This window comes from Bhargavaea beijingensis, assembly GCF_900101985.1.
In the GTDB taxonomy this organism is placed as follows: Bacteria; Bacillota; Bacilli; order Bacillales_A; family Planococcaceae; genus Bhargavaea; species Bhargavaea beijingensis.
The window spans coordinates 1-56965 of sequence record NZ_FNAR01000007.1 but is presented as its reverse complement, the minus strand read 5'-3'; the positions used below and the strand labels follow the sequence as shown (position 1 = coordinate 56965).

58 protein-coding genes and 1 pseudogene (1 of these 59 cut by a window edge) are annotated in these 56965 nt (G+C 53.9%); 12 read left to right on the top strand and 47 right to left on the bottom strand.

All coding sequences use genetic code 11. The features are described 5' to 3' along the window. From BLT01_RS07110 to BLT01_RS06990, 25 genes are all read right to left on the bottom strand, one after another. A protein-coding gene (locus tag BLT01_RS07110) for a PRC-barrel domain-containing protein (RefSeq protein WP_092096340.1) crosses the window boundary here: on the bottom strand, positions 1-43 show its beginning. 197 nt of this gene lie to the left of the window's left edge; 43 of the gene's 240 nt are visible here — the first part of the coding sequence; the start codon lies at positions 41-43; its stop codon lies off the left edge, out of view. Between the two features lie 215 nt (positions 44-258). After that, positions 259-1065: an RNA polymerase sporulation sigma factor SigG gene (sigG, locus tag BLT01_RS07105; protein WP_092096338.1), complete on the bottom strand. Its 807-nt coding sequence runs from the start codon at positions 1063-1065 to the stop codon at positions 259-261. Positions 1066-1162: 97 nt separating this feature from the next. After that, entirely contained in the window at positions 1163-1870 is a 708-nt protein-coding gene (sigE, locus tag BLT01_RS07100) for an RNA polymerase sporulation sigma factor SigE (RefSeq protein ID WP_008297311.1), read from the bottom strand. Then, a complete protein-coding gene (locus BLT01_RS07095) occupies positions 1854-2714 on the bottom strand; it encodes a sigma-E processing peptidase SpoIIGA (RefSeq protein WP_176765078.1) in 861 nt (286 codons plus the stop codon). Before BLT01_RS07095 ends, sigE begins: the two co-directional genes overlap by 17 nt. Before the next feature lie 202 nt (positions 2715-2916). Beyond that, entirely contained in the window at positions 2917-4098 is a 1182-nt protein-coding gene (gene ftsZ, locus BLT01_RS07090; protein WP_092096333.1) for a cell division protein FtsZ, read from the bottom strand. Between the two features lie 36 nt (positions 4099-4134). Continuing rightward, positions 4135-5409 carry a cell division protein FtsA gene (ftsA, locus tag BLT01_RS07085; RefSeq protein ID WP_092096331.1) on the bottom strand — a complete coding sequence of 425 codons (1275 nt, stop codon included), beginning with the start codon at positions 5407-5409 and terminating at the stop codon, positions 4135-4137. A 186-nt stretch (positions 5410-5595) separates the two neighbouring features. Beyond that, positions 5596-6408 carry a cell division protein FtsQ/DivIB gene (locus BLT01_RS07080; protein ID WP_092096328.1) on the bottom strand — a complete coding sequence of 271 codons (813 nt, stop codon included), beginning with the start codon at positions 6406-6408 and terminating at the stop codon, positions 5596-5598. A gap of 15 nt (positions 6409-6423) precedes the next feature. Continuing rightward, the gene (locus BLT01_RS07075; RefSeq protein ID WP_092096326.1) at positions 6424-7515 is read right to left on the bottom strand and encodes an FtsW/RodA/SpoVE family cell cycle protein; all 1092 of its coding nucleotides are present in this window, start codon (positions 7513-7515) and stop codon (positions 6424-6426) included. 40 nt (positions 7516-7555) lie between these two features. Beyond that, positions 7556-8899 carry a UDP-N-acetylmuramoyl-L-alanine--D-glutamate ligase gene (murD, locus tag BLT01_RS07070; protein ID WP_092096324.1) on the bottom strand — a complete coding sequence of 448 codons (1344 nt, stop codon included), beginning with the start codon at positions 8897-8899 and terminating at the stop codon, positions 7556-7558. Between the two features lies 1 nt (position 8900). Then, positions 8901-9872, bottom strand: coding sequence for a phospho-N-acetylmuramoyl-pentapeptide-transferase (gene mraY, locus BLT01_RS07065; RefSeq protein WP_092096321.1), 972 nt, complete (start codon positions 9870-9872; stop codon positions 8901-8903). A gap of 53 nt (positions 9873-9925) precedes the next feature. Continuing rightward, positions 9926-11836, bottom strand: a complete 1911-nt coding sequence (locus BLT01_RS07060; RefSeq protein WP_092096563.1) for a penicillin-binding transpeptidase domain-containing protein — start codon at positions 11834-11836, stop codon at positions 9926-9928. A gap of 86 nt (positions 11837-11922) precedes the next feature. Then, positions 11923-14100, bottom strand: a complete 2178-nt coding sequence (locus tag BLT01_RS07055; RefSeq protein WP_245696890.1) for a penicillin-binding transpeptidase domain-containing protein — start codon at positions 14098-14100, stop codon at positions 11923-11925. A 35-nt stretch (positions 14101-14135) separates the two neighbouring features. Next, the gene (gene ftsL, locus BLT01_RS07050) at positions 14136-14519 is read right to left on the bottom strand and encodes a cell division protein FtsL (RefSeq protein ID WP_092096316.1); all 384 of its coding nucleotides are present in this window, start codon (positions 14517-14519) and stop codon (positions 14136-14138) included. A gap of 57 nt (positions 14520-14576) precedes the next feature. After that, the gene (rsmH, locus tag BLT01_RS07045; protein ID WP_092096313.1) at positions 14577-15512 is read right to left on the bottom strand and encodes a 16S rRNA (cytosine(1402)-N(4))-methyltransferase RsmH; all 936 of its coding nucleotides are present in this window, start codon (positions 15510-15512) and stop codon (positions 14577-14579) included. A 27-nt stretch (positions 15513-15539) separates the two neighbouring features. Then, positions 15540-15971 (bottom strand): division/cell wall cluster transcriptional repressor MraZ, encoded by a 432-nt coding sequence (mraZ, locus tag BLT01_RS07040; protein WP_092096310.1) that lies wholly within the window; start codon positions 15969-15971, stop codon positions 15540-15542. Positions 15972-16563: 592 nt separating this feature from the next. Next, complete coding sequence (gene bshC, locus BLT01_RS07035; protein ID WP_176765077.1) at positions 16564-18183, bottom strand: bacillithiol biosynthesis cysteine-adding enzyme BshC; 1620 nt, start codon at positions 18181-18183, stop codon at positions 16564-16566. A 75-nt stretch (positions 18184-18258) separates the two neighbouring features. Then, complete coding sequence (locus BLT01_RS07030) at positions 18259-18651, bottom strand: DUF3397 family protein (RefSeq protein WP_176765076.1); 393 nt, start codon at positions 18649-18651, stop codon at positions 18259-18261. Beyond that, the gene (locus BLT01_RS07025; protein WP_092096303.1) at positions 18644-19549 is read right to left on the bottom strand and encodes a ketopantoate reductase family protein; all 906 of its coding nucleotides are present in this window, start codon (positions 19547-19549) and stop codon (positions 18644-18646) included. The genes BLT01_RS07030 and BLT01_RS07025 overlap by 8 nt, the downstream gene beginning before the upstream one ends. Before the next feature lie 241 nt (positions 19550-19790). After that, positions 19791-21332, bottom strand: a complete 1542-nt coding sequence (locus tag BLT01_RS07020; RefSeq protein ID WP_092096301.1) for an acyl-CoA carboxylase subunit beta — start codon at positions 21330-21332, stop codon at positions 19791-19793. A 35-nt stretch (positions 21333-21367) separates the two neighbouring features. Further along, entirely contained in the window at positions 21368-21580 is a 213-nt protein-coding gene (locus tag BLT01_RS07015; RefSeq protein ID WP_092096298.1) for a biotin/lipoyl-binding carrier protein, read from the bottom strand. Between the two features lies 1 nt (position 21581). Next, positions 21582-22937 (bottom strand): acetyl-CoA carboxylase biotin carboxylase subunit, encoded by a 1356-nt coding sequence (locus BLT01_RS07010; protein WP_092096295.1) that lies wholly within the window; start codon positions 22935-22937, stop codon positions 21582-21584. A gap of 136 nt (positions 22938-23073) precedes the next feature. Next, positions 23074-23460, bottom strand: coding sequence for a transcriptional regulator (locus tag BLT01_RS07005; protein ID WP_092096292.1), 387 nt, complete (start codon positions 23458-23460; stop codon positions 23074-23076). Between the two features lie 52 nt (positions 23461-23512). Continuing rightward, positions 23513-24274: an enoyl-CoA hydratase/isomerase family protein gene (locus tag BLT01_RS07000; protein WP_092096289.1), complete on the bottom strand. Its 762-nt coding sequence runs from the start codon at positions 24272-24274 to the stop codon at positions 23513-23515. A gap of 159 nt (positions 24275-24433) precedes the next feature. Next, complete coding sequence (gene rpmF / locus BLT01_RS06995; protein WP_092096286.1) at positions 24434-24607, bottom strand: 50S ribosomal protein L32; 174 nt, start codon at positions 24605-24607, stop codon at positions 24434-24436. A 21-nt stretch (positions 24608-24628) separates the two neighbouring features. Then, positions 24629-25168 carry a YceD family protein gene (locus BLT01_RS06990; RefSeq protein WP_092096283.1) on the bottom strand — a complete coding sequence of 180 codons (540 nt, stop codon included), beginning with the start codon at positions 25166-25168 and terminating at the stop codon, positions 24629-24631. Positions 25169-25325: 157 nt separating this feature from the next. Between BLT01_RS06990 and BLT01_RS06985 the strand changes: the two genes are divergently transcribed. Next, positions 25326-26534 (top strand): nucleotidyltransferase, encoded by a 1209-nt coding sequence (locus BLT01_RS06985; protein WP_245696889.1) that lies wholly within the window; start codon positions 25326-25328, stop codon positions 26532-26534. Between the two features lie 3 nt (positions 26535-26537). Here BLT01_RS06985 and BLT01_RS06980 read toward each other — a convergent pair whose 3' ends face one another. Then, entirely contained in the window at positions 26538-27590 is a 1053-nt protein-coding gene (locus BLT01_RS06980; protein ID WP_092096278.1) for a SepM family pheromone-processing serine protease, read from the bottom strand. A 96-nt stretch (positions 27591-27686) separates the two neighbouring features. Here BLT01_RS06980 and BLT01_RS06975 point away from each other — a divergent pair, with 96 nt between their 5' ends. Then, entirely contained in the window at positions 27687-28580 is an 894-nt protein-coding gene (locus tag BLT01_RS06975; protein ID WP_092096276.1) for a hypothetical protein, read from the top strand. 60 nt (positions 28581-28640) lie between these two features. Here the strand turns inward: BLT01_RS06975 and coaD are convergent, their stop codons facing one another. After that, the gene (coaD, locus tag BLT01_RS06970; RefSeq protein WP_092096273.1) at positions 28641-29138 is read right to left on the bottom strand and encodes a pantetheine-phosphate adenylyltransferase; all 498 of its coding nucleotides are present in this window, start codon (positions 29136-29138) and stop codon (positions 28641-28643) included. Beyond that, the gene (rsmD, locus tag BLT01_RS06965; RefSeq protein WP_312024139.1) at positions 29131-29790 is read right to left on the bottom strand and encodes a 16S rRNA (guanine(966)-N(2))-methyltransferase RsmD; all 660 of its coding nucleotides are present in this window, start codon (positions 29788-29790) and stop codon (positions 29131-29133) included. Before rsmD ends, coaD begins: the two co-directional genes overlap by 8 nt. Here rsmD and BLT01_RS06960 point away from each other — a divergent pair. After that, complete coding sequence (locus tag BLT01_RS06960) at positions 29781-30164, top strand: DUF7147 family protein (protein WP_092096267.1); 384 nt, start codon at positions 29781-29783, stop codon at positions 30162-30164. The genes rsmD and BLT01_RS06960 overlap by 10 nt on opposite strands. A 1-nt stretch (position 30165) precedes the next feature. On the opposite strand, the gene BLT01_RS06955 is transcribed toward BLT01_RS06960, so the two are convergent. Continuing rightward, positions 30166-30438 (bottom strand): YlbG family protein, encoded by a 273-nt coding sequence (locus BLT01_RS06955; RefSeq protein ID WP_092096560.1) that lies wholly within the window; start codon positions 30436-30438, stop codon positions 30166-30168. Between the two features lie 130 nt (positions 30439-30568). Between BLT01_RS06955 and BLT01_RS06950 the strand changes: the two genes are divergently transcribed. Further along, positions 30569-31507, top strand: coding sequence for a glycerophosphodiester phosphodiesterase (locus tag BLT01_RS06950; RefSeq protein WP_092096265.1), 939 nt, complete (start codon positions 30569-30571; stop codon positions 31505-31507). 193 nt (positions 31508-31700) lie between these two features. Here the strand turns inward: BLT01_RS06950 and BLT01_RS06945 are convergent, their stop codons facing one another. After that, positions 31701-32147: a YlbF family regulator gene (locus tag BLT01_RS06945; protein WP_092096556.1), complete on the bottom strand. Its 447-nt coding sequence runs from the start codon at positions 32145-32147 to the stop codon at positions 31701-31703. Positions 32148-32152: 5 nt separating this feature from the next. After that, positions 32153-33670 carry a UDP-N-acetylmuramoyl-L-alanyl-D-glutamate--2,6-diaminopimelate ligase gene (locus BLT01_RS06940; protein WP_176765075.1) on the bottom strand — a complete coding sequence of 506 codons (1518 nt, stop codon included), beginning with the start codon at positions 33668-33670 and terminating at the stop codon, positions 32153-32155. Positions 33671-33784: 114 nt separating this feature from the next. Between BLT01_RS06940 and BLT01_RS06935 the strand changes: the two genes are divergently transcribed. Continuing rightward, positions 33785-34513, top strand: coding sequence for an amino acid kinase family protein (locus tag BLT01_RS06935; protein WP_092096554.1), 729 nt, complete (start codon positions 33785-33787; stop codon positions 34511-34513). Between the two features lie 9 nt (positions 34514-34522). Here BLT01_RS06935 and BLT01_RS06930 read toward each other — a convergent pair whose 3' ends face one another. Continuing rightward, entirely contained in the window at positions 34523-35584 is a 1062-nt protein-coding gene (locus BLT01_RS06930) for a CAP domain-containing protein (RefSeq protein ID WP_176765074.1), read from the bottom strand. A 151-nt stretch (positions 35585-35735) separates the two neighbouring features. On the opposite strand from BLT01_RS06930, the gene BLT01_RS06925 reads away from it, so the two are divergent. After that, complete coding sequence (locus tag BLT01_RS06925) at positions 35736-36101, top strand: YugN family protein (RefSeq protein WP_092096256.1); 366 nt, start codon at positions 35736-35738, stop codon at positions 36099-36101. Positions 36102-36231: 130 nt separating this feature from the next. Continuing rightward, on the top strand, positions 36232-37290 hold the full coding sequence (ytvI, locus tag BLT01_RS06920) for a sporulation integral membrane protein YtvI (RefSeq protein WP_092096253.1): 1059 nt from the start codon (positions 36232-36234) through the stop codon (positions 37288-37290). A 138-nt stretch (positions 37291-37428) separates the two neighbouring features. Here the strand turns inward: ytvI and BLT01_RS06915 are convergent, their stop codons facing one another. The 7 genes from BLT01_RS06915 to cyoE form a co-directional block, all read right to left on the bottom strand. Next, positions 37429-37890 carry a DUF420 domain-containing protein gene (locus tag BLT01_RS06915; protein WP_092096250.1) on the bottom strand — a complete coding sequence of 154 codons (462 nt, stop codon included), beginning with the start codon at positions 37888-37890 and terminating at the stop codon, positions 37429-37431. A 32-nt stretch (positions 37891-37922) separates the two neighbouring features. Then, positions 37923-38849, bottom strand: coding sequence for a cytochrome c oxidase assembly factor CtaG (ctaG, locus tag BLT01_RS06910; protein WP_092096551.1), 927 nt, complete (start codon positions 38847-38849; stop codon positions 37923-37925). Positions 38850-39031: 182 nt separating this feature from the next. Next, positions 39032-39364, bottom strand: coding sequence for a cytochrome c oxidase subunit IVB (ctaF, locus tag BLT01_RS06905; RefSeq protein ID WP_092096247.1), 333 nt, complete (start codon positions 39362-39364; stop codon positions 39032-39034). 1 nt (position 39365) lies between these two features. Beyond that, complete coding sequence (locus BLT01_RS06900; RefSeq protein WP_092096244.1) at positions 39366-39992, bottom strand: cytochrome (ubi)quinol oxidase subunit III; 627 nt, start codon at positions 39990-39992, stop codon at positions 39366-39368. Continuing rightward, positions 39992-41866, bottom strand: coding sequence for a cytochrome c oxidase subunit I (gene ctaD / locus BLT01_RS06895; RefSeq protein ID WP_092096241.1), 1875 nt, complete (start codon positions 41864-41866; stop codon positions 39992-39994). The genes BLT01_RS06900 and ctaD overlap by 1 nt, the downstream gene beginning before the upstream one ends. 27 nt (positions 41867-41893) lie before the next feature. Continuing rightward, on the bottom strand, positions 41894-42961 hold the full coding sequence (gene coxB, locus BLT01_RS06890) for a cytochrome c oxidase subunit II (RefSeq protein ID WP_092096238.1): 1068 nt from the start codon (positions 42959-42961) through the stop codon (positions 41894-41896). 94 nt (positions 42962-43055) lie between these two features. Then, positions 43056-43970, bottom strand: a complete 915-nt coding sequence (gene cyoE, locus BLT01_RS06885; RefSeq protein WP_092096235.1) for a heme o synthase — start codon at positions 43968-43970, stop codon at positions 43056-43058. Between the two features lie 318 nt (positions 43971-44288). Here cyoE and BLT01_RS06880 point away from each other — a divergent pair, with 318 nt between their 5' ends. Next, the gene (locus BLT01_RS06880; RefSeq protein ID WP_092096232.1) at positions 44289-45209 is read left to right on the top strand and encodes a COX15/CtaA family protein; all 921 of its coding nucleotides are present in this window, start codon (positions 44289-44291) and stop codon (positions 45207-45209) included. 139 nt (positions 45210-45348) lie between these two features. Here the strand turns inward: BLT01_RS06880 and pyc are convergent, their stop codons facing one another. The 3 genes from pyc to BLT01_RS06865 all read right to left on the bottom strand — a co-directional run bounded on the left by pyc (position 45349) and on the right by BLT01_RS06865 (position 50319). Continuing rightward, a complete protein-coding gene (gene pyc / locus BLT01_RS06875; RefSeq protein ID WP_092096229.1) occupies positions 45349-48792 on the bottom strand; it encodes a pyruvate carboxylase in 3444 nt (1147 codons plus the stop codon). Positions 48793-48805: 13 nt separating this feature from the next. Further along, positions 48806-49972, bottom strand: a complete 1167-nt coding sequence (locus BLT01_RS06870) for an FtsW/RodA/SpoVE family cell cycle protein (protein WP_092096226.1) — start codon at positions 49970-49972, stop codon at positions 48806-48808. Positions 49973-50037: 65 nt separating this feature from the next. Continuing rightward, complete coding sequence (locus BLT01_RS06865; protein WP_092096223.1) at positions 50038-50319, bottom strand: YlaN family protein; 282 nt, start codon at positions 50317-50319, stop codon at positions 50038-50040. A gap of 177 nt (positions 50320-50496) precedes the next feature. Here BLT01_RS06865 and BLT01_RS06860 point away from each other — a divergent pair, with 177 nt between their 5' ends. Together BLT01_RS06860 and BLT01_RS06855 are read left to right on the top strand one after the other, a co-directional pair. Next, positions 50497-50997, top strand: a complete 501-nt coding sequence (locus tag BLT01_RS06860; RefSeq protein WP_092096220.1) for a hypothetical protein — start codon at positions 50497-50499, stop codon at positions 50995-50997. Positions 50998-51009: 12 nt separating this feature from the next. Further along, a complete protein-coding gene (locus tag BLT01_RS06855) occupies positions 51010-51213 on the top strand; it encodes a YlaI family protein (RefSeq protein WP_092096217.1) in 204 nt (67 codons plus the stop codon). Between the two features lie 137 nt (positions 51214-51350). On the opposite strand, the gene BLT01_RS06850 is transcribed toward BLT01_RS06855, so the two are convergent. Together BLT01_RS06850 and typA are read right to left on the bottom strand one after the other, a co-directional pair. Continuing rightward, positions 51351-51686 (bottom strand): YlaH-like family protein, encoded by a 336-nt coding sequence (locus BLT01_RS06850; protein WP_245696888.1) that lies wholly within the window; start codon positions 51684-51686, stop codon positions 51351-51353. Positions 51687-51710: 24 nt separating this feature from the next. Beyond that, positions 51711-53561 carry a translational GTPase TypA gene (gene typA, locus BLT01_RS06845; RefSeq protein WP_092096214.1) on the bottom strand — a complete coding sequence of 617 codons (1851 nt, stop codon included), beginning with the start codon at positions 53559-53561 and terminating at the stop codon, positions 51711-51713. 117 nt (positions 53562-53678) lie between these two features. On the opposite strand from typA, the gene BLT01_RS06840 reads away from it, so the two are divergent. After that, positions 53679-53864 (top strand): YlaF family protein, encoded by a 186-nt coding sequence (locus tag BLT01_RS06840; RefSeq protein WP_092096211.1) that lies wholly within the window; start codon positions 53679-53681, stop codon positions 53862-53864. Positions 53865-53919: 55 nt separating this feature from the next. Here BLT01_RS06840 and BLT01_RS06835 read toward each other — a convergent pair whose 3' ends face one another. Next, complete coding sequence (locus BLT01_RS06835) at positions 53920-54717, bottom strand: inositol monophosphatase family protein (protein ID WP_092096208.1); 798 nt, start codon at positions 54715-54717, stop codon at positions 53920-53922. Positions 54718-54837: 120 nt separating this feature from the next. Further along, complete coding sequence (locus BLT01_RS06830) at positions 54838-55041, bottom strand: hypothetical protein (protein ID WP_092096545.1); 204 nt, start codon at positions 55039-55041, stop codon at positions 54838-54840. Positions 55042-55212: 171 nt separating this feature from the next. Here BLT01_RS06830 and BLT01_RS06825 point away from each other — a divergent pair, with 171 nt between their 5' ends. Then, a complete protein-coding gene (locus BLT01_RS06825) occupies positions 55213-55830 on the top strand; it encodes a DUF1054 domain-containing protein (protein WP_092096205.1) in 618 nt (205 codons plus the stop codon). 90 nt (positions 55831-55920) lie between these two features. Here BLT01_RS06825 and BLT01_RS06820 read toward each other — a convergent pair. Then, positions 55921-56965, bottom strand: a pseudogene (locus BLT01_RS06820) (reverse transcriptase domain-containing protein); the annotation flags it as partial.

Here is a 56965-nt window from a genome sequence, read left to right as displayed (position 1 = left end):
CGGCCTCGATAAACTCTTTTTTCTGCAGATCGGAAAATTTCAAGGCAGACCCCTCCCGTACATCTTATGCAAGTCGGCCTATGAAAAGAGCCCGCATTCCGCTTGTTCAGGTGCCGGTCGCCCATTTCCCGGGAAAAGGCGCCGCTGCTGGCCAATCCCGCAGATGTTTCATGTTTTCCGGATATACGCAAAAAAATCCCGGTTCCGTCCATACTGAACAAAACCGGAATCTTCCTGGAATAACGCAATACCCGTCCCTTACCGTTTCTTCTTTTCCTTGTCCTTTTCCTGGTCGAGGGTTTCACGGATAATTCCGATGGCATGTTTTTCAAGACGTGAAATCTGTGCCTGTGAAATTCCGAGTTCCCTTGCGATTTCCGTCTGGGTCTCACCGTAGTAGAAGCGCTTGGAAAGTATTTTCTGCTGCCGGGCGTCCATCTTCCGCACCGTCTCCTTGACCGAGACGTAATTGAGCCAGCGGTCTTCGTTGACAAGGGTGTCCTGAAGCTGGTCCATCATCGTCACAGGGTCGCCGCCGTCATGGTGGATCGGCTCATGAAGCGACAGTGGGTCCTGGATGGCATCCAGAGCGAACAGGATATCTTCAGATGGAATCTCCGTTATCTTTGCCAGATCGTCAAGGGTCGGCTCTTTCAGCTGTTCATGTACAAACTGCTCTTTCGCTTTCATCGCTTTGTAGGCGATGTCCCGAAGCGAACGCGACACCCGGACCGGATGGTGGTCCCGGAGATGCCTCCGGATTTCCCCGATGATCATCGGAACGGCATAGGTGGAAAAGCGCACGTTATGCTTAAGGTCAAAATTATCAATGGATTTCAGGAGACCGATGCAGCCTACCTGGAACAGATCATCCGCCTGCTCCCCCCTGTAGGCGAATCGCTGTACGATGCTCAGGACGAGCCGTAGATTACAGATCACCAGTTCATCTTTGGCAGACTGGTCACCCGCCTGCATCCGTTTGAATGTTTCACGCATGTCTTCATGGGACAGGAGAGGGAGCTTCGATGTATCGATTCCGCAAATCTCCACTTTCATGTTGGACATCTCATCATCCTCCGGACTTTTGACTTTTCTCTGTTTCCCTACAGTCTGTCCGGAGGCCGGTGTCCTATTCCCTGAGAACACTCGCCAATTTCATCCATCAGCTGACCGGATGGTTCAAGAGACCCCTCAAGTCACTGATGATCTTTTTTTCAAGCCGGGAAATATAAGACTGGGAAATGCCCAGGTGGTCCGCAACTTCCTTCTGCGTCATTTCTTCTTTGCCTCCCAGTGCGAAACGGCATTCCATGATGTAGCGCTCCCGGTCATTTAGCCGGGAAATGGCCTCGACCACATGCTGCCGCTCAATTTTGCGTTCGACATCATCGGTAATGATGTCCTCATCTGTCCCGAGAATATCGGACAATAGCAGTTCATTGCCATCCGCATCCGAATTCAGCGGCTCATCAAACGACACTTCCGACTTCATGCGGCTTGTCTTCCTGAGGTGCATAAGAATTTCGTTCTCGATGCAGCGGGATGCATAAGTCGCAAGCTTGATTTTCTTCTCTGTATCAAAGGTTTCAATCGCCTTGATCAGGCCGATGGCGCCGATGCTGATCAAATCTTCGATATGTGTGTTGGTATTCTCAAAACGGCGGGCGATGTACACCACGAGCCTCAGATTCTTTTCGATCAGCCGGTCACGGGCCTCCCGGTCGCCTTCCATGAATCTCCGTAACGTTTCTTCCTCCTCTTCCTTGGTGAGCGGGACCGGTAGGGATTCATGGCCTCCAATATAGTATGTCCCGTCTTTCTTGATGGTCTGGAGAAGTACCGCAATCCATTTCTTAAGACCTGTCAGCATCTGTCGATCCCCTTTCCTTTAGATGAATGAGGGAGGAGCGGTGGAGGATGGCGTCGGCACCGAGAGGATACTCGGCATCATTTTCGGTCAGTACGAAGTATCCGCCGATCCGGGCATTTTCCATACCGTTCATGGTCCAGCTTCCGGCCCTGAAGCCGACGGCCCAAGTGCTTCCGCCGACCGTCCTGAGCCGGATCGGACGGATTTGGCCTCTGACTTCCGGCGGAAAAGCGGACAGGTCCGGGACACCTTCTTTTGGCAGGTTTTCAAGCGCTGTGCGGATGTCTTTCGGGAGTTGTTCTTTTACTGACCTGTAAGCAATAAAATGGACCGGAGCTCCGGACAGGGGCTCCGTGCAAGCATTGCCTGAATCCGCAAACGCTGAAACCGGTATTCTGCTGCCGAACAATTCAAGTTCAGTTCCCACCCGGTAATCCGCCGCAACCATATCATCTTCGGCGCCCCGCCATCTGATTGCGAGTATATGGAGGCCTCCCGAAGCAAACAGGCACGATGTAAAGACAGCTGCAGTCCCCCCGAGGCCGAATTCAGACGGATTCAACACAGTCAGAAGCCCTCCGGCGAACAGGGCAGCGGCCAGTGTTGCACCTGCCCCTTTCAGTGCTGCATTCCGATGCAGGCCGAAGGCGATGGTGATCATCGCCAGAAAAGCCGCTGCCGTCGGAATAAAAGCCCCTCCGAATAATACGACCGGACACGCTCCCGCAACCGCGGCCCCCAGAAGCCGCCACTTGCCGGCCGGCCGCAGACCAACCTTGTCTGCGAATGAAAGAATGAGATAATTGAATGCCGAATTTACCGCAATCGCCACTTCTCCGTACATGGCTCCCCCTCCCTTGTGCATACCGTATCACGCCCTGTCCGCAGGCTCTGTCGGAACCCGGACGGGCTGCCCCAAAAATTCGGACAGGAAGCGACAGAAACGAAGGGGGTGCCGCGCCTAAGCATGCAACCATGTGAAGGCATGCAAAAAGCCCTTTTCGCAAAGAAGCGAAAAGGGCTTTTGAAAGTTGTCGGATTCTATATTATCTTCTCCGGCGATTGCGCAGGAATGTCGGAACATCCAGTGTGTCTTCATGGTGTTGCTGGCTCTGACGCTGCGGCGGCTCCTGCTGGAAGTGGCCGGCCTGGTCATCACGGTCACGATAGTCGTTGCGGGATGGAGCCGGCTGCTGAGGACGTTCCTGGCGGACAGGCTGCTGGGCGCGGCCCGCACTAAACCCGCCTGCACGTGTGGTGCGCTGGTTCAGCTGCTCTTCTGTAAATCCGGTTGCGATGACTGTCACGACAATCTCATCCTTCAGATTGTCGTTGATGACCGAACCGAAAATCATATTGACTTCTTCATCGGAAGCGCTGGCAACGATATCGGCCGCTTCCTGAACTTCAAACAGGCTCAGATTCGATCCGCCTGTAATATTCATCAGAACGCCTTTGGCACCGTCGATCGAAGTTTCAAGAAGCGGACTGGAGATGGCCTTCTTGGCAGCCTCGGATGCCCGGTTCTCTCCCGATGAGACACCGATCCCCATCAATGCGGAGCCTTTGTTCTGCATGATTGTCTTTACGTCGGCAAAGTCGAGGTTGATGAGGCCCGGTACCGCGATCAGGTCGGAGATACCCGAAACACCCTGCCTCAGGACATTGTCCGCTTCGCGGAATGCCTCAAGCATCGGTGTATTTTTGTCAACGATCTCAAGCAGCCGGTCGTTCGGGATGACGATCAGGGTATCGACCGATTCCTTCATGGCCGCGATGCCGCCGATTGCCTGTGTTGCACGTTTACGGCCTTCGAAGGTGAACGGACGCGTCACGACGCCAACCGTCAGTGCGCCGAGGTCTTTGGCTATCTGGGCGATGACAGGTGCCGCTCCCGTACCTGTGCCGCCACCCATTCCGGCGGTGACGAACACCATATCTGCGCCGCGGAGTGCTTCCTCGATCTGTTCCTTGCTTTCTTCAGCGGCTTTTTTACCCACTTCAGGGTTTGCGCCCGCCCCAAGTCCGCGTGTCAGCTTTTCGCCGATCTGGAGCGTGACTTCCGCCTGGGACAGCTTGAGTGCCTGGGCGTCCGTGTTGACTGCGATGAATTCCACACCCTGTACGCCGTGTTCAATCATCCGGTTAACTGCGTTGTTGCCGCCGCCGCCAACGCCGATGACTTTGATGACGGCGAGAGCATCAATATTAGTATCAAATTCCAGCATGGTTTCTCCTCCTATGGATGTACGGGTGACTTCCGGTCAATCAAAGAATTTATCAAACAATTTTTTCATCCGGCTGACGACTTTTTCCTGGTCGTCCTTGCCGCGCGGCTCTTTCTTCTTTGCGGGAGCCGGTGCCGCCGCCTCCATCGCTTCGCCGAACGGGGATTCCCCGCGCTGGCCGAAGAATTCATCTTCCATACGGGCATAGCGGATAAGACCGACCGCAGTTGAGTACTTTGGCTCACGGACACCGATAAACTCCGGCACATAAGTCCGGACACGTGTCTGGAGAACTTCCCTTGCAAGCTGCGGCAGACCCTCAAGCTTCGCCGTGCCGCCGGTCAGGACAATCCCGCCCGGAAGGTCCCGGATATCCATCCGGTACAGCTCGTCCAGTACCATCTCGAACAATTCCTCGAGACGGACGCCGATGATTTCGGAAATATACTTCTGGCTGTATTGGTCTTTTGTCTCCATGCCTGCAACAGGCACTTCGAACAATTCATCCTCGGAAGCATCATCGTAATAAGCATGTCCGTACTGGTGCTTGATCTGCTCCGCCTGTTCGGTCGTCGTTTTAAGAACGATCGACAGGTCTTTTGTCACATGGTCGCCGCCCACGGGAAGGACGCCCGCCGAAACAAGGCGGCCGTCACCGAATACAGCGACTGTTGTCGAACCTCCGCCGATATCCACATAGGCGGTACCGTGGTTTTTTTCGTCCTCTGACAGGGCAAAGTACCCGGCCGCGAGCGGCTGCAGATAAATTTCCCGAATCTGAAGGCCTGCCCGCTCGACACAGCGAAGAATGTTGTGGAGCAGCGTTCGTGACGTCGTCACGAGCGTGGCGTCCATTTCGAGACGGACACCGATCATGCCGCGCGGATCCTTGATCTCATCGAGGTCATCGACGATGAACTGCTGCGGGATGATGTTGATGAGCTCCCGCTCCGCCGGAATCATCACTTCCGCGGATCTCATGACCCGGTCAAGGTCATCGTCCGTAATTTCGCGGTTTTCGCTGTTCACCGCCACGACGCCCTTCACCTGCTGAAGCATGACCTGATTGGCCGGGATTCCCAGCACGACCTCCCGGATCGACATTCCGATCATCCGCTCAGCCTGTTCAACTGCCTTCCGGATGGACTGGACAGTTGCATCTATATCTACGATGGCACCCTTCCGGATGCCTTCCGATTTTACATTTCCGACTCCGATTACGTGCAACGAACGATCCGTCATTTCCCCGATCAGCACTTTAACGGAGGAGGAACCGATGTCGAGTGAAACATACATATCGGCCTGACTCACGGATGGCACCTCCTTCTGATCCTCTTAACAATCATTCTATTTCATTCTCTAGTCAATGTTAAGTATATTCGTGAATTATGTTCAAAATCCTTCAATTCCCGCTCCCTCTATACTTTAAACGCAAAAGGGAGGTTCTAGCAACTTATTGCAAGCGTCTGGACCGTACAACGCAAGACTCCAGGAAAATCATGGGATACTGATTTCCTGTTCATCGGGTTCCCCTTCCGCATCTTCTTCCCCTTCCCCATCATTCCGTGTTTCACCATTTCCATAGATCGTTTCGTAGCTGGTAAAGAAGACCCCCGCCTCAAGGTCGATGACCCCTTTTCCCTCTTCCGTAAGTTGAGTGACGATCGATGGATAGTATTCCATCTTCTCGGCAAAACCGGAAATCATGCCACGGACTTCATAACCATCTGTCATGAACGCTGTGATGGACCCTTCACCGGTGTATTTCACTTCCGAGATGAGGGAGGCGATGGATTCGGGAATTTTTTCCAGCTCATTCACCATCTTCTTCAACTGCCCGCGTTCGCCAAAATCTGAGAGAACAGGAGCGGACGGCGGTGTTTCGGATACTTGGGCGAAAACCGAACCATCTGCAAGAACTGGCTGGAAACCCGACTCCTGCTGGATGATGGCCACGGTTTCAAACTCGTCCACCCGGATGACAACATCGCGGAAGTCTTTTCTGATGACCTCTGCATGTTCCACGCCTTTCAGGCTTGTCACCGATTGCTTGACTTTGCCTGCACGAAATCCCCAAAGTGGATCTCCCGTACGGATGCCGGAGGCCCGGATGTACTCCTCTTCGCTCTGGAGGGCCGCGCCTTCCACGTGGATCTCCTTCACTTTGCTGAGCGGTGACTGGAAATAGAGCAGTACCGCCAGCAGCAAAAGGAACAGGACGAGCAGAAACAGAAAGTTCCGGTTCGCCCTTCTCTTCCTCTTTTCTCTAAGGGAAGGGATACGATCTTCGATATCGATTACTTTATCCAAACGGAAGGCCTCCTTTCAGCCCTTTCCCCCACCGGATCCAAATCTCAGGATGAGGGCAGCCGCAATCCAGGCGGCAAGCAACGATGATCCGCCGTAGCTGATGAACGGCAGGGTGACGCCTGTCACGGGCAGCAGTCCCGTCACGACTCCAATATTGAGGAAAGACTGGAAACCGAGCATGGCTGCCATGCCCGATACCATCTGGAGCGAGAACGGGTCCCGCTGGCGGGCCGCAAGCCCGAAAGCCGCGGCGGTCAGCAACAGGAAGAGAAGGATGACGGCGGAGGAACCGATAAACCCGATTTCCTCGGCGATGATGGCAAAGATGAAATCGTTCTGCGGCTCGGGCAAGTACAGGTATTTTTGCCTGCTCTGGCCGTAACCGTAACCAAGCAGGCCGGCGGGACCCACCGCGAGAAGGGATTGGATTCCCTGGAATCCGCTCCCCAGCGGATCGCTCCACGGATCCAGGAAAGCTTTGATCCGGTCCAGGCGGTAAGGGGCTGCCGCAATCAGTGCAGTAATGCCGGCTGCCCCGGCCGCTCCGAGCCCGAAAAAGAACTTCAGCGGATACCCGGCAATCAGAAGCACACAGAAAGCCGAGACAGTCATGATCATCATCGATCCGAAGTCGGGCTGAAGCATGATCAGCCCCGCCGGCAATAGGATGACTGCCAGATGGGAGAACCTGAACACCTTCCGGCCCCGCTGTTCACCCAGCATGGAGGCAAGCTTGCCGATCACTGCAATCTTCGTGAATTCTGCCGGCTGGAGACTGATCGGTCCAAGTGCGATCCAGCTCTGTGAACCGTTGCGCACTGCTCCGATTCCCGGAATAAGCACACCAACCAGAAGAATAATAGATAGAATGTAGACGGCACTCCAGAACTTTTTGTTCCCGATTCCTCTGAATCGCAGGATAAATGCAGCCGCGGCCAGAGCCACAGCAAGATAAACCGTCTGCTTCAGGGCGAATGGGAGGGAACCCTCATAGTGGATCTCTCCCCAGTATGATCCCGCAGAATGAACAAATAGGATTCCCAGAAAACTGAGCGCTGCAGCAGCGGAGGCAAACAGGATCAGGAGCTTTTTTTCCAGTGCATGCATCCTTCCTTGTTATGGATCGGCTAACTTTATCGGGAGGGTTCTAAAGCTTCCGGACAGCCTCGATGAAGCGGTCGCCCCGGACCTCAAAGCTTTCGTACTGGTCCCAGCTCGCGCAGGCCGGCGACAGCAAGATGGTATCTCCTTCCCTTGATACGCCGGCTGCTATTTCAGTCGCCTGTTCGATATCGGAAGCATCATGGATGCCCGCGACACCGCATGATTCGGCAAATTCACCGAGCCGGCCGGCCGTTTCCCCGAAAACGACAATCTCCCGGACACGGTCCATAAACGGGCGCAGCTCCTCGAATGAATGGCCCCGGTCCAATCCCCCGGCCAGAAGGACGACAGGACCGCCAAATGCCTCAAGCGCACTTTTGGTTGCAAGGGTGTTGGTCGCCTTCGAATCATTGTAGAACCTGCGTTTTTTCCATTCCCGGATAAATTGTGTTCTGTGACGGACCCCCGAGAAAGAGGAGAGAACGTCCTTCACTGCTTCCAGCGGGCTGCCGTATGTAAGGGCTGCAGCCGTCGCCGACAGGATGTTCTCCAGATTATGGCGTCCCGGCAGCAGAATGGAGGAACGTTCCAGCAACTTCTCGCCGTACCAGTATACCGCTTCCCCATCTGCGCTGATGCCGTCTTCCGCCCGGCCGGCGAGCGTAAAGGGAATTTTCCTCGCAAAGGACCTCTCGGCATAGTCCGCCACCGCCTGCTGGTCGGCATTGTAGATCAGTACGTCTTCCGGCAGCTGGTTACGGGTGATATTGAATTTGGCTTCCCCGTATTCTCCGAACGTTCCATGGTAGTCGATATGTGCTTCATACAGGTTCGTCCAGATCGCGATCTTCGGACGGAACCTTTCCGTGCCCATCAGCTGGAACGACGACAATTCGATGACAATGGCCTGATCCGGCTCTGCCTCTGCTGCAACCAGGCATGAGGGTGTGCCGATATTACCTGCGATCAGCGGATTTTTGCCTCCGATATTGAGCATGTGGTAGAGGAGGGTGGTGGTGGTCGTCTTTCCGTTGGATCCGGTGACGCCGAGCAGCGGGGCTTCGCTGATCAGGTAGGCCAGCTCCACTTCGGTCCAGACCGGGATGCCGGCCTTCATCGCCCGAGAGACGACCGGATGGTCATATCGGATGCCCGGATTTTTGACGACGTAGTCGAATCCCCTGTCAAGCAGGTCCTCCGGGTGGCCGCCGAGAATCACCTCGATGCCCAGTTCACGTAGAGGGGCGGCTTCCGGGTCGTCTCCCCTGGCATCATTCACTACCACATCGGCGCCAAGCCGGTTCAAGAGACGCGCGGCGGCCGAACCGCTTTTGGCAAGCCCCAGCACAAGTACACGGCGGCCTTCAAATTGGTGTATCGGTTTCATATCAGATCACCTCCGGCAATACCGCGATTAGCGCAGCGGCAAGCGCTGCTGTCCAGAACACGATGACGACTTTCCATTCGGACCACCCCGACAATTCGAAGTGGTGATGGATCGGGCTCATCTTGAAAATCCGCTTTCCGGTCGTCTTGAACGAAATCACCTGCAAAATGACGGATAGTGTCTCGATGACAAAAACGATTCCTACAAGAAGCAGGAGCAGTTCCTGTTTCATCAGGACAGATAGCATTGCCAATATTCCGCCGAGCGCCAATGAGCCGGTATCCCCCATGAAAATCTTTGCCGGATTGGCATTGAAGAGAAGGAAACCGAGAAGCGCTCCGGTCACGGAAAATGCGACGAGCGATAGATCTTCCTGGCCGTAAACCAGTCCAAGCACCCCGAATGCCGCAAAGGCGATCGAAGAAGTGCCTGCCACCAGTCCGTCAAGGCCGTCCGTCAGGTTGACGGCATTTGAAAAACCGACAAGCCAGAAGATGAGGAACAGGACATAAAACGGTCCCAGGTCAATTTCGAATGACGTGAACGGCAGACCTACGGTTGTCTCAAACGGCCCCAGACGGAGCAGCAGGTAAGAGACGACGGCGATGGCGATCTGGCCGATCAACTTCTGGAGGGACGTCAGTCCGAGATTACGTTTTAGGACGACCTTGATAAAGTCATCCAGGAATCCGATCAGCCCGAACCCGGCAAGCACGAGCAGCAGGACGATCGTCTGCGTGGTCAGCAGTCCGTTCATCCAGCCGAGCGCGAGAGCGGTCGTGACGATGGAGAGGATAAAGATGATGCCCCCCATTGTCGGGGTTCCGGCTTTTTTCTGGTGCGCCTGCGGGCCTTCCTCCCGGATGCTCTGGCCGAACTTAAGCCTTCTGAGCATCGGGATCAGCGGCAGCGCGAGAAGCGCAGATATGATAAAGGCGATCGCAATGATCGTGATGGTCGTGGCGAGTGTCATGTATTCTCGTTCTCCTTTTAAAACGGCGGTGCCTGCTCAGGCACCTCTTATCGTTAATCTTTTTCGTCAGGTCCGGCATAAAGGTGGAGCGTGCCCGATTCTTCCATGAGTGTCCCCGGCTCCGGGAGCTGCCGGACAACGGTTCCGCCTTTTGATCCGTGCCATTCCAGTTTCACAGTGTACAGCATCTGCCTGATTTCGTCATATGTTTTTCCGGTCAGGTCAGGTACACGGATCTGGACAGGGTCACCCCAGCGGTATTCCCGCTCCAGCTGTCCTTTTCTCGGTCCGATTCCCCGGACGGCGGCTACATCGCCGATGATCCTTCCGACTATCGGCGCCGAGATCGTCCCCCCGAACTGGACTTCGTTTTTCGGGCTGTCCACCGCTACGTAGACGAGAATGTCCGGGTCGTCCGCTGGAGCAAAGCCGATGAAGGATACGATATAATCCCCCTCCTTGTACCGCCCATCCTCCACCTTTTGAGCAGTGCCTGTTTTACCCGCGACCCGCAGGCCGTCCACGAAAGCATTTCGCCCGGATCCGTTGGCGACGACCGATTCCAGTGATTCACGCACTTGCTTGGACGTTTCCTCACTGATCACCCGCCGTTTTTCCTCCGGGCGGATTTCTTTGATCGCTTTTCCCGTTTCCGGATCCAGCACGCGGCTGACAACGTACGGTTTCATGATCCGCCCGCCGTTGATGGTTGCCGCCACAGCCTGCACCTGCTGGATTGGCGTGACAGAGATTCCCTGTCCGAACGAGGTCGTCGCATGTTCCACAGGGCCGAACGCTTCTTCCGAAAACAGGATCCCCGAAGCCTCGCCGGCAATGCCGGATCCGGTCGTTGCACCAAATCCGAAGTCCCGGATGTATTGCATAAGCTTATCTTTCCCTACCCGCTGGCCGAGTGCGATGAACCCCGGGTTGCACGAGTTCTCAACGACTTCTAGAAATGTCTGGGATCCGTGTCCCTCGCGCTTCCAGCATCGGAGGCGGGTTCCTTCTACGAGGGCGTAGCCCGGATCATGGAAATGATCTTTCTCAAGGTTCACTTTCCCCTCTTCAAGCGCCGCTGCCAAGGTGATGATTTTGAATGTCGAACCCGGTTCGAACGTCATCCACACCGGCAGATTCCGGTTAAAGATGGAAGGGTCGACCGAGGAGTAGTCTGACGGATCAAAGTTCGGGGTGGATGCAAGGGCGAGAATCTCACCGGTGTCAGGGGCCATGACGATCGAAAGTGCCTGCGCGGCATCATACTTGAGCATGGCCTGTTCAAGTTCCCGCTCCACGATTTCCTGGATGCGGACATCAATCGTCAGCTCCACATCCGCCCCACCGGCACCTTCCACCCAGCCGTCACCGACATGGGGCAGCGGATTGCCTTTGGCATCCACAAATAGCCGAACTTTTTCGCCCTTGCCCGTCAGTGTGCTTTCATAGGCGTACTCGATCCCTGCAAGTCCCTGGTTGTCGTAGCCGGTAAACCCGACAAGCCGTGACAGCATATCGCCATAGGGATAGTCCCGCACATAGTCGACGCCGGTGTAAAGGCCGGGAATCCCCATTTTCCCGATCCGGACGGCTGTTTCATACGGGATGTTCTTGCCTTCCGGCGCGAGTTTAATGATAGACGCTCTTTTCGACATTTGCTCTTCCAATTTTTTCGGGTCCGCATCAATCAGCGGGGCAAGTTTTCTTGCTGTGCCTGCGATATCCCGGTTCTGGGAAGGCATGAAGTACAGAGTGGGCGCAATGCGGTTGCCGATGATGCGGTTGCCGTTACGGTCAAGGATCTCTCCCCTCTTTCCGGCAAACGGAAGCTCCCGATCCCAGTTTTCCATCGCCTTCTCGGTCAATTCCGCATTACGGACGATCTGGACATGGAACAGTTTTGCAAGCAATGCGGCAAACAGGACGGCGAGGACAAGAAAGGCCAGCCGGAGCCGTTTTCTCATCCGGGCTTCGATAAAGCGTCGCACATTTCTCCCACCTTACGTTTTTCTTACAACGTATGACAGGCTTGCCTGTGCTATTCAGACGCTTAGTCAAGCGGCAGCTCCTCTTCCTCCGTTTTCTCTTCTTTTCCGGACTTGATGACTTCCTGCTCCGGGGTCTCCAACTGGATCACCACCGGAGTAGCAGGATCTACGGGTGAATCCGGCGATACACTTTGAGACACGGCATACCCTTCACCGCTCAGCTTGACATTGGCGCCGGTCATGGATGCATAAGCCAAAATGGACCGCTTCGGCCATCCCGTGAAGTCCGGAATGACCGGCTCGCCTTCTGTTTGCAGCAGGACGACGCTTTCCTGAAGGACTGGCGTCCCTTTAACAGGGAACTGCGCGGCAACTTCCCCTTTGCTTCCCGTAATCACGGCATGGATGCCGTTTTCAGCAAGTTCTTTGGCTGCCGAATCCGAAGCCTGTCCTGCAAAATCAGGAAGATTGTAAGCTTTGCCCGTTTCCTGGTCCACATCCGGACGGATATTCAGGTGCTTCAGGCTGTTTTCCATGACAGGCTTGAAGATTTTCGAAACAGGAACTGCACCATACTCGCCAGCGGGGATCTTCGGCCGGTGCACGTTCACATATACAATCAGTTGAGGGTCATCCGCAGGCGCCATGCCGAGGAATCCGTACATCAAATTGTTCGGCCCCCGGAGGTAGCCGCCCTTGCCGTTTGGGATCTGGGCAGTCGCCGTTTTTCCGGCAACCGAATAATCATTCAACTGGAAAATCCGGCCAGTGCCATTTTCCGAAGTGACCGTCGACTCCATCAGCTCAAGAACGGTTTCCGCTGTTTCCGCTGAAATCGGGCTGGACTTTTCCTCCGGCTGACCTTCGCGCAGTACTTTTCCCGTATTCGGATCTTTGATCTCCTTGATCATGTACGGCTTCATCATCGTTCCGCCGTTTGCGATCGCCGACGCAGCCTGCACCATCTGGATTGGCGTGACGGTCGTTCCTTGCCCGTAGGCCGTCGTCAGCCGCTCGACCGGACCGACGTCGTTCAGGCTGCCGGTGGCTTCGCCGGGAAGGTCGATGCCGGTTTTCTGGCCGAAACCGAAATCCCGGTAATGTTTCATCATCGCTTGCCCACCCATTCTCTCAAGGAGATAAGCCATCGACACGTTCGAGGATCGCTGAAACCCTTCCCTGAAGGAGATCCAGCCCCAGCCGTTTTTATTGTGATCATAAATGGTCGTATCGTAGATCGAGTAGCTGCCCGACTTGAAATAGTCATCCGGTTTCCAGACGCCTTCTTCGATTGCCGAAGCGAGAGTGAAGATTTTCATGGTCGAGCCCGGTTCGATCGTGTATTGGACCGCTTCGTTCAGCCAGTTGGACGACAGCCCGTCCCTTGTCTCCGGATCGAATGTCGGCCGCTGGCTCATTGCAAGAATCTCGCCTGTTTCCGGATTGGCTACAATTACCGACATACGCTCGGGGGCGTACTCTTTCTCCACCTGATTCATGGAATCTTCAACGAAATTTTGGATCGTCTTGTCGAGTGTCAGCTTGATGTCCGCCCCGTCTTCGGGAGAGGTCACCTGCTTTTCTGCACCGGGGAGCAAATACCCCCATGTATCACTTTCATAGGCCATCTTTCCGTCCTTGCCGGTTAACAGGTCATCAAACGTCTTCTCAAGCCCCATCTGGCCGACTGTCTTAACCGTTCCGTCTTTCTGCTCCATCTTCTGCGCGAAGCCGATCAGGTGCGATGCGAACGGACCGTTCGGATAAAACCGCTTTTTGTCTTTCACGAACTGGATGCCGGGGAGCTTGAGTGCTTCGATCTTTTTCATCTTGTCATGGCTCAAGTCACGTCCCGCCGGACCAAATTCCACTTGGTAGACATCCGGATCTTCCTGCCGGTTCAGCCGATCCAGGATCTCTTCCTCTGACATGTCAATATGTTCGGAAAGGGCGCGGGCGGTCTTTTCCCGATCGACGACATGTAGCCATTTATCATTTTTGACGTCCTTGCTGGCCTTTTCGGATAGAATCGCAATCAGCTTATAGCTCACTGTGTCTTCCGCAATGGGATCTCCCGACCGGTCAACAATCTTGCCCCGGTCGGCACTCAGTACCTGTTCCCGTTCGTACTTTGCATGGGCCATGGCCCGGAGCGGCTGACCCTCGGCTTCCCCCGTCACCTGAATGAATAGGAATCTTGAGAATAAAAGTAAAAAGAGCCCTCCATAGACGCAAAACATCAGGAAGGCTCCCCATTGGAAACGAAACTTCTTTTTCATTGCCCAGGCACGACCTTCACGTTTTTCTCATTGAGCGACAGGCCGAGCTCGCGGGCTTTACCCCAGATGCGCTCGTAGGTCGATTTTTCGCTCACCTGTATGGACAAATCATGATTTTGCTTGGCCGTTTCCGTAATATCGGACTGGATCAGCTGGATCTCCTTGTTCACCTCGCTGAGGGACGACTGCGCCTGGAGAAGGATAACCGCGAACATGGCCACTGCGGCAACAAACGCCACGAACAGCGTTTTTTCGCCTTTTGTGAACCATTTTTTCTTGCGTTCCGGTTGTGTCGCCGGATCCGGCGCGGGTGCCGGCACACGGGTGATCTCGGGTTCCTGTATGTATGCATGGTCAAACTTGCGTGCTTCAAGCGCCATCGAAACTAGTCCCCCTTGGTTTGTTTTTTCTCGTTTCTTTTTGTGTACGAGTATTGATTATCTCTGTTTTTCTGCGATTCTGAGTTTTGCGGAGTGGGAGCGATTGTTGCTCTCCAGCTCCTCTTCGGAAGGCAGGATCGGTTTTCTGGTAATCAGTTTCAGCTCGGGCTCCATGCCTTCGGGAATCACCGGCAAATTGGGAGGCAGGTCAGGAAGCGAAGATGCCTCCTTAAACATCGTCTTGACGAGCCGGTCCTCCAGCGAGTGGAATGTAATGACGCTGATCCGGCCGCCTTTGTTCAACAGCCGGATAGCATCTTGCAGCGACTCTTCAGCCGCCCCCAATTCATCATTGACGGCGATCCGGATGGCCTGGAAAATCCGCTTTGCAGGATGTCCGCCTTTCCTTCTTGCTGCAGCAGGGATGCCTGCCTTGATCAGTTCCACGAGTTCGAAGGTGGTCCGGATCGGGCTTTCCTTCCTGGCTTCTTCGATTTTCCTGGCAATCTGCTTGGAAAATTTCTCTTCACCATATCGGTAGAAGATGCGGACCAGGTCTCCATAGGCCCATTCATTAACGATTTCATAGGCGCTGAGCGAGGCGCTTTGGTCCATTCTCATGTCAAGCGGCGCGTCATAGCGGTAGCTGAAGCCCCGCTCCGGCGTATCGAATTGGGGCGAAGAGACGCCCAGATCATAGAGCACACCATCGACACCGGTGATGCCCAAATTCCTAAGCTCTTCCTCCAGGTACCGGAAGTTCGATCGGACGAATATAATCTTGTCCAGATGGTCCGCCAGGCGCTCACGCGCATGGCGGATGGCGGTTTCATCCTGATCAAAGCAGATCAGCCGTCCGCCTTCTCCAAGTTGCTGCACAAGATATTCACTATGGCCGCCGCCGCCGAGTGTGCAGTCGACATAGAGGCCGTCAGGACGGACATTCAGTCCGTCGACTGTCTCTTTCAGCAGCACGGTCACATGATCGAACATGTCCGTCCCCTTCTTTCATCGGTGAGTTTAAATATCAAAGTCAATGAGGTTTTCAGCAATCTCGTTAAAGGAGTCTTCCGATTCCTCGAAATAACCTTCCCAGGCATCCTTCGCCCAGATTTCAATCCGGCTGGAAACCCCGAGTACGACGCAATCCTTCTCGAGGCCGGCATAACTCAAAAGGTTCGCAGGTAAATTGACGCGTCCCTGCTTATCAAGTTCCACCTCGGTTGCCCCGGAGAAGAAGAAGCGGGTGAATGCTCGGGCATCTTTTTTGGTGACCGGCAACGCCTTAAGCTTTTCTTCAAGACGTTTCCACTCGTCCATGGTGTAAGCGAACAGGCATTTATCCAATCCGCGGGTGACGACGAATCCGCCGTCCAGATCATCGCGGAACTTCGCCGGAATGATCAGCCGGCCTTTTGCATCAACCGTATGCTGATATTCGCCCATGAACATGTGTCTTCACCCCACATCGTAAACTTAATGTACCACATCCCCCCACTTTCCTCCACCCGTTTTTGCAAATCTCTTATATTACAATTTGGTAACGGAAACTGTGGGTCTTCCCGTCCCTATTTTCAAGTTAGTTCAGGCGGCAACACCTGTAACGCCGGATAGAAACCACACTTGCGAACTTTCGGCTCTCCTCAACTCTCATCTCTTGTCCAATATGCTTCTTCTCTCCCATCAGAAGGACAAGAAAAGCACCGCCCTTTAAGGACGGTGCCGGACTGAAGACAAAGAAAACGGATTACTCCTTTGCCTGCAGTTTTTCTTTTCCATAAAACCCTTCAGGATGATGGATGCAGACGGAATGTGTTCATCAGAGCCTGATAGGCAGTCTTTTGCTGTCTTCAGCCTGCAACCACTGCCTGCTGAGCCGGGGTCACCCGGAAGGCATGGCGGCCGGCCGCTCAAGGAGCGTTAGGGAAGAGACGCTTGCCATCCGATAATATAAAAAACCGGACCCGGAACGATTGTTCCGGGTCCGGTTTGCCCGCAGCCCGACACCACCGTTAAGAGCGGTACAGGCTGGTTGGGACGGTGATCAGAGGCGGACCAGGTGGTGGTCTCCCGGTTGTCCGCTCATTTTTGCCGCAAGATCAGAAATAAAATGCGGACCGTATTCGTTCATATACTGGAAAGGCGAGTACTTCCGCTCCTGGAACCCGCCTTCCGGCAGTAGTTCCGCTTGAAGGCGGTCGTATCGGCGAATCGCCGTCTCATGCTCGAGAAGGACTGATTCGCGGATCTTCTCCCGCAAGTAGTTGAACTGGCGCTCATGGAATCCGATATTCTTCATGACCAGCTCCCGGACGTGCCGTCCCCTGGATTCAAGGGAGTCGGCAAGTTCCCGGTAGCCGGCATTCAACTGTTCTTCCATTCGGTCGATTCGGCCGGACGCATCCCGATCGCTGACCTGTTCGATGTATGACCGCTGTTTTTCCTGCGCCATGCCGGCCAGTACGTCTCCGGCACTCAGGCCGGTTTCCTCAAGGAGGTTCTCGGTCAGGCGGCTGATGAATGTCAGCGACTGCCGGGGCACGACGACCGGCATCTTGATGCCCATTTCCCGGAACGCCGGACGCAACAGTGACCAGTAGGCAATTTCGCCGGGTCCCCCTACGAACGCCAACACCGGAATGACCAGGTCCTGCATGACCGGCCGGGTCACAACGTTGTTGCTGAACCGTTCAGGATGTGCAAGAGCCAACTCTGCCAGCTCATCTTCCGAGAATGAGAATCCTGCCTGTTTGTTGACAAAACGACCTTCCTCCCGCTTGAGGAGGAACCGCTCTCCTGTATCCACATAAAACAGATGGGCATCCTGCTCTTCAGCGCCGAGGGGAGTGTCAAAGCCGTCTCGGCCGAAACGTTCTTCCGTTTCCGCCACCCCCGCTGCGATATCGGCAGACCGGCGGACCATGTTCTCAAAGTAAGGCTTTTCAAACTGTCTTAACGCAGGATCGGCCGCATCGAGCAGCAACAGCCCCTCGTCACTGAACAGCCTTGTCATTAGGGCGGCGAAGAAGGAGGTATAGGTTGAGTTGCCCTCCAGGCAGCCGAGGACGGTTCCGATCAGGCTTTCAGTATAGGCAGTCTCACCATAATCGCGGAACACCCCGCGTATAAACCTTTCCATATCGGCGGGATTGAATGCTGTCTCGGATGCCATAGTCTTTGCTCCGAACGGGACCGGGAACTGCCGTTTAACCGGACGTTCATCCGATATTGAATAGACATGGTTGATTTCCAGCAGATCATGGTCTTCACCTGCAATCCAGAAAACCGGAACAACAGGCGTGCCGAGCTTTTCGCGGAGCCGGCGCGCCTCCACGATGACGGACAGGGCCTTGTTCACCGAATAAAGCGGGCCGGTCAGAAGCCCCGCCTGCTGTCCTCCGACAACTGCCTGCGCCCCTTCCTCAAGTTCCTGCAGATGAGCTTCGGATTTTCCCGATAACCCTGCGGCGTTTCCCATGAACCTCCGGATTACAGAGGCCAGTCCTGCACGGTCAAAAGACCGGTTTTGCAGTTCCTCAAGCCTGCTCAAATAACCGGCGCGGTCCGTCGGATAGTCAAAATATGTATGGATAAAATCCGGATTATTTAAGTAGGCGTCCATGACTTTCCCCGCCGGCCGGATGTCCAGTCGTTCAAATTCCATGTCGAAAACCCCATTTGCATTCATTAATCGAATCCGATTATAGCATTCCCGATCCGCCGAATGAAAAAATTCCGCTCATCTGCCAATATAATCGGCAATCATGACCCCGGTCCCGATGACCGATGCTGCCAGGTAGGCTGCCGAAAGGATCAGAAACAACAGACGCCAGATTTTCCGCAGAAGCGGGCCGATTTCGAAATCGTGTTCCGTCTTGCGTTCCCGATAAGTCATATAAAGCGCAAACACGATTACCGCCATAGCCAGGTAGAATTCCGTCTGATAACCGGTAAATGCCTCCACCACAGCCGGCACAGCGGGCAATAGCAGAAAGGTCGTGCAATCTGCCGCCCTGCTGAACCCCTTTGACGGATCCTTATACAGCCGGGTGAACACGGTGAAAAAAAAGAAAAATGCAACTGCCGGGAACGCAATCAGAAATCCCGCCGCAGCAAAGAAGTAGTCAGCCATGCCGGTCTCCCCTCCTTTCCAATGAACGGACAAGGTCATACAGTGCCGTCACTGACGGAAGAGACGCGCAGCGCTCCTGTGCAAGCACAATTACACCGCCCATGATTGAATCGGCTTCCGTCTTTCTTCCCGCCATGAGATCGGCCAGCATCGAAGAGGTGTTGTCCGCTGTTTTCCGGCAGAGATCAAACACCTCGCCCAGTGTCACCTCGCCTGCAATCTCCGGAAATGCCTCAGCAAGTTCCGCGTGCATCCGGCCAAGCAATGCTCGGAGGTCCGGATCTTCTGCCAGCATCCCATTCCTGACACCGGCTACAGCCGTCACCGGGTTAATCAGACAGTTCTTCACTGCCTTTTTCATGAGAAGCTGCCCCGGCCCCTCTTCTGCACGGACAACGGGGAAAGTCGGAGAATGGGCGGTCAACAGCGGGTGAAAAGGGGTGAAATCATCAGTAGCAGGCGAAATCCGGAGTGGTCCCGTTCCGGTGTGCTCAACCGAACGGGGGCCGGTTTTCCTGGAACCATGCTCGACCGTCCCAAATGCAATCGGCCGATCCCGGAAACGCGCGGGCAGAGACAAATGCGACACGCCGTTTTGTATAAACAGCAGCGGTGCTTCCCCAAGCTTTCCGTTTAGTTCCTCAAGAAATGGTTCAAGGTCATAAGACTTCATCGCCAGTATGGTCAGGCCGTCTTCTATGCCAGCTTCGGAACTTGCTGTCGCCCCTACACTGAAGACCTTTTTCTCATTTCCCTTCGAAAGCAGAATCCCTTCATCACGGATCGCCGCTGCCTGCTTAGCAGTTCTCGTAATCATCCGGACATCGAATCCGACTTCGGCAAGGCGGGCACCGATCAGCATCCCGATGGCCCCGGCGCCAGCTACATTGATCCTCATCGCCAATCTGCTCCTTAAAACATAGACAATATAGAAAAGGCAATTATCTATGCAAGATGATTCCTGCTTCTACGCCCCCCCTTTTCGACTGTTGCTGTCTACAAAGGTTGATATAGCTCTCCACAGGCTTATTTTTGGACAGTTTCAGTTGCTTTTCCATTCACCGCAAGCCGGACAGGTTTTGGAGCTCCTTTCCCCATCGAAAAGGCCCGCCGATAGGGCAGGCCTTGTTGCAGTCCTATTATACCGGATTGACCGGGTGCTTGCGAAGAGGTGGCACAACTTCTTTTGTGGCATAGCAGCTGTACCTGGATGCCAGTTCCGAACGGAGGTTTTCGGGCGAAACGATATCATCGATGATCATCTCGGATGCCAACTTATAGATATCAATCTGTTCCTTATACTCCGCACGTTTTTCCTGAATGAACCGGATCCGCTCTTTCGGATCCTCGATGGCTTGGATCTTATTCGAATACACAGCGTTGACCGCCGCTTCAGGGCCCATGACGGCAATCTGTGCCGACGGCAGCGCGATGCAGGCATCCGGCTCAAAAGCAGGGCCGGCCATTGCGTACAGCCCTGCGCCGTACGCCTTGCGGACGATGACGGAAATCTTCGGCACCGTCGCGGAACTCATCGCAGAGATGAGTTTGGCACCGTGGCGGATGATTCCTGCACGCTCGACCTTTGTCCCGATCATAAAGCCCGGCACATCCGCCAGGAACAGAAGCGGTATGGAAAATGCATCACAGAGCGAAATGAACTTTGCGCCTTTGTCCGACGAGTCGACAAAGAGGACGCCACCCTTGACTTTCGGCTGGTTCGCTATGATGCCGACCGGCCGGCCTTCAATGCGTGCGAGCCCGGTGATCAGCTCCGGAGCGAACAACTTCTTGATTTCGAAAAAGCTTCCTTCATCAATCAATCTGTCAATTGCCTCATACATATCGAAAGGCGCGTTCTGATTTTCAGGGATGATTTCACCGAGCGTCCGGCCTTCGGCTGCCGGAACCGGTGTCTTGACTTCCGGTTTCCCGGCGAAGTTGGACGGGAAAAAGCCCAGGTACTCTTTCGCAGCTTCAATCGCTTCCTGTTCATCCGCTGCAAGCCAGTCTCCGCATCCGCTGACCGTGCAGTGCATGCGGGCACCGCCCATCTCTTCTAACGTTACCTTTTCGCCGATCACTTCCGCCGCCATCCTCGGGGACCCGAGGTACATCGAGGCATTTCCGTCCACCATGATCACGATGTCACAGAAAGCCGGGATATAGGCACCGCCTGCCGCAGACGGTCCGAACAAAAGGCAGATCTGCGGGATGACCCCGGAAAGGCGCACCTGGTTATGGAAAATCCGCCCCGCCCCCCTGCGGTTCGGGAACATGTCCAGCTGGTCGGTGATACGCGCCCCGGCCGAGTCGACAAGGTAAAGGAGCGGGACTTTCAGCTGTTCTGCCGTTTCCTGGATGCGGATGATTTTTTCAACCGTCCGCGCCCCCCATGATCCGGCCTTCACCGTAGAATCGTTCGCCATGACACAAACGGTCTTCCCCCCGACCTTGCCTGTGGCAGTCACGACTCCGTCCGCCGGCAAATCTCCGGCTTCAACGTTGGCAAACCGGGCATCTTCCGTGTACTCTCCGTTGTCAAACAGCAGCTTGAGGCGGTCCCTCACAAAAAGTTTGCCCTGTTCCTTCTGCTTTTCATGATATTTCGCATGTCCCCCCGCATAAATCTGTTCCAGTGACCTTTCAAGACGTTCGTTCTCGTTTGTTTTCACTGTCATTCCACTTCCCCCTCCCTTGGCTGCCGGACAGCCGATTATTCGAATGTGAGGATGGTGTCCCCTTCATTGATGAAATCACCGATGCTGACGCGAACTTCCTTGATCTTGCCGCCCTTTTCGGCTTCGACCGGAATCTCCATTTTCATCGATTCCAGCACCACGACCGTCTGCCCTGCCGTTACTTCGTCCCCTGCATTTACATCTACGGTGAAAACAGTTCCTGCCATTGTTGATTTTAGTTCATTCATATTAAACTTCCTCCTTTTTCTTGGCCTGCCATCCCTCTAGCACCCGGGTTGTATAGTTGCCTTCCGCAAACTCTTCGGAACCGGCGAACGATTTGAAAAGCGGGATGTTCGTCCGTACGCCGGCAGCATCCGCCCCCCGGAAGAATTGTTCCGAACGGCGGATCGCCTCTTCGCGAGTGCTGCCGCTGATGATCACTTTTGCGATCATCGGGTCATAAAATGGCGTGACTGTGTTCCCTTCCGTGTAACCGCGGTCGATCCGCACCCCTTCTCCCTCCGGCAGGACAAGCTGTGTAATCTTGCCCGGTGACGGAAGAAACTTTTCCGGGTCCTCCGCGTAGATCCGGTATTCAATCGCATGGCCGGCGGACATCACCTTGTCCTGGTCCTTCACAGGCAGCTCCCTGCCGGAAGCCACGTCAATCTGCCATTTGACCAGGTCAAGTCCGGTTACCGCTTCCGTCACCGGATGTTCCACCTGAAGCCGTGTATTCATCTCAAGGAAGTAAAACTCATTATCCGGGCCGACGATGAACTCGACTGTGCCGGCATTCGTATAGTTGACTGCTTTCCCCGCTTCCACTGCTGCACTGAGCATCCGCGCTTTCGCCTCTTCCGGGAATGCGGGTGACGGAGACTCTTCGATGACCTTCTGATTACGGCGCTGTACAGAGCAGTTACGTTCAAACAGATGAACGATATTGCCGTGGTGGTCTCCGAAAATCTGCACTTCGATATGGCGGGCGTCATCGATGAATTTCTCGATGAACACCCGGTCATCCCCGAAATAAGACATGGCGCGTTTTTTTACTCCATCGAAGTTTCGACTGAGCGCTTGCTCATTTTCACAGCGGACCATGCCGATCCCGCCTCCGCCGGCACTCGCTTTCATCATGACCGGGTAACCGATGTCTTCGGCTGCGCCCAACGCTTCTTCCAGCGTGGCAACGCCTTCCTCCGTTCCCGGCACGACCGGAACCCCCGCATCGATCATGGCGCGTCTTGCTTCGATCTTATCCCCCATCTTTTCGATGACATCAGCCGCAGGGCCGATAAATGTCAGACCCGCCTCCTGCACTTTTCTTGCGAATGACGCATTTTCCGACAGCAGCCCGTAGCCGGGATGGATGGCATCTGCACCTTCCCTCTTGGCCAGCTCGATGATTTCATCGCCTTTCAGGTAAGACTGAGGAACCGGTCCAGGCCCGATTTCAAACGACTGATCCGCTTCCTGTACAAAAGGCAGACCGGCATCGGCCTGTGAATGGACGGCAATGGTGCGGATACCGAGCTTCCGGCATGTCCTGATGATACGTGACGCGATTTCCCCCCGGTTCGCGATAAGAATCTTTTCCATGCGGATCTCCCCCTAATGAATTGACGAATTATTTTAAACCCCTTCATTATCAGTCTATATGAAAACTGAAACCGTTTTCAAGTCTAACTAGAAAAACTTGCAAAAAGAAAAGCAGAACCGGTTGGCGGTCCTGCGTTCAACTATCCTGTTTCTCGATGAATGTGACTCCTTTGGAAAGCCATGCCAGAAGCTTGTGATGCTCGCGGGCAAGCGCTTCATGCTCTTTTTTCAATCGCATGTAGGACTCGGATAATTCATCGAATCCGCTCATCGCCTGTTTCAGGTGGGACTTCAGATGATGCTCGGGCTTTTTCTGCGCGGCCTCAAGCTCGGCCGAATGGATTTTCCGGAGGGTCTTGTTCCATCTGAATCCGCATGCCTGCTTGGTCCGTCCAAGTTTCTCAGCCGCATCGGCAAATGCACCCAGCTGGGTCCCGCCATTTTTCACCGCTTCGATCACCGTGTCTGTGAGAATGCGGTCATCCTCCGGTGTCCAGCGATCTTTCCTTGTATTTTCCTTCACCTCTACCACCCCCGTTTGGGAAACTATATGCGGTGGAGAGAAAAAATAGACTTCATTTTTTCTTGTTGAGGAAACGGTCAACCGCCTCATGGTGGACGTCAGCTTCCCACAGCCTGGCACAAGCCGCGACCTCTTCCCGGACTTGCCCGGAAAGGCCTGCGGACAGAAGCCTGCGGACAGCCGCCTGCTTATAGGCCCGGTGAACCGATGGGTGTACGCGCTCCATCGGCTCAACGAAGCGGTCGAGCGCTTCGAATTTGTCTCCGGGGAACAGCACGGTCGCCCAGCCGGATTCAAGCAGTTCCCGGGCTTCCATCGGCCTGGCTTCCGTCAGCATCCTGAGAGCCGTATCCTGTCTTCCTGACTTGGTCAGCAGGTGAGATGCCCCGCCCCATCCGGTCGTGATGGCAAGTGTCCCCTGGATAAATCCGCATTTCACGCCTTCGCGGACGAGCCTGAAATCGCAGGCGGTGGCTATCTCACAGCCGCCTCCGACGGCATGGCCATCGATCAGCGCAATGACCGGAACAGGCAACAAAGACATCCGGAGCAGAATGTCCGCCATCTTGCCGAGCATCGGGGCGGCTTCTTCTTCTGTGCGAAGCTTATGGAATTCAGAAAGGTCCCCTCCCGAGCAGAATGCCGACTGTCCCTCTCCAGTGACAGCGAAGTATCGGAGGGATTCGTCTTCCTTGACGGCTTCCACCGCCGCAGACAGGCCGTCCATCACTTCTTCGTTGATCGCGTTTCGCTTTTCGGGACGGTCGATCGTAAATACCGCTCCGCTTCCCCTTTTCTCAAACCGGTAAACCATTCCCGAGTCCTCCTTCAATTGCATGCTTTCTTAACCCTACCATTCTGTGAAACCTTGTTGGAGATCTTTTTGCCGAGCAAGCATATTTCCGTCCGGTACGTACAAAGGTTATTGCACAAAAAAAGACCGGAATCGGATTCCGGCCGCGTTCGTCTCTGATTACTCGGAGATGACTTGTTTACCTTTGTATTCACCGCAATTTTTGCAAACACGGTGAGCGAGTTTCATCTCGCCGCAGTTATCGCAAGCGACCATGCCTGGCACTTGGAGCTTGAAGTGTGTGCGGCGTTGGCGCTTTGCAGTTTTGGAAGTTCTTCTCTTAGGTACTGCCATGCGGGGCACCTCCTTACGGTTCTATTCGTCCTTTGAATCCTTGCCCTGCTGATCGAAAAACTTGGCCAGCCCGGCAAGTCTGGGATCCACTTTCGGCTTTTCTTCTTCACGCTTGGCGGCGAATTCCTCTTCGGATGAAAAGGCCCATCCTTTTCCTTCCCGTGAAGGTGCCGCTTCCTCCCCGATTACCTGAATCGGGACTTCGAGCAGGACCAGCTCTTCGAAGACCGGCGTCGGATCCACCACTTCCCCCGTCACCTCGTGAACGGCATCGTCGTCCGGGTCGGCATAGCCTTCCCAGACAAATTGTTCATCCGTCACGATTTCAAACGGGTATTCGATATCTTCCCAGGTTCTGGCCTCGGGGAGCGTCATCGTTCCCTCCAGCCTGAAGCGGCAGGTCATCTGGCCGTTGCCGACGGAGCAGGTGCCCGTCACACGGACCGGTCCGATTGCCCGGATTTCCGGGTCGCGCTTCAGGACACCGGAAAGGTCAGCGGTGCCGTCCACCGGCATGGAATCCTGCCGGAATTGATTTAATTGCCGGATGGTCCATTTCATCAGGAATCACCTCAAGACAACAGAATTGATTATAGTATGTCCAAATCGTGATGTCAAGATTATTTCTTGTCACCCTCGGATGCCGTTGCCGCCTGTATTTTTCATCCGGGCCACGCTATAATGTCGTTAATCCGATTGTATCAGAGGAGTGAGCGTGATGAAAGCCGCAGGCGTCGTCGTCGAATACAACCCGCTGCATAACGGGCATGTCCACCACCTGAAGGAGACCCGGCGGCTTACGGGAGCCGATGTCGTCATTGCCGTCATGAGCGGCAATTTCCTTCAGCGGGGCGAGCCGGCTTTTATCGACAAGTGGATGAGAACCGAACTGGCACTGTGCTCGGGAGCCGATATTGTGTTTGAGCTTCCGTACCGGTTCGCCGTGGCACAGGCGTCCGAATTTGCCGAAGGCGCGATCGGCATTTTGGCGGCAGCCCGCTGCGGGATGTTCTGCTTCGGGTCGGAAGACGGGTCCGTCGAACCCTTCCGAAATACATTGCGCCTGCTGCAAGAAGAGGAGTCCGGCTACGATGCGGAAGTGCGCAGGATCGTGAAGACAGGAATCAGCTATCCGGCGGCCTTAAGCAGGGCTTATCGGTCCATTGCAGATGTTTCGGCGGACGCCGGCCCGCTTGCAGACCTCACGAAGCCGAACAATATTCTCGGCTTCCATTACATGAAGGCCGCCAGCTCGATCACCCCGGAAATGGCCGCTTTTACCATTGAAAGGACAGGAACCGGCTATCATGAACTCGGGGCCGATCCGGACAGCGGAATCATGAGCGCGACGGCCATCAGGAAAGCGGTCATGGCGGAAGGACTCACCAGTGATGTTCTGCACGCCATTCCGGATCACACCGCAGACGCCCTGGAGCGGTTCAGGAAGGCGCATGGCGGATTCGGCGGCTGGGACCGCTTCTGGCCCATCCTCCGCCCTCTTATCATCCGTGACGGCGCCTCACGGCTTAAGGAAGTTGCGGAAATGACCGAAGGGCTTGAATACCGGATTGCCCGAGCTGCACATGAAGCTTCTTCATACACGGAATTCATGGGGGCTGTCAAAACGAAGCGGTACACATGGACTCGAATCCAAAGAATCTTAACCCATATTCTGTGCGGGATGGACAAAAACGAGTTCAGCCGGCTCAGTCATCCCCGGTATCTCAGGCTTCTTGGGATGACTGCGGCCGGCCGCACGTATCTGAACCAAAACAAGGACCGATTCGGGCTTCCGCTGCTTTCCCGGGCTGCCTCAACGGATGACCCGATGCTAAAGGCGGATATCCGGGCATCGGATCTGTATGCAATCGGCACCGGGGACAGGCCCGGAAAGGACTTCCGCACACCGCCAATCATCGCCGATTAAGCGTCAGTCAGGATCCGTATCCAGCTCCTCCAGATAATCAAGGGCATCATCAATCGTCTTTACCGGCACGATTTTCATATCCGTGCCGATTTTTTCAGCCGTATCTGCAGCAATCTCGTAATTCGACCGGATTCCGGGAATGCTTTTTTTCATCTCGGCAGTGATTTCATCATCCGGTGCAAAGAAAATTTCAATCCCCTCCCGGTCGGCAGCCATCACCTTGAAGTCGATGCCGCCGATCCGGCCGACCGTGCCGTCTTCATTGATCTCTCCTGTACCGGCGACCCGGTAACCTCTGGTTAGATCCTCATCCAACAGCTGATTCATGATCTCAAGTGTGAACATGAGCCCTGCGGAAGGGCCTCCAATCTCCTCCGTCTCAATCTCAACTTCCGGATCGGTCTCAATCATCCGCTTGGCGGCATAACTCACGCCGAGCCCTTTCCTTCCCCCTGCACCCGGAATGATGCCGGGGGAAATTTCTTTAGAAATCTCTTCTTCATCCCGGACCACTTTCAGGTTAACCGTGTCACCTTCGGGCAGTGAGGCGACAGTATCTGCAAAGGCTTCCGCCGAATCGACCGGTTGTTCCCCGATTCCGGTGATCAGGTCGCCCGCCTCCAGGATGCCGTCTGCCGCACTTCCTTCCACCACATCCATAACGAGCACTCCTTCGGTCTCCAGCGTGACGGGCTTCCCTGCACGGTTATAGGCCACGAAGATGGCATTGATCTGGGAATCTTCCATCAGTTGCATTTGACGGAGATTATATTCCTCCTCGGTCTCTCCGTCCCTGCGGACCTGTCCGGCTTTCATGATTTTACGGCTGTCCATCAAACTGGAAACCGCATAAGTGAGCGGGGTCGCCTTTGAGAGGGCGATTGTCATCAGACTCAAGGAGCCTTCATCATCCGGATCGCCGCCTTTTACTTCCACGAGAGGCGCCAGCTCATACGCGCCGCCCGGCTTTTGGATATACATGTCCAGCGGTAGGAGCGCTGCTGCCGCAAAAATCAGCAGCACAGCCGTAAGCGCAATCCTTTTTACATTATTCAAAACCGATCCCTCCAAAATAGCCCCGTTCATGCCGGCATATACATAGTGTAGCACCGGCGATGGGCGCATTCAAAAACGAGGGAGTCGATTATTTTCGTGTATACCGTCATCATCTGGTGCCTCATCGTACTGTTTCTCCTCCAGCCGGGACTTGCCCGGGAGGGGGCAGTATTCGGCATTGAACTGTTTACGGAAGCGCTGCTTCCCTATCTGCTTCCTTATCTGATCCTGACTCAATGGCTGCTCCGCCTGCCCGGAAAAGAGCCGAAAAGACGGACAGGCACCTACTGGAAAACTTACCTGCTGGGAGCGTTCGGCGGCTTCCCCGTCGGGGCGGTTTCCGTATCCCATCAAGTCAGGGACGGGCGGCTGACGAAGCGGGAAGGCGCTTTGCTGATTGCAATCTGCCATGCCCCGAGTTCCATGTTGCTGATCGGCTATGTCGGCAATGAACTGTTCGGGAGCGCTTCGGTCGGGTGGCTGCTCATGGCCGTCATCCATGGGCTTAACCTTGTTTTTCTCCTGATTCTCTCCATCCGCTCGGCCATTCAGCCGACATGTCCGCCGGTTTCTTCAGTCACCCCAAAAAGGAAAGCCGGCTCCCCACTCACCGAAAGCCTGAAGGACAGTTCCCAGACCATTGTCCTTGTGGCGACAACTGTCGTCTTTTTTTCCGCCGTCGGAACCGTGGCGGCGGATCTGCTGTCCAGGCTCAGCCCAATGGATGCACAGACGGCAGGAATGGCGGTCTTTCCGCTGTTTGAAATGACTGCAGGACTTCAGACGGCATACGACCTGTTTTCCGGGATGGATCTTCATGCGGCGCTGACTGCACTCATCCTATCCATGAACGGCCTCAGCATCCACCTTCAAGTCTCAGTCATCGCCCGCGGGGCCGGCATCCCGATGCGCTGGTATGCGGCAGCACGCCTGGCACACATGATCATCGTGCCACCAGTGTTCATGCTGCTCCTATCTTTCTGGACCTGACCGGAAAAAGCGCCCGGGAAAGGCAGTTGGCCTTCGCGGACGCTTTTTGGCAATGCACCGTCATTGCCGGATTTCCTTGATATTGTATTTTTCCCTGAGTGCCTGTTCGACAACCGGCGGAACAAGTTCCGAGGTATCCGCCCCGTATTTGGCCACTTCCTTGACGATACTGGAACTGAGAAATGAATACTGGTTATTCGTCATCATGAAAAAGGTCTCGATTTCTTCTTCAAGCACCCGGTTCATCGAAGTGATCTGCATTTCGTATTCGAAGTCGGAAATCGCCCGAAGGCCCCGGACAATCGCAGTTGCGCCGACCCCTTTTGCGTAATCGACCAGCAGTCCGGAATACGACTCGACTTTTACATTATCGATGTCCGCAGTCGCCCTGCGGATGAGCTCGATCCGCTCTTCCACCGTGAACAGCGGATTTTTGGATGAGTTGTTCAGCACACACACCCGGATTTCTCCGAATACACGCGACGCGCGCCTGATAATGTCCAGATGGCCATTGGTCACCGGATCGAAGCTCCCGGGCACTACCCCCATTTTACCCATTTGTCTCCCCCTCGCCGGCAGCTTGCCGATAAATAGAAATTACCGTGCCGCCATAAACAGATTCTTTATCTTTTCCGAACACCCCGAAGCTGTCCGGCAAAGTCACCGACCGGTCATGTTCGCAGACAATGGTGCCCCCTCTGCTGATCAGTCCTGCCCCCGCCAGTTCCCCGGCCAGCTTGTAATATGTATCCCGCGCATAGGGCGGGTCAAGGAAGACCATATCAAATGGCTCTTCTTTGGAAATGATCCGGCGGACAGCCTGCCGGGCATCCGCGCGCATCAGATCCACCCTGTCATCATACCGGCACTTGCCAATATTCTCAATGATCGCCGCCTGTGCCCGACGGTCCTTCTCGACCATGACCGCATGATCCATTCCCCGGCTGAGTGCCTCAAGTGCCAGACCACCGCTTCCAGCGAACAGGTCCAGCACCCGGCCGCCATCAAAGTATGGACCGATTATATTGAACACGGATTCCTTGACCTTATCCGATGTCGGTCTCGTGTCCGTCCCGGATGCCGATTTCAACTGCAGGCCCCTTCGTTCTCCGGAAATGATTCTCATCTTTTCACCTTCCTGTTTTGCGCTATTCCCCGCCCTGCCGGTATGATAGGATGAGCAGAGAAAGGAGGAGCCGCATGAATACACAACGCTTTATCGAATTGGGCGAAGGGCTCGGTGATGTATTCGAATTGTGCGAGCTGATCCGCACAAATTCCGGCCGTCTTCATCGCGCTTTCATCTTCACGACAGGGGAAAGCGGCGTCCTGTCTTTGGCCGCGGCTTTTGATCCCGCTGGAGAGGGGAACTTCATGCCGATTTACATCTGCCGGGAAGGTATCCGGGGCAGCGGCAAAGAAAGTGCACGTGTCACCCGCTTCAGGGAAGCCGCAACACAAGCCGGCGCCACGCCAATCCCAGTGGAAGTGCGACCTTCCAAAGACTATTCCGATCGGGATCAGTACTACCGGCACATCACCGGCATCCTTCGGCTCAATCACCTGATTCCGCCGCTCCGGTAAATCAAAGTCCGCCCTTGTAGTCATACTCCTTCGCCTTGTCGGGCTTCGCGTTCTCGAATTCTGTTTTGATAAACGGCTTCATCGAGAGCTGAACCGAACGGACATACTGGAGCTTATCTAGTTTTTTTGCCGTTTCTTCAGCATCGTCGAGATCGCAGTAAATTACGGCATACTTCATTCTCTTGGAAATATATTGGACATGCCCATACTTCCTGAGCGCCTTCACCTGTTTCAGGTGGTGAAGATGGACGACGATTCCGCGCCGTTCAATCATGATCATCCCTACTTTCCTACCATACAGAATACCATAAGCCGGAAAAACACGGCAACCGGACGGAAAATGACATGACAACCGGTTTCTTTTATACTGAACATAGTTTTCACGGATAAAGGGAGGGATCAGCATGACGAAGAAAAGAAAAGTTGCCCTTACGGTTGCAGCGGCCGGAGCTGCCGCATGGGCAGGTTCAAAAATTTTCTCGAAGCCTGAGGGCCGGACATCCGTCCCTGCCCTTGATTATGATGTACCGATCATTCTCGCTCACCGGGGCGGAGCCGGACTGGCACCTGAAAATACGATGCCCGCCTTTGAGCGGGCAGCCGGTCTGGGTGCTCACGGGTTTGAAATCGATGTCCACCTCACAAAAGATGAGGAAGTGATCGTCTTCCATGATGAGACGCTCGAGCGGACAACCAATCTGGACGGCCGTCCGGGTGACTATACGCTGGCAGAGCTGGAGGATGCGGATTTCGGTTTCCGCCATGCGGGCGAAGACGGTTCCTACCCATTCAGGGGTAAGGCCGGCGGGGCCGTCTCCCTCCGGAGACTCCTTGAAGACTTCCCCCATTTGCTGATCAATATCGACATGAAAGACGCGCCTGATACATACGAGGGAGGCTTGCTTCCTTCAAAGCTCTGGCGGGTGATTGAAGAAACGGATGCGCGGCACAGGGTGGTCGTCACCAGTTTCCATGACAGCCAAATCGACCGGTTCAATCTGTATGCCAGAAACCAAATTGCCCTCGGGGCCGGCGAACAGGAAGTCAGGCGCGCTTATCTCGCGTTTGCGAGCGGTTTCGGGCATTTGTACCAGCCGAGGGCCGATGTGTTTCAGATTCCGGTGCGGTCCGGCATCTTTCCGCTCGACCTTCCGCCATTCGTCCGTTTTCTCGGGCGGCTCAACATCCCTGTCCATTATTGGACGATCAACGACCGCCCGACCATGGAACGGCTGATCGCGGCCGGAGCCAAGGGCATCGTCACGGATCGCCCGGACCTTGCCGCAGGACTTGCAGGCGGACCGGAAAATGAAGTACGGGACTCACCGGAAGACTTGGTGTAGAAGTATTCCGGGATTGACGGGCAATAATACCCAATCGGATCTCCACTGACTGCAGACAGCATTGTCTGCAGTTTTCATTTTCCCTGAAATCCCCGGCCCCGGCGTTAGCGGAAAAGAAAAAACTGCAGACAAAGTAGTCATACACACTTTGTCTACAGTCTCAGATCCAAGACGGCATCTCCTTTTTCTGTATTCAGGCACTGCAGGAGCAGCCACCGCCGGTTCCGCAGCTGCCTCCGCAGGCGGAGCCGGTTTCGAAGAAGGGGTTGCTTACAGGGACTTTGACGGATTCGGAAACGGTCTTTCCGATCAGCAGGCTCACTTCGTCGAGAAGGTCCTGGAGATCGTTCTCGGCCACTTTGAGCGCGGCCACTTTGTCATTCAGGTCGAGCTCCCGTTTTTTCGTCCGGATTTCCCTCATGACGGTGCTGTAGTCGGGGTGATAGCGGCCGAACCGCTGAACCTCTTCATACTGTTCCTTGAGTTTTGCGAACTCCGCGATCTCCTGCACAAGGCCGGAATCGGAATAAACGCGAATATGTGCAAGCCGGTAAGCCTCCGCCGCTTCGGAGGAGACGATCAATCGGCTGAGCTGTTCAGATTCCTCGATGACTCGGAGCCATTCGTCGGTCATCATCATGGGCATCACTCCATTCCACTCCCATCATACCAGAATCTGTCGGCCGATTGCACTCTGGTGTCTCCATCCGCCGCCCGTTCTCCAAGAAACCGGAGCGCCGTCCGGTAGTCGGAAAAAGGCCTTGAAGAAGATTTGGAAATCTGGATTTCCTCATGTCCCTTACCCGCGATGAGCACGAAATCCCCTGCTTCCGCTTCATAAATGGCGCCGCGGATGGCACGCTCCCTGTCCGTCTCTGTACGTACGATGGCTGATGTACCCGCCAGCCCTTCCATGATGTCCGAGATGATCTGAGTCGGCTCCTCGCTTCTTGGGTTATCGGAAGTCACCCAGACCGAATCCGAATACTCCCCGGCAACGCTCCCCATCTTTGGACGCTTTTCCCTATCCCGATCCCCGCCGCACCCGAAGACCGTAATAAGCCGGCCCGTACACAACGAGGAAAGTGCGCCGAGCACCGCTTCAAGAGCGTCCGGTGTATGCGCATAGTCAACAAACACCCGGATGCCCGCCCCTTCCGACTCCTGCATCCTGCCCTCGGGCAGGGAGAGACAGGATGCATTTCTTCGAAAATCAGCCAGACCGAATCCGGCAGCCATGAGCGATGCAAAGGCGGCGGCCGCATTCAGGCGATTATGCCTGCCCTCCACCGGTGCGGCGATGACCGTGTGCGCCTTGCCGGCCGCAAGCATCCAGTCTCCTTTTCCGTCATCCGAGATTCTCAGGTGTGTGTCGCCACCGGGCCGCTCCCCGAAAGTCATTACAGGACGAGTGCCTCGGGTAATGCTCAAAACTGAAGCATCATCTGCATTCAAAATGATTTTTCCGGCAAGTTCTGACAATCTGCCCTTGGCGCTAAGATACGCTTCTTCCCCTCCGTGTTCGGCGTGGTGATCCGTTCCAATATTAAGGAAGATTCCGTAGTCGATGCTGCAATGGTCAAGACGCTTGCCCGATAATCCGAGTGAAGATGCCTCCATGGCGATATGCGTGACCCCTTCGTCCGCACAGTACCTGAGCACCCGGTGCAGATGCGCGGGCGGCAGGGTCGTCATAGGCGGGGTCTGAAGCGGAGCTTTTCTTCCATCTATCCAAACGCCGAGTGTCCCGATAACGGCCGACCGTATCCCGCCTGCCTTCAGCAACTGGCCGATAAACCGGGTGGTGGTGGTTTTCCCATTTGTCCCGGTAACCGCAAATACCGTCAGTTCCCTGGATGGATGGCCATAGAAAGCCGAGCAGGCATACGCCAGAAAATCGGCTGCATCCGGTACGGAAATCGACGTCACGCCCTGCGGAATCCCAGGAGGACGGGAGATATCTGTGACAATCGCTACCGCCCCGTTGTGAAGGGCTTCCTGGATATGATCCAGCCCGCTCGCCGAACGACCTTTTCGGGCTACGAATACCGAACCGGGAATGACTTCGGCCGAATGATCCGTCACGCCGCTGACAAGTGCCCGGAAGTCCCCGCCCTTTGCCGTGCACGGCCAGTTTTTCAGCAGCTCGCATAATTCGATCATGCCTGACCCCTTCCCGAACATTTTTGTTCTGAGCGAATACATTATGTTGGAGTACCCTCCATCGTATGTAGGACGGTGGTTGAATGACACGAAGAAAGATGGTGGCGTAGTTCGATGATCATCCAGAAATTTGGAGGGGTCGCCATGAGGGATAGCCGCTCCAGAAAAGCATGTATCCGCCATATCAGAAGGGCGGTCAGGGAACACGGGAAGGTTGTCATCGTCGTATCCGCCATGGGAAGGGCAGGAGATCCCTATTCAACGGACAGCCTGCTGTCCATCAGTGAAGCAATCGGGATCTCGCCTCATGCCCAAGATGTCGCTGCCGGTTGCGGAGAGCTTTTAGCTTCGGCGATCATGTCCGCCGAGCTTGAACAAGCAGGTATAGAAAACGAGCTGATCTATGGCAGCCGTTCGGGTATCCTGACCGAAGGACCATTTGGCAGTGCCGACCTGGAAATGGAGCTGGAGCCCTTTTTCCGTATCTGGGGTGACTGCAATGTCGCCGTCGTACCCGGTTTCCAAGGGACAGGACGCGACGGGCGGATCCGGACGACAGGTCGTGGCGGCAGTGACCTGACCGCAGTGGTCCTGGGCGATATGCTGGGTGCTGAAATCGTTGAATTTTTCAAGGACGTACCCGGCGTAATGGAAACGGATCCTTCCGTAAAGCCGGATGCGCAATTGTTCAGATCTCTTACCCACGCGGAGCTGCTTCCGCTGCTCGAGACAAAGCGGCCCATTATCCAAAAAAAAGCGGCACTGTATGCCGCGATGGCATCCGTACCGCTCCATATCCGCAGCTTTTCCGAACAAAGTCCCGGAACATTCGTTACCGGATGACCGGCCGCCTCAATCAGATGAGCCGGCTGGTTCCTTCCGGTTAAGGAAAAGGTGCGAATACACTTTATTGGATACTCCGGCCGCCTGCCGGTTGTATTTTCTATTGAAGATCAGTTCACGGTGCTCGGCGGAATTCACCCACCCGTGGACGGTTGCCGCGGCATCCACGTAGTCTGCCGCGATATTTTCTCCCGCCTCACTGTAGTCGATGCCGGCCAATTTCAGCGGCTCAGATAGAGGCCCGGCACTTTCTTCTGAACGGCTGCCCCTCGCAGCGTCAGCCGCACGCTCGCGGGCAATGACCGTTGCGCTGCCATCCGCCTGCAGCGGCTGCAGTTCGTGCCGCTGACGGAAAACATTCGTCAGTTCCATGACCTGTTGCTCGGCAGCCCGGTCTGCCGCAATCTGTACGGCCGATGACAGCGGCTCCGTCGCGATCAGATGCCCTTCGTACGTCATTTCATACGGCTGATGCAGGACAAGCACCCTGGGGGCCAGGAATCGTACCGCCATGACCTCCCCCTTTTCCCGGTCAGCGTAAACCTGGGCATATACGCCTTCATAGGCCACCAATAGGCGCTCCTCCAAATCATCCCCATTCATGGAAAACAGATACCGATTGGTTCCGATCTCCACGCTCACCTCGGGTTCGATGATTGTGGATCGGTAAATTTCCTCCATGGTCCAGCCGATGCTGAATGGGCTTACATCCAAATCAGTGCCGGCTGCATACACCTGATTGACTGTTCCGTTCTGGACACCGGCCATCATATACGTCTCCGCCGGGCTGCTGTACACCCACCACTCATAACCATACATGGATGGCTCAATCCGGTCCGGTCTGCCAAAATCCGCGGTAAGTTTTTCAGTTGTCTCACCGACCAGAACCGAAAGGCCGGTTTCCGGCCGGCTGACCGTTTCCTGGCCTGCCGGGGGAGCCCCCTCCCCCGGCAGAGCCGTGTTCGGCACCGGTGAAATCAGCGGATCATTCTCTTTTGTATTTTGCGTCGTGAAAAGGATCACCACCGTGATGGCGGCAAGGACCGCAATTAGCCTGAGTGTGAATTTCAATCGAAAAACTCCTCGATCTCTGTTTATTGGGACCATTATAACAGGGCGCTGACTTTGGACACAATCTTGCCATTGCAACTGTTTTCCCGTTGTTCTATCATAGATGGGGTATGATATGCAGACAGACCGCACCAAAGGAGGCGTACTGAATATGTATTTTGAAAACACCGGCATTGAAGGCGTTGCAGCCGATCTTCAACTGCTTGATGAAATCATGAACAAGCATGGTCTTATCCGCGCTGAACAATGGGACTACGAACGGGTGAGCTATGACAAAAAAATCGTCATCAAGGAAGGCACTTACTATCTCCGCGTTTTCGGGTACACGACAGACGGCGACGTCGGAGCACGGGATGCAGTGATTCATCTCAAGAAGCCGGTAGTCGGCAAGCACTATTACCCGCACGGCGTCGAATACGGAGAAGATGAATACTTCCCGGACTATCTTCTTGAAAACTGCACCCAGACCCTTCTTGCACTCAAAGAAGATCTGAAACCGTACGAATTGCAGGCCTGACGGCCAAGCCCCGCTTTTCCAAGCGGGGCTTTTTGTTTTCATTCCGCCTCACCGCGGACTTTCACTTCTATTCAAATTTCTTTTTGTTGGCTATAATTAACTCATCAACAATCTGGGAGAGACCTCATTTATGGGAAAATGGCTGAACCGCCGCACCTTTACTATCATCTTCCTCGCCGTCATCGCCATCCTGATCACTTTCTTCATCTTGCCGATTTCGCTGCCGCTTGTATTTGCATTGATTACGGCCATTCTTCTGGAGCCGTTAGTCAGGATGACCATGACCCGATTTAAATGGAAGAGGAAAATGACCGTAATCTCGGTCTATATCTTTTTCTTGCTTTTGCTGGCCCTACTCATCTACTTCGCCGTGACCCAACTTGCCGGTCGCTTGATCGACTTCACGAAGTCCGCTCCGGAGACTTTCAACGCGATGGCCGGTGCCTGGATTGATATGCAGGACAAACTGTTCAATTATACGGAAGGCATGCCGCTAGAGGTGGTGGAGTCTATCCAGAACGGCATGAACCAGGTCATTGAATCGGCCAGGGATTTCCTTCTCGCCTTCGTCAACTATGACGTGATCACCGGGCTCCTGACCGGAATCCCGAACTTCCTGGTCAGCCTGCTTTTCTACGCCATTGCCCTATTCCTCTTCATGCTTGACCTTCCCGGCCTGAAAAAAACCGTCTTTAACCGGCTGAACGACAGCACCTCGAAAAAAGTAAAGCTGATGATGGACCGGCTAAACCGCACGGTGTTCGGCTTCATAAAGGCCCAGTTCCTTGTCAGTCTGATTATACTGGCAGCCTCGTTTGTTGGTCTGCTGATCATCAAGCCCGAATATGCCCTCCTCATGTCAATCGTCATTTGGATCATCGACCTGATTCCCATTCTCGGGTCCATCATTATCCTTGGCCCCTGGTCGATCTATCAGTTTGCGGTCGGTGATGTGGCAGAAGGAACAAAGCTTGCTATTCTAGCGGCTATTCTGCTTGTGACCCGGCGTACCGTGGAACCGAAAGTGATGGGTGAGCAGATCGGCCTCTCCCCTCTTGCCACACTGATTTCGATGTTTATCGGCCTAAAACTTTTCGGCTTCCTCGGCCTGTTCATCGGACCCCTGATCGTCATTCTCTTCACGACGGCACGGGAAGCGGGAATCATCAAAGCGGAATTCAAGATCTGACCTTGAGGTGACCAGCCAATTTGGACCGGACAAAAAGAATGTAACCTGAGATTGAAGTGATGCAGCTCGAAAACAGGAAAACAGCAGACCATGCTGATTTCGCATAGTCTGCCGCCGGCCGCCCAAAGCGGTCTTTTTTTAATTTCCGAAAATCGCCTTTATCATGGATGTCGTGTCGCCGCCTTCATAGAGGATGTACAGAAGGAGGTAGACAGCGACGCCTGTGATGGCAGTGAAAAACCAGATGATGCTGGTCACAGGACCAATCTTGCGGTGCCTCGGCAGCTTGTCCTTCAGACCGGTATAGATTGAAATGATGCCAAACACGGCTCCAGTTGTCGCCAGCATAATATGAAACACAAGGAAAATCGTATAATAGATTTTCAGGTGGTCCGGTCCGCCGAACGACGTATTGCCGATGAAGACCGTTCTTGATACATAGATGATAAAGAATAGAAGCGCTGAGACACCTGCTGCTAACATGGTTTTTTTATGCGCATCCACTTTCCGCTTCAGAATGAGCACCCAGCCGATGGCAACGAGAATTGCGCTCAGGACGATAAAAAAGGTACTGATTGTCGGTAGAATCGGCACTGACATCTTGTTGGTTTCCCCCTATGGTTCGCTGCGGCTTATTTATACATCGCAAGCCGCTTGCGTTCCAGCAATTGTTTTTGTGTAAGTTCGTCGGCGTTATCCCGCTCATGTCGGAACCAGGTCAGGAAAATCTGGCCGAGAACGACGCCATAGATGATTTCTTGGAGGATCTTCATAATTACGCCGCCAAGCTGCTGATCGTACAAGATCGGCATCGATGTGAACACCTCAGGTCCGGAAAGTCCGGCCCCGGCCAGAACACCCAGCGTGCCGGCTGGAACACAAAGTGCCATTGACTGCAGCCATGCTTCACCGCTCTGATAGGTTTCATAAACCGGTGTATCGACGAAGATGATCAAGGCACATGCCGGGGTGATCAGGATAGCACTGGCGATGAGGTAAGCGATCTTATGCAGCCCCTGGTTCATTTTTGGGGCGAAGTCCTCTTTGTTCAAAATCGGCCACCACATAAAGAGCGCCGAAAGGAACAGGGTAATCGTGAAAATCGCATGGAGCGGAATGCTGAGCTTGATGGTATCCAAAATCATCGGAAGATGGTACACAGAGAACATACCGCTGAATACGATAATGGCAATAAGCGGTTTGGTCAGTACGCGGAGAACCAATTTAAGAACAGGCACCGAAAACACTTTTCTCCAGATCCATACGGGTATTCCTTTGATCAGGAACGGCGCCGCAATCAGGAGGAGAACCGCCATCTGAACCATGTGCATGCTGAACAAAATATGACCAAGAAGATCAACCGGTGATCCTTTGGTGACATAAACGAGCAGCATCCCTGCAGAAAAGTAAATCAATTCTTTGCGCGAGAGCGGCTCGCTTCCTTCAAAACGGTCACGCCATTTTACAGTGATGGCGAGGTAAAGCAGAAACAGGACGGCGAGCGTCAAGAAAAAATAGGGGCTCCAGAGCGCCCTGAAACCGAATATGCTAATTGGCACCATTGCCATCGCTCCTTTTGAGTGTCTCCCTCCATTATAAGACCGTTGCATAGTCGAATCAATGAACGAACTATGACACCTGCTTAATCGGACTGCAACAGAGGGGTTCCTGTTTCAGCATGCTCCATCGGAAAACGAAAAAAACATCCCTGAAGCACAATTGCTTCAGGGATGTTGCCGCATTACCACCAGATAATGGTGACAAATGCCAGAACCGTGAGGAATGCCAAGAGCATTCCGCCGTACATGAAGAATGCAACCAGGCCGTGGCCTTTTTCACTCATGTGCATGAAGTAATACAGCTGGAGTCCGACTTGAATAGTCGCAAGGAGCAGGATGACCGGGACGACAAAGTAGGCGGAGAATCCTGCCTGAACAGCAGCAAATGAGATGAGCGTCAAGAAAATCATGAGCGCGAACATCATCAGCTGGCTGCGCATCATCCGGTCAGAACGGCGCTTCTTGTATGCAAACTCAGCCGGTGTCTTTTCGATAATCTCGATATCGTGTGCCATATTAACCGACCACTCCCATCAAGTAGACTACCGTGAAGATAAACACCCAAACAACGTCGATGAAGTGCCAGTAAAGCGAAAACGTATAGTACTTTGTAGCATTATACAGGTTAAGCCCGCGCTTCGCGTTCCGCAGGATCAGGAGCGTCAGCCAGACAAGGCCGACTGCAACGTGGAGACCGTGCGTTCCGACAAGCGTGTAGAATGCCGAGCTGAATGCACTGTTTCCGTATGTGAATCCAAGATGGATGTAGTGATTGAACTCGTATACTTCAAGGGCAAGGAAGCCGAGGCCGAGGAAGCCGGTGATGGCCAGCCACACCTGCATCTGTTTGAAGTTGTAGTTCTTCATGTGGTACATCGCATAGACACTTGTCAGGGACGATGTGAGAAGAAGCATTGTCATGACAAAGACGAGCGGGAGTTCAAAGAGTGTCTCGGTCCGGAACTCGTTTCCGTCAGGAACCGAGTTCTTCAGCGCGAGATAGGTCGCAAAGAGCGTGGCGAACAAAATTGTCTCTCCACCGAGGAAGAGCCAGAAACCGACGAACTTGTTCTTGCCTTCCATCGTAGCCGTCTCGGGATGATCCGGCCAGGACTGAGGTGTGAACTTAGTATTTAAATCCATCAGTTACGCCCCCTTTCCATGCGGCGGATCTGTTCTTTCGTTACGTAGAACCCGAGGTCATCCTTGACCGAGCGGATTGCCATCATAAGGAATGTGAAGGCAAGCCCGAAGATCAGGACAGCAAGTCCCCAACTATGCTCGATTCGGTACATCGCACCGAATCCGGCGATGAAGAGTCCGAGTGTCATGAAGAACGGAATGATCGAACCGTTCGGCATGTGGATATCTGTTACAGGCTCAGCTGCAGTGTAGCCGTTATGGCCTTCCTGCTTTTCGATCCAGTAAGTGTCGAGTCCGCGGACAAGCGGAGTCTGAGCGAAGTTGTAGAACGGCGGCGGCGAAGGAATTGCCCACTCAAGTGTGCGGCCATCTTCCCACGGGTCGTTGCCGATACGTTCGTTCTTTGCAGTTGTAATAATAATGTTGATGATCAGGACGATGGTGGCGATACCCATGAGGATTGCCCCGACCGTACTGATTGCGTTAAAGAGGTTCCAGCCCTGGCCGTCCATAAAGGTCCATACGCGACGCGGCATCCCCATCAGACCGAGGAAGTGCTGCAGGAAGAACGTCATGTGGAAGCCGATAAAGAAGAACCAGAATGTCACTTTACCAAGTTTCTCGCTGAGCATCGTACCGAACATTTTCGGCCACCAGTAGTGTGTCGCTGCAAGAATACCAAGCACCACACCGCCGACGATGACGTAGTGGAAGTGGGCAACGATGAAGTACGAGTCATGGAGCTGGTAGTCAAGCGGAGCAGCACCCTGCTGGACACCGGTGACGCCACCCATGACGAACGACGGAATGAAGCCGAGTGCGTAAAGCATCGGAGTCGTGATCTTGATGCTTCCACCCCAAATCGTCAGGAGCCAGTTAAAGATCTTGACGCCCGTAGGGACCGCGATTGCCATTGTCGCTACGGCAAAGATCGCGTTAGCTGTCGGCCCGAGACCGACTGTGAACATGTGGTGGGCCCAAACCATGAAGCCGAGGAACCCGATGAGCACAGTCGCGAAAACCATCGCCGAGTAACCGAACAGACGCTTCCGGGAGAATGTCGAGAAAATCTCGGAGAAGATCCCGAACGCCGGAAGAATAAGAATGTAAACCTCAGGGTGACCGAAGATCCAGAAGATATGCTCCCAGATGATCGTGTTTCCGCCCATAGTATGGTCAAAGAAGTTCGCGCCAAACATCCGGTCGAAAGTCAGGAAGAACAGACCGATTGTCAGCGGCGGGAACGCGAACAGGATCAGTGCCGAAGCGATGAACGTGGTCCACGTAAACAGCGGCATACGCATGTAAGTCATACCCGGTGCACGCATGTTGATGATTGTGATGAGGAAGTTGATTCCCCCCATCAGTGTACCCGCGCCGGCAATCTGAAGGCCGATTGCATAGAAGTCGATCCCATGGCCTGGCGATGCGATTGACAGGGATGCATAGGATGTCCAGCCCGCATCTGGAGCTGCGTCCAGGAACCAGCTCAGGTTAAGGAACAGCCCCCCTAAAAAGAACATCCAGAAACCAAGGGAGTTGATGAATGGAAACGCAACGTCGCGCGCTCCGATCTGGAGCGGCATAATGAAGTTCATAAATCCGAACAAAAGCGGCATCGCTGCCAAGAAGATCATCGTCGTACCGTGCATCGTAATCAGCTCGTTAAAGAAGCCCGCACTGACGAAGTCGTTATTCGGTATGAGAAGCTGCAAACGGATCATAAGCGCTTCAATACCGCCGAGGACGAAGAAGAACCCGCCGCCGATGAGGTAAAGGATACCGATCTTCTTGTGGTCTACTGTGGTCAGCCAATCCCACAGTGTCGCGCCGAACCCTTTCTTTTGTTCGACTGAATTCGCAACAGTTGTCACTGTTAGTTACCCTCCTTTACCGGTACCTTATTCTTCTACTTTCAGTTCAAGCAGATAATCTGCAATTGCATCCAAGTCTTCATCCGACAGACTGTCGAAAGCAGGCATCAGGTTGCCCGGCTTGTACTTCTGCGGATCCTTGATCCAGTCGATCGTGTTTTGCTTGTCGTGCTCGAGGAAGCCTGCGACACGGTTGCGGTCGCCGAAAGTGGCAAGGTTCGGAGCCGAAGCGCCGCTTGTTCCTACTGCGGAAACTGCATGGCAATAAAGACAGCTATTTGCAAATGCCGCTTCGCCAGCGTCAGCGGAGTCAGCGCTTGCTGTTGCGCCTTCCGTTTCCTTCATGGCCGCCACCCAGTTGTCGAAATCTTCACGGTTCATGGATTTCACCTTGAAGTCCATGAGCGCGTGGGAAGGGCCGCAAAGTTCCGCACACTTACCGTAGAAGACGCCGTCTTCGAGGCCTTTGGACTCTTTGTCGAACGTCAGATAGAACTTGTTGACGTTTTCGACGTTGGTATCAAGCTTACCGCCGACAGCCGGAATCCAGAAGGAGTGCTTAACGTCTGAAGAAATCAGGTTGAAGTACACTTTTTCGCCGGTCGGAACGACAAGTTCCTGGGAAGTGACGATTCCGTGCTCCGGATATTCGAACTCCCACCAGTACAGCTTCGCCGTCACGTTGACGACGAGGTTTTCAGGATTGCCTTCTTCGTCAGTGGCTTCCATCGCCGCCACATCACCCAATTTGTAGGTGTAGTAGACAGTAGGCACCGCCATGATGATGACGAGAAGAATCGGGATCGCCGTCCAGATGAATTCCAGCTTGTGGCTGCCTTCGACTTGCTTCGGAATGTGATTGTCACCAAGCTTCGAGCGGCGGAATTTAGCCAGCGCTATGAAGTAGATGGTGAAGACAACAGCCATGACAAGGATCATGATGCTGGTCGTCAAAATCAGCAGGAAGAATTGATCCTGTCCGACTTCCCCTGCCGGAAGAAGCGTCGAGAGGTATTCTTCGCCGCAACCCGACAGGATGATGGTGAGGGCTGCCAAAAGCGTTACAAGGCGCCATTTCTTGAGACCTTTCATCATCGATTAACCAAACCTCTCTTTCATAGATGTTTTCAAATATGAGGACGGAGTGCCCAATTTATAATGAATTCTTATCAAAGAAAGAATTCCGCAATCAGATGATGACCGCGAAGATGATCATCGCGACGAATAGGATCGTCATGTAGTTCAGTGAATACACGAACATGCTTGTCGCCCATTTGATGTCGTCCTTGGCCCTGAAGCCTTTCAGGGCGATAAAGAGCCATCCTGCGTTTAGTGCCGTTGCAAGGATCATGAACGCCCAGCCAAGCTGCGGAAGCAGGAATGGGAGCGGGAAGAGGACCAGCACCCAGGCGAGCATCGACTTTTTCGTCCGGGCAAATCCTTTGACGACCGGCAGCATCGGGATGCCCGCCGCCCGGTATTCTTCCGTCCTTCTCATGGCAATGGCATAGAAGTGTGGCGGCTGCCAGGCAAACATGATCAGGAAGAGCGCCCATGCTCCGGGACCGAGCGAAGGCTCGACTGCCGCCCAACCGATCAGTGGAGGCATGGCCCCGGAGATACTGCCCACAATCGTGTTGCTGGCATGCTTCCGCTTGGACCACATCGAGTAGAGAACGACATAGCTGAAGATCCCTGCGATTCCCAATAGTCCTGCCGTCGTGCTGGCGGAGAACAGGAGAATCTCACCGACCAGCATGAAGCCGACGGACATGGCAAGCACTGGCGTTACCTTGAAGCGTCCCGTAACCGTCGGACGGGATTTTGTCCGTGACATGATCGGGTCGATGTCCCTGTCTATCAGGTTGTTCATCGCTGCGGCACCTGCGACGATGAGTGCAGAGCCGATGATGACATAAAACAGCGAGTCCAATTCGTCCAGAAAATGCCGGCCGCCGAACTGGATGGCAAGGAAGAAACCGGTAAACGCCGTAATGACATTGGAGTTTACGATGCCGATCTTGATGAGTGCCAAAAAGTCCTTCATAAAAGAAGCGGATTCAGCTTCCGCCGCTGCTGCATGTGCGGTGCGACTGTTTGTCATGAAACCCCTCCTTTCGAACTGCCGGCAAGCTCCGCTACCCTTTACTATAGCTGAATTTCGGGTTGAATTCTATACATAAGGTAAAATTGTCGAATGATAGCGGACCGTCCGTATAATAGAGCACAGCATCTCTATAGTAATGCATTTGGTAAATTCATTTGTGAAGCCTTTACACCTTTTTTATGAACAAATTGTGAAATGGAGTGCGGCCGGGTGTTCCGTCCGGGTGTCGCCGTTGTTTTTGCCCTCCGTTTCCGCTATCATCAATTAAGCGACACCGTCACCAAACGGTTTAGTACTCTTAAAGAGGTGTCATCCATGCAGCACAATCGAACACTGAAATGGCTCGCCGTTGCTTCGACGATCGGTATGCTCGCCATTCTTCTTGGCGGGGCGCTCGTCACAAAAACGGAAAGCGGGATGGGTTGCGGACGGCATTGGCCCGGCTGCAACGGTGAACTGATCCCGACTGAGATCAATGCGGAAGTGCTGATTGAATTCTCCCACCGTCTTGTTACCGGTGTGGTCGGAATCCTGATTGTCCTTCTGTCAGTTTGGGCATGGCGAGCGCTCGGACATATACGGGAAACCAAGTTCCTGTCATTTATGGCCATTTTCTTCCTGGTTCTCCAGGCACTGATCGGCGCAGCCCAAGTGCTATGGGGCCAGGGTGACTTTATCCTTGCCCTTCACTTCGGCATTTCCCTGATTTCCTTCACTGCTGTCTTCCTGCTGACCCTCCTTATTTTCGAGGTTGACCGGAAATTCGATGCAGAGAACGTGAAAATCAGCAATAAGCTGAAGTGGCATACGATCGGCGTTACACTCTATTCGTATCTTGTCGTTTATACGGGGGCGCTTGTCCGGCATACGGATTCCGGACTGGTCTGCCGCGACTGGCCGTTTTGCCGGAATGACGACATCGGCCTCCCCACAAACATGCATGAGTGGATCCAGATGAGCCACCGATTTGCCGCGCTGCTTATCGTAATCTGGATTGCCTACATCTTTATCCATGCGTGGAAACATTACAAGCATCAAAAAGCTGTCAGCAGAGGATGGCTGATCGCCCTCATCCTTGTTCTTGCGCAGGCATCGACCGGTATGCTCGTGGTTTTCACCCGGGCCCATCTGGCTGCTGCGCTGGTCCACTCGCTGATCATCTCGCTCCTGTTCGGCCTTCTCTGTTACATGGTTCTTCTTGTCTCGAGAAGCCGGCATTCCGTGAGAAAAGGATAAGATCCGCCCCTTATGCCGCAGACAGGGTCATTGTCTGCGGCATGTACATGTTTTCACCCGAACCCACGCTGCATTCACTAACCGTAAAAAAAACTGCAGCAACTGCCTAGCCGGCGGTTGCTGCAGTTTTTTTGTTTGATTAATCTTCCTCCATCTCAATGAGCAGATCACCTGTCGATATGGAATCTCCTGCCGAAACATGGATCTCCTTGACCGTTCCGTCAAATGGTGCCTGGACAGTCGTTTCCATCTTCATCGCTTCGGTGATGAGAAGGTGTTCCCCGCGCTTGACCCGGCTGCCGCGGTCAATGGCGACTTTCAGAACCGTACCCGGCATGGTCGCACCGATATGCTTGCTGTTGCCCTTCTCCGCCTTTTTCCGCTGGATATGATCCGTTTCTGCAGACGCATCGTCAATGCAGACTTCACGCGGCTGGCCATTGAGCTCAAAGTAAAGGTTGCGTGTGCCGTCCGGCTGAACTTCTCCGATCGAGACAAGTTTGATGATGAGTGTCTTTCCTTTCTCGATCTCCACTTCCACTTCTTCTCCAAGTTTCAGGCCGTAGAAGAAAGTCGGCGTGTCGAGTACAGAAACGTCCCCGAACTTTTCCGCCTGTGCGGTAAAATCATCGAACACTTTCGGATAAAGCGCATATGCCAAGATGTCGTGGGAAGAAACCGGACGGTTCAGCTTTTCGAACAACTGATCCCGGGTTGCCTTGAAGTCATACGGCTCGAGCAGTTCGCCCGGACGCACGGTAAGCGGCTCCCTCCCCTTCAGGATGACTTTCTGAAGTTCCTCAGGGAAACCTCCGTACGGCTGGCCGATCTCACCGCGGAAAAATTCAATCACCGAATCAGGGAAGTCAATGGACCGGCCCCGTTCGATTACGGACTTTTCGTCAAGGTTGTTCTGGACCATGAAGAGGGCCATGTCGCCGACCACTTTCGATGAAGGTGTGACTTTGACCACGTCGCCGAACAGCATGTTGACACGGCCGTACATTTCCTTCACTTCTTCCCAGCGCTCCCCGAGGCCCACGCCTTTCGCCTGCTGCTGCAGGTTGCTGTACTGGCCGCCCGGCATCTCATGGACATAGATTTCCGAGTGCGGGCTCTTCATGCCGCTCTCGAATCTGCCATACATTTTCCGCACGTCTTCCCAGTAATGGGACAGCTCCTCGATCGACCCGATATCTGTACGCACATTACGCTCCCTCCCGGAAAGCGCATAAGCAAGCGAGGAAGCGCTCGGCTGGGAAGTCAGGCCGGCCATCGAGCCGAGTGCCGTGTCGACAATGTCGACTCCGGCATCGATTGCACGGCTGTACATCAGGATTCCGTTGCCGCTCGTGTCGTGCGTATGCAGATGGATCGGAAGGGATACGGTGTCCTTCAGTTCGGAGACGAGACGGTAAGCCGCTTCAGGCTTCAGCAGTCCCGCCATATCTTTGATGGCGAGAATATGCGCACCCGCGTCTTCCAATGCCTTCGCCATCTCCTTGTAATAGGAAACCGTATATTTCGCACGGTTGTCATCCAAGATGTCACCGGCGTAGCAGATGGCCGCTTCGGCAACTTTACCGGACAGCCGGGTCTCATCAATGGCGACTTCCATCTGTTTGATCCAGTTCAGACTGTCGAAGATGCGGAATACATCGATCCCTGCTTCCGCGGATTTCCTGACAAACTCGCGGATCACATTATCTGGGTAGTTTTTGTAGCCGACTGCGTTGGAACCGCGGAACAGCATCTGGAACAGGACATTGGGGATCTTCTCACGTAGTTTGATCAGCCTGTCCCATGGGCTTTCGCCCAAGAATCTGTAACTGACGTCGAAGGTCGCCCCGCCCCACATCTCAAGCGAGAACGCATCCTGCATCAGGCGCGCGGTTTCATCAGCAACTTCAAGCAGGTCATGCGTCCGGACCCGGGTGGCCAGCAAGGATTGGTGGGCGTCACGGAACGTGGTGTCGGTCAGCAGCACATCATCCTGCTCCAAAATCCACCGGGCAAGCCCGTCGGCCCCCCGCTCGTCTAGGATCTGCTTGGTTCCCGGCTTGGGCGGGTCCGACAAATCGACAGATGGTTTGCGGGCCGGGTGGAACACCGGCTTCTGCTCTTTACCGATTCCGGGGAATCCGTTGACCGTGACATTTCCGATATAGGTGAGGAGCTTTGTCCCGCGGTCTTTCCTTGCAGGGAAGATAAACAGGTCCGGCGTCTCATCGATAAATGAAGTGTTGTACTTTCCGCTGAGGAAGTCCGGGTGTTTAACGACGTTTTCAAGAAACGGAATATTCGTTTTGATGCCGCGGATCCGGAATTCCTGAAGATTCCGCTCCATCTTCGCCGCCGCTTCCTTGAATGTCATCCCCCAGGTGGATACTTTCACCAGCAACGAATCGTAGTGAGGTGTGATGACCGCTCCCTGGAAGCCATTCCCCGCGTCCAGACGAACGCCGAATCCGCCGCCGGACCGATAGACCATCAGTTTGCCGGTATCCGGCATGAAATTGTTTAGCGGATCCTCCGTCGTCACCCTGGACTGAATCGCATAACCGAATAGCGGAATGTCCTTCTGTTCCGGAATGCCCGTCTCCTGATCGGAAAGGCTCCTGCCTTCTGCAATGTAAATTTGGGAATGGACAATATCGATTCCGGTCACCATCTCCGTGATCGTATGCTCCACCTGGATCCTCGGGTTGACTTCGATAAAGTAAAAGTTCTTCTCCCCATCGACCAAAAATTCAACGGTCCCGGCGTTGACATAGCCCGCATTTTTCATAAGACGGACTGCCGCTTCGCAAATTTCCGTCCGAAGATCTTCAGAAATCGTAATTGACGGAGCAATCTCCACCACTTTTTGGTGGCGGCGCTGGACTGAGCAATCACGCTCGTACAGATGAACGACATTGCCATATGTATCAGCCAGAATCTGGACTTCAATATGCTTTGGCTTATCAAGGAACTTCTCCACGTAAACCTCGGCTGACCCGAAAGCGGCCTTTGCTTCTGATTTCGCCCGCTCGTATGACTCCGCGGTCTCATCTGCCGAACGGACAACCCTCATTCCGCGTCCTCCGCCTCCGAGTGCCGCTTTGATGATGATCGGATAGCCATTTTGTTCGCCGAATGTTTGGACTTCTTCAAGCGAAGAAACAGGGCCGCCGCTTCCCGGTATTACCGGCAGATCAGCCTTGACCGCCTGTTCGCGTGCCTTGACTTTGTCGCCGAACATATCCAGGTGAGTTGAGCGGGGCCCAATGAAGATGATGCCTTCTTCTTCGCAACGCCTTGCGAATTCCACGTTCTCAGACAGGAAGCCGTATCCCGGATGGATGGCGTCCGCGCCGGAATCTTTCGCGATGGCGATGATCCCCTCAATATCAAGATAGGCATCAATCGGCTTTTTCCCCTTGCCGACCAGGTATGCTTCATCCGCCTTGTAGCGGTGGAACGATCCGCTGTCCTCAGCCGAATAAATCCCGACTGTGCGGATTTTCAGTTCAGTGCACGCCCGGAAAATCCGGATTGCAATCTCTCCCCGGTTCGCCACCAGGATCTTCTGGATTTTCCCCATTTCCCCATCTCCTTCATTCTTGTTTGGATTCGTTCTTGACGAACATGGATACATTGAGCAGCATCCCTAAACAAAATGATAACAGGATTAAGGACGTTCCGCCATAGCTGATAAACGGAAGCGCGACCCCGGTGAGCGGCATGAGCCCGGTCATCCCGCCGAGATTGACGAACGCCTGGAAGCCGATCAGGCTCCCGATTCCGGTGGCGATCATCCGGGCCTGGGGATCCTTCGCCTTCAAAGCAATCGCAATCGCACGAAGAACGATGAAACCAAGTCCTCCGATGACAATCAGGACGCCCAATATCCCCAATTCTTCTGAAATGATGGCCATGATGAAATCGGTTTGCGGCTCCGGAAGATACCCAAGTTTTTGGACGGACTGACCCAGGCCCAAGCCCTTCAGGCCGCCAACTCCAATTGCGATATAGCCGTTCACAATCTGAAAGCCGTAGCCGAGCGGGTCGGCGAAAGGATCAAGGAAAGTTGCCAGACGGCCTGCCCGCTTTTCAGTCAGAAGGTCTTTGCCGGTCAATACCGCCAACAACAAAAACAGAGACACTGCGGCACCGGCCAGTCCTGCAAACTTAAAGAACGTCTTTGGTCTCATGCCGCTCGCCGCCATTACCGAAACGGCTGTCACAAGCAAAATCATGGTAGCACCGATATCGGTTTCCATCATGATCAGCAGGACCGCGAATGCAAGCAGCAATACCGGCGGAAACACCGAGTTGTTCAAATCGTTGATCGTTCCTCTTTCAAGCTTCTTCGCAAAAAAACCTGAAAAATATAGGACGAAAGCAATTTTGGCTACCTCTGACGGTTGGATGTTCAGGGGTCCCAGGTTAATCCAGCTTCTCACGCCCACTTCCTCACCGCTGCCGATGAAATGCACGGCTATCAGCAAAACGAAGGTGGCAGCCAGCATAAGCGCCATGAACCCTTTTCTTTTATAGTGTTTATAAGGAATGAATGCGCCCAGGAAGAGCACCGGCAAGCTGATGAATAAGTTGCGGAGCTGTTGTTTGTAGAAAGTATCCGGTTCCCAGCCATACACTTCGACAGCCCATACCATGCTGGCACTGTAAATCATCACAAGCCCGAACAGGCAGAGTGCGAGGTAGACAAAAAAGAGTGCAAAATCAAAATTACGGATAAATCGTTTCAGATATGCTTTCATCGCATTCCCTCAAGCTTTCTCTAAACAAAAAACTCAAACCGGCAATCGAGTTTGAGTTTTTTGCGTTATTTCTTCGTATATGCATCATGCAAAATCGACAGTTCGCGTTCCAGGGAAGCCAAAATCTCTCTTCCCTGTTCACGGTCAATCAGGCCCAATTTTGCTGCGAACTCGATTTCTCGGGAAAGCCCGAACATCTGTGTATCGAGCACTTCTTCATACAGAGGGCACTGCGGCATCGTCAAATGATCCATCTGGACTTTGATCAGCTGGGCGATTTTCTCCGCATCCGCCTGAAGAAGTTCCAATGCCTTTTCATGATACGCCGGTTGAACATTTGTATCCATGAAGCCGCCCCCATCAGCAGGTTTTCTGCTACAGTATATCTATTAGAGTTTATCTTTTGGGAGCGGAAATTGCAAGCACCCTTCATAAGGACGTGCCGAATCCGTTAGAGGTTCCCCCTTTTGCCCGAGTCTGCTTTGCTGTAAACTGAATATGCGAGAAACTGGAGGAGATACACCATGCTGATCATACCGATACAAGGAAAGTGCAAGTACCGCATCTCGCTGGATCCGACCACTTGGATCTTCGATGACCGGAAGCTTGACCTGAATACTTATTTTACAGAAGAAAAAGTGGCAGATGACCAAATGAGCGACTACATCAAATCAACGTCCAAACACTGGTCCCGTGAACTGATGGAAGGTGCGAAAACCCAGGAAGAGCTGGAGAAACCGGCTAAGAAGTTCAAGAAGCAAGAGCTGCTCACGGGAACATTCGGCATTGCACTGGAACCGTTCCTTAAGAATGCGGAAGCGGATGAAGACGCGGAAGCCGTCGTCTTTACTGACAAAGACGGGAGCGAGCATCGCTTCCCGATCCATGAAGCATACGGGCTCCTATTCCAATTCAGCCGTGACGGCAAGCCGCTCGGCGAGGAAGGCCCTGCATTCCTCATTCTTCCCGACGGCTCGAATATGGACTCCCCGATCAGGGGAATCCGCTCCATCACTTTTGTTTGAGGAGGCGGAGTCATGCATGTACGCTGTGTAATTTGCGACCGAGACGGGGAAATACCGGACGAATCCCCTGAAGCCAAACGAATTCGGAACCGTCCGATCCATACCTATATGTGCACGGAGTGCCACGACCGCATCGCGCAAAAAACCGCGGAGAGGCTCGCTACCGGAAAATTCGTTTTCCGCCGCACATCCGAATCATCGGAAGAAGAGTTCTGAACCGGGACTAATCGGCCTTTGAGTTGCTGCAGGCAAAGGGAACGCCTTTTGCCTGCAGCTTTTTGTATGCGAATCATAAAAAAACTGCAGACGAAGGAGCATGGCACTCACTTTGTCTGCAGTATGGGATTCTGCGCTCACACGGGCGTGGAATCTTTTTGTTCGTGTTTGTTGTCGTTGATCCGGCGGAGCCTGTAGATGATCAGGATCAGAGCCGCGACAATCAGGCCTTCTGCAATCGGCAGGAAAAACGCGAGAAACGTGAGCACCAGGCAGCCCAGGACCAGGAACGAATAAATGACCAAGTTCTGCCATAGCTTCAATTTTCTCGCAAAGCCCAGATAATACACGAGAGCCGATAAGGCAAAAATGATGAAGAACAGTACGTATCCCGCCGTGTTGAAGGATGGTGAGAATTCATACACATAGCGGGTAATGGGCGACATTGCTTCCCAGACTTGCTCCTCTTTCAAAATGAATCTTCCTTTCGGATGCGGTTACGCTTCCTGCTCCGCGAGCTTTTTCTTCTTGGCTGCACGCTCCCGTTCGTTTTTGTCCAGGAGCTTTTTGCGGAGACGGATGGATTTCGGCGTGACCTCACAATATTCATCGTCACTGAGGTATTCGAGCGCTTCCTCAAGCGACATGATCCGGGGCTTTTTCAGTGTCGTCGTCTGGTCTTTCGTGGCGGAGCGGACGTTCGTCGCGTGCTTCACTTTTGTGACATTCACCGTCAGGTCATTGTCCCGGCTGTGTTCTCCGACGATCATGCCCGCATACACTTCTGTGCCGGGCTCGACAAAGATCGTCCCCCGATCTTCCACCTGAAGTATACCATATGGCGAAGCCGTACCGTTATCCATCGAGACGAGAACGCCCTGGTGGCGGCCGCCGATCCGGCCCTTCTGCATCGGCTGGTAGCTGTCGAACGTATGATTCAGGATCCCGTAGCCGTGTGTCATGGTCATGAACTCGGTCGTATAACCGATCAGCCCGCGTGCAGGCACGTTAAAGACGAGCCGGACCTGGCCGTTACCATTGTTGACCATGTCGAGCATCTCGCCTTTTCGTTCACCGAGCGATTCGATGACCGAACCGGTGTATTCTTCCGGCGTGTCGATCTGGACACGCTCGACCGGCTCACAGCGAACACCGTCAATTTCACGGACGATGACTTCCGGCTTTGAAACCTGAAGCTCGTACCCTTCACGGCGCATATTTTCGATCAGAATCGACAAGTGCAACTCGCCGCGCCCCGATACAATCCACGCGTCCGGAGTATCCGTAGGGTCGACACGCAAAGACACGTCCGTCTGAAGCTGCTGCTCAAGACGTTCTTCGATCTTGCGGGCAGTGACCCACTTGCCTTCGCGTCCGGCGAACGGGCTATTGTTGACGAGGAATGTCATCTGAAGCGTCGGCTCGTCGACGTGGAGGGCAGGCAACGCCTCCGGATGGTCGACCGGGCAGACCGTTTCGCCGACATCGATGTCCTCAAAACCGGAAATGGCCACGAGGTCCCCGGCAAAGGCTTCCTCAATCTCAATCCGCTTCAGGCCGAGGAAACCGGACATTTTGGTAATCCGGAAATTCTTCATTGATCCGTCATTTTTCATGAGGACGACTTGCTGGCCCACATGCATCGTTCCGCGGAATACACGGCCGATTCCGATCCGGCCGACATAGTCATTGTAGTCAAGAAGGGAAACCTGGAACTGCAGAGGGTCCTCCCGGCTGTCCGCAGGTGCAGGAATGTGCTCGAGAATCGATTCGAACAGAACCTGCATGTTTTCTCCCTGATCTGCCGGATCAGGAGAAAGGCTGGCGGTTCCGTTGATGCCGGATGCATAGATGACCGGGAATTCCAGCTGTTCATCGTTTGCATCCAGTTCGATGAACAATTCAAGCACTTCATCGACCACTTCTTCTGGACGGGCAGCTTCTTTGTCGATTTTGTTGACGACGACGATCGGCTTCAGGTTTTGTTCAAGGGCTTTTTTCAAGACAAAGCGGGTTTGTGGCATGCAGCCTTCATAAGAGTCAACGACGAGCAGTACACCGTCGACCATTTTCAGGATCCGCTCGACCTCGCCCCCGAAATCGGCATGGCCGGGCGTATCCAGAATATTGATTTTGATGTCGTGGTATTGGACAGCGGTGTTTTTCGCGAGAATCGTGATTCCCCGCTCCCGCTCGATATCATTCGAATCCATCGCTCGCTCATCGACGTGTTCATTTGAACGGAAAATGCCGGACTGCTTCAGCAATTGGTCGACAAGTGTCGTTTTTCCGTGGTCAACGTGTGCGATGATCGCGATATTGCGTAGGTCTTGACGTAGGTTGGTCATAATTTCACTCACTTTTCTGTTGCCGGATTCATAACTGTGCTATTATATCACAGGAAAGCCATTTGTCATCTAATAACTACCAAGAGGCAAAATTAGCTGTTTCCGGAGGAATCATTCATGAAAAATGTTCAATGGGTATTTGTCTTATACGCCCTCGCGGCACTGTTCTCGATGATAGCAATCGGATTTGCCGTCGGCGTAAAAAGTGTGCTCGGCATCATCGGCGGCATCGTCCTGCTGTTCGTCATCATGGGAATGGGCTTTAAAACGAAAAAAGCGATGAGGGACAAAGGGCTGCTTTAAGATCCTGTTCTCCGAATCGATTTAAAAGCGGAACCCTCAGCGGGATCCGCTTTTATTATGTCTGTTTCAACCGGATATATCGGTCCAGTATGGATGGGTGCAGTCCCTGCCTGGCAGCAATGAACGTGTCGCTAGAAAGCATAGCCGGTTCTTCGCCGCGGAGGTTGGTTGAGATGGCCCCCACTTCCCTGATGATGACAGCCCCTCCGGCGATGTCCCAAGGAGCGAGCCTCATGGAAAGGTAGGCATCCAGCCGCCCGGCCGCGACATGCGCAAGTTCGATCGCCGCCGAGCCATAGGAGCGTGTTCCCCGGCAGTCCGCAACGAGCCTGCCGACCGCTTCATGGTCAATATAGCGATTCGGCGCCACCCAGCTGGCATTGATGCCGATGATGGCTTTTTCAACCGCGACCGGTTCCAGGCGCGGAAGGCGCTCGTCATTTCGGTAAGCACCTTCTCCACGGTAGGCGTGGTAAAAATCGTCCGCCATCACATCATAGATGTATCCGAGCATTCCGATTCCGTCGGCAAAAATCCCCAGCGAGATGGCAAAGTTGCGCCTCTGGTGGATAAAGTTCATCGTCCCGTCAATCGGATCAAGAATCCAGACCACGCCCTCGGTAGATCTGACATCATCGCCGAACCCTTCCTCGCCAAGTATCCGGTGCCCGGGAAAATCGCGGCGGATTCTCGAGATGAAGAACTGCTCGATTTCCCGGTCGATGTCGGTCACGAGGTCATTGGCGTCAGCTTTTGTATCAATTTGTATTTTTCCCGCAAAGCTCACCCTGATCCGGTGCCCAGCCTCCTTGATCAAAGATTTTGCATAACGGTCAATCGCTCCCCAGTCCATCAGGCTCCCCCTTCCCGCCTGCGGTGCAGGCCGTTCTTCTATTATAACTTAAAGGGGATCCGCATCATCCAATGAAGCTTGAATGATTCCGGATCCCCTCGGTCCCTGTCCGTCCCGCGGTCAGTTCGCCTTGAACGCTTCATATTTCTCCAGCTCTGCGTGGATCTCCTTTAGGCGCTGCTTGCTTTTCTTCTTCTGGTCGGCATCGGATTGGGACATGGCATCGTAGAGAGTGGCAAGTTCATAGTCCAGTTCCAGGTTGAGCATGTTAATATACTGCTTTTCAACTTCGGCTTTCCGGATCACGTGGATGACTTGTTTCATGCTTATGCACCCTTTCACGGATTTTTTGGTCATCTCGATCATCATTCCAGGAGTGGCCCGCGCGGTTTGTTGAGATGTCCTGTTGCAAAGATTGTTCCCCGTTTTTTGTTACAATAAACGTGCGGGCGAAAAAGGAATCAACCAAGTAAGAAAGTGAAGGATGTGAATAAATTGAACTTCAACGGCTTCAAGCAGGAAGACTTCGACACCTTTAAAATAGAAGGTCTCGCCGAGCGAATGGGCGCCATCGAAGAACGGATCCGGCCGAAATTCCGTGAGCTGGGAAGAGAGCTTACCGATGATCTCTCCGCGATCCTCGGACAGGAAATGCATCTCCATATCGCCAAGCATGCTCGGCGCACGGTGAATCCGCCGAAAGATACATGGCTCGCGATTGCCGGTGATAAGCGCGGTTATAAAAAGCATCCGCATTTTCAGGTCGGGCTGTTTGATGACCGGGCGTTTATCTGGCTTGCATTCATCTATGAGCTGCCCGATAAAGCCGGCATCGCCCAGCGCTTTCTGGACAGGATCGACGCAGTGGAAGCGACAATCCCGGATGGTTATGTCATTTCACAGGACCATATGAAAAAAGGAGCCGAACCGCTTTCAGAAATTGGTCTGGAAGATGTTCTGGAACGGTTCCGCACTGTCAAGAAAGCCGAGTTGCTGATCGGCCGGAATATCCCGGCCGGCGACCCGCTGCTGGAGGACGGAGAGGCGTTTTACCGGCTCGCCAAAGAAACTTTCGACACACTCGTCCCTCTCTATAAGATGGCTTACAGTTGAGGCGGGAACGGTCACAGAATCGAGAAGGAGGGGTGACTAACCCCGTCCTCTCACACCACCGTACGTACCGTTCGGTATACGGCGGTTCAATCAAGATTGATGACGCAAAAGTTCATAACGTGCCATCAGACTGTCGAGCCCTCGGGAACTCCAAAAGGAGTTTCCGAGGGCTCTGTGCATGATCGGGCTTATGGAAATGCGCCAATACCCTTTCCGAGTGTTTCCCCATTCATAGGCCTTCCATGGTGGAGTGCCTAAACGAATCAGGTTTCGGATCCGGGTTCTTGGCTTCTTCCAATCCTTCCAAATGCACATGCGGAGTCTTCTTCGAATCCAACTCTCGAAATCCTTAAACACCGATGGTGTATCAGCCAGTTGGTAGTAGTTAACCCAGCCGTTCAGGAACTTGTTCAGCTTTTGCACCCGATGTTCTAAGGAATACGGCATCTTTCGGGAGGTAATCTCCCTGACGCCCTTGCCTTACTCTTGTTGGCTATCCTTATTTTCGGGTTGCGATTTGGAGTGAAGCTGAAGCCGAGAAACTTTCGTTTCCACGGCCGGTCCACTACTGCCGACTTCTTTCGGTTCACCTTGAGTTTCAGTTTCCCTTCGATGAATTTTGTCACTGATTCCATCACTCGTTCGCCTGCCCGTCTGGACTTCACGTAGATATTGCAGTCATCGGCGTAGCGGACAAAGCGGTGACCTCGCTTCTCCAATTCTTTGTCCAGTTCATCGAGGATAATATTGGATAGGAGCGGACTTAAGGGTCCGCCTAGAGGTGCTCCTTCCGTGACTGGCCTGACAAGGCCGTCCTCGAGGACACCTGAATTCAGAAAGCTTCTAATCAGTTTTAAAAGCCGCTTATCCTGAACGCGCTTTGCGAGAGTCGACATCAGTCGGTTTAACCCGGTCGAAGAACTTCTCCGAGTCGATGTCCACCACCCAACGCTAGCCTTCCCGGATATAGTTTTGGGCTTTCCGGACCGAGTCGTGTGCGCTTCTGCCCTGGCGGAACCCATAACTGTGTTCTGAGAAGTTACCGGGTATGCCCGGCGTATCCGTAGGCCTCCCCGGGTAAGAGCGCAGTCTTTCCCTCCACGTTGGCAAGCTCACCCAACCATACATAGCCTTA

Coding starts and splice junctions, on each gene's coding strand:
- sigG (WP_092096338.1), bottom strand. CDS start 1,065: ATGTCCAACATGAAAGTGGAGATTTGCGGAATCGATACATCGAAGCTC.
- sigE (WP_008297311.1), bottom strand. CDS start 1,870: ATGCTGACAGGTCTTAAGAAATGGATTGCGGTACTTCTCCAGACCATC.
- BLT01_RS07095 (WP_176765078.1), bottom strand. CDS start 2,714: ATGTACGGAGAAGTGGCGATTGCGGTAAATTCGGCATTCAATTATCTC.
- ftsZ (WP_092096333.1), bottom strand. CDS start 4,098: ATGCTGGAATTTGATACTAATATTGATGCTCTCGCCGTCATCAAAGTC.
- BLT01_RS07075 (WP_092096326.1), bottom strand. CDS start 7,515: ATGCATGCACTGGAAAAAAAGCTCCTGATCCTGTTTGCCTCCGCTGCT.
- murD (WP_092096324.1), bottom strand. CDS start 8,899: ATGAAACCGATACACCAATTTGAAGGCCGCCGTGTACTTGTGCTGGGG.
- mraY (WP_092096321.1), bottom strand. CDS start 9,872: ATGACACTCGCCACGACCATCACGATCATTGCGATCGCCTTTATCATA.
- BLT01_RS07060 (WP_092096563.1), bottom strand. CDS start 11,836: ATGAGAAAACGGCTCCGGCTGGCCTTTCTTGTCCTCGCCGTCCTGTTT.
- BLT01_RS07055 (WP_245696890.1), bottom strand. CDS start 14,100: ATGTTTTGCGTCTATGGAGGGCTCTTTTTACTTTTATTCTCAAGATTC.
- ftsL (WP_092096316.1), bottom strand. CDS start 14,519: ATGGCGCTTGAAGCACGCAAGTTTGACCATGCATACATACAGGAACCC.
- rsmH (WP_092096313.1), bottom strand. CDS start 15,512: ATGTTCGATCATGTGACCGTGCTGCTGAAAGAGACAGTCGACGGACTG.
- mraZ (WP_092096310.1), bottom strand. CDS start 15,971: ATGTTCATGGGCGAATATCAGCATACGGTTGATGCAAAAGGCCGGCTG.
- bshC (WP_176765077.1), bottom strand. CDS start 18,183: ATGGAATTTGAACGACTGGACATCCGGCCGGCGGGGAAAGTCATGGAC.
- BLT01_RS07030 (WP_176765076.1), bottom strand. CDS start 18,651: ATGGCTGACTACTTCTTTGCTGCGGCGGGATTTCTGATTGCGTTCCCG.
- BLT01_RS07025 (WP_092096303.1), bottom strand. CDS start 19,549: ATGAGGATCAATGTAGCTGGCGCCGGGGCCATCGGGATGCTGATCGGT.
- BLT01_RS07020 (WP_092096301.1), bottom strand. CDS start 21,332: ATGACAGTGAAAACAAACGAGAACGAACGTCTTGAAAGGTCACTGGAA.
- BLT01_RS07015 (WP_092096298.1), bottom strand. CDS start 21,580: ATGAATGAACTAAAATCAACAATGGCAGGAACTGTTTTCACCGTAGAT.
- BLT01_RS07010 (WP_092096295.1), bottom strand. CDS start 22,937: ATGGAAAAGATTCTTATCGCGAACCGGGGGGAAATCGCGTCACGTATC.
- BLT01_RS07000 (WP_092096289.1), bottom strand. CDS start 24,274: ATGGTTTACCGGTTTGAGAAAAGGGGAAGCGGAGCGGTATTTACGATC.
- rpmF (WP_092096286.1), bottom strand. CDS start 24,607: ATGGCAGTACCTAAGAGAAGAACTTCCAAAACTGCAAAGCGCCAACGC.
- BLT01_RS06990 (WP_092096283.1), bottom strand. CDS start 25,168: ATGAAATGGACCATCCGGCAATTAAATCAATTCCGGCAGGATTCCATG.
- BLT01_RS06985 (WP_245696889.1), top strand. CDS start 25,326: ATGAAAGCCGCAGGCGTCGTCGTCGAATACAACCCGCTGCATAACGGG.
- coaD (WP_092096273.1), bottom strand. CDS start 29,138: ATGGGTAAAATGGGGGTAGTGCCCGGGAGCTTCGATCCGGTGACCAAT.
- BLT01_RS06960 (WP_092096267.1), top strand. CDS start 29,781: ATGAATACACAACGCTTTATCGAATTGGGCGAAGGGCTCGGTGATGTA.
- BLT01_RS06955 (WP_092096560.1), bottom strand. CDS start 30,438: ATGATTGAACGGCGCGGAATCGTCGTCCATCTTCACCACCTGAAACAG.
- BLT01_RS06950 (WP_092096265.1), top strand. CDS start 30,569: ATGACGAAGAAAAGAAAAGTTGCCCTTACGGTTGCAGCGGCCGGAGCT.
- BLT01_RS06945 (WP_092096556.1), bottom strand. CDS start 32,147: ATGATGATGACCGACGAATGGCTCCGAGTCATCGAGGAATCTGAACAG.
- BLT01_RS06940 (WP_176765075.1), bottom strand. CDS start 33,670: ATGATCGAATTATGCGAGCTGCTGAAAAACTGGCCGTGCACGGCAAAG.
- BLT01_RS06935 (WP_092096554.1), top strand. CDS start 33,785: ATGATCATCCAGAAATTTGGAGGGGTCGCCATGAGGGATAGCCGCTCC.
- BLT01_RS06925 (WP_092096256.1), top strand. CDS start 35,736: ATGTATTTTGAAAACACCGGCATTGAAGGCGTTGCAGCCGATCTTCAA.
- ytvI (WP_092096253.1), top strand. CDS start 36,232: ATGGGAAAATGGCTGAACCGCCGCACCTTTACTATCATCTTCCTCGCC.
- BLT01_RS06915 (WP_092096250.1), bottom strand. CDS start 37,890: ATGTCAGTGCCGATTCTACCGACAATCAGTACCTTTTTTATCGTCCTG.
- ctaF (WP_092096247.1), bottom strand. CDS start 39,364: ATGGCACACGATATCGAGATTATCGAAAAGACACCGGCTGAGTTTGCA.
- BLT01_RS06900 (WP_092096244.1), bottom strand. CDS start 39,992: ATGGATTTAAATACTAAGTTCACACCTCAGTCCTGGCCGGATCATCCC.
- coxB (WP_092096238.1), bottom strand. CDS start 42,961: ATGATGAAAGGTCTCAAGAAATGGCGCCTTGTAACGCTTTTGGCAGCC.
- cyoE (WP_092096235.1), bottom strand. CDS start 43,970: ATGACAAACAGTCGCACCGCACATGCAGCAGCGGCGGAAGCTGAATCC.
- BLT01_RS06880 (WP_092096232.1), top strand. CDS start 44,289: ATGCAGCACAATCGAACACTGAAATGGCTCGCCGTTGCTTCGACGATC.
- pyc (WP_092096229.1), bottom strand. CDS start 48,792: ATGGGGAAAATCCAGAAGATCCTGGTGGCGAACCGGGGAGAGATTGCA.
- BLT01_RS06870 (WP_092096226.1), bottom strand. CDS start 49,972: ATGAAAGCATATCTGAAACGATTTATCCGTAATTTTGATTTTGCACTC.
- BLT01_RS06865 (WP_092096223.1), bottom strand. CDS start 50,319: ATGGATACAAATGTTCAACCGGCGTATCATGAAAAGGCATTGGAACTT.
- BLT01_RS06860 (WP_092096220.1), top strand. CDS start 50,497: ATGCTGATCATACCGATACAAGGAAAGTGCAAGTACCGCATCTCGCTG.
- BLT01_RS06855 (WP_092096217.1), top strand. CDS start 51,010: ATGCATGTACGCTGTGTAATTTGCGACCGAGACGGGGAAATACCGGAC.
- typA (WP_092096214.1), bottom strand. CDS start 53,561: ATGACCAACCTACGTCAAGACCTACGCAATATCGCGATCATCGCACAC.
- BLT01_RS06840 (WP_092096211.1), top strand. CDS start 53,679: ATGAAAAATGTTCAATGGGTATTTGTCTTATACGCCCTCGCGGCACTG.
- BLT01_RS06835 (WP_092096208.1), bottom strand. CDS start 54,717: ATGGACTGGGGAGCGATTGACCGTTATGCAAAATCTTTGATCAAGGAG.
- BLT01_RS06830 (WP_092096545.1), bottom strand. CDS start 55,041: ATGAAACAAGTCATCCACGTGATCCGGAAAGCCGAAGTTGAAAAGCAG.